Raw genomic sequence first — 55651 nt, 5'->3', positions numbered from 1 at the left:
CTTCCCCGGGGCCACCAGCACCGGCGTCGACCTCGACCCGGCGCTGCTCGCCATCGCGCGCGGCACCTTCGACGGCGACGACCGGGTCTCCTTCGTGACCGCCGACCTCAAGGACCCCGCCTGGCCGGCGAAGCTGCCGTACAACTCCTACGACGCCGTCCTGACCGCCACGGCCCTGCACTGGCTGCACAGCGAACCTCTCGCCGCCCTCTACGGCCAGGTCGCGAAGCTCGTCCGCGACGGCGGTGTCTTCATGAACGCCGACCACATGATCGACGAGACCACGCCCCGGATCAACGCGGCCGAACGCGCCCAGCGGCACGAGCGCATGGAACAGGCCAAGCGGGCCGGCGCCCTGGACTGGGCCGAGTGGTGGCAGCTGGCCGCCAAGGACCCGGTCCTGGCCGGACCGACGGCCCGCCGCTTCGAGATCTACGGCGAGCACGCCGACGGCGACATGCCGTCCGCCGCGTGGCACGCGCGCGTACTGCGCGAGCAGGGCTTCGCCGAGGCCCGTGCGGTGTGGTGCTCACCGACGGACACGCTGCTGCTGGCGCTGAAGTAGAGGCCTGTAGCCACGCTCAGTGACCAGTAGGGAGGAGACGCGAACGGCCCAGCCGTTTCGGCCGGATTCTTGTTGGCGCGGACTGCCGCTCCTTGATGATCTACCAATAAACCCCAGCGGCATCCATGCTGCTTACGGGAAAGGGAAGGTTCTTCGGTGCGACTCAAGAAGACGGCCGCGGCAGTCGCGGCGGCGTGTGCGATCTCCACGATTGCCGGGCTGGCGACGGCACCGGCGGCGTACGCCGAGTCCGGCAAGGGCGGGTGCTCCACCTACTCCAACATCGACGCCTTCCCCAACAACGACACCGCGGTCATCTGGAAGTCCTGCATCTCCAAGAAGTCCAAAGGTGTGGGACATGCGAGCGCGATCGTCTCCATGGGCAAGAAGCACGCGAAGTGCACGATCCTGATCAGGGTTGTCACCACGGGTGCGAAGATCGTGTCCAAGAAGTCCTACCCCTGCCCGCAGGGAAAGGTGATCAGCAAGAGCTACGCCGGCACGGACTTCCACGGCAAGGGCCAGTTCGCCACATTCGTGCACATAAAGGGGATCGACACCGAGGGTAACCTGGCGCCACGCAGCCCCTGGCTGAACCTGTAGTGCCGGAAAGACTGCGGAGGCCGCCCGATCCGAGGGTAGGGACGGACGGCCTCCGGCCATCGGGATATCCGTCAGAGGACCTTCGAGAGGAACGACTGTGTGCGCTCGTGCTGCGGGTTCGTCAGGACCTCGCGCGGGTTGCCGGACTCGACCACCACGCCGCCGTCCATGAAGACGAGGCTGTCGCCGACCTCGCGGGCGAAGCCCATCTCGTGGGTGACGACGACCATCGTCATGCCGGACTCGGCGAGGTCGCGCATGACGTCGAGGACGTCACCGACCAGCTCCGGATCGAGCGCCGAGGTGGGCTCGTCGAACAGCATCAGCTTCGGGTCCATGGCGAGGGCCCGGGCGATCGCCACGCGCTGCTGCTGGCCGCCGGAGAGCTGCGAGGGGTAGTGCCCCGCGCGGTCGGCCAGGCCGACGCGCTCCAGCAACTGCATCGCCCGCTCCTTGGCCTGGGCCTTGTTCAGGCCCTTGACCTGTACCGGCGCCTCGATGACGTTCTCCAGCGCGGTCATGTGCGGGAACAGGTTGAAGCGCTGGAAGACCATGCCGATGTCCCGGCGCTTCGTGGCGACCTCGCGGTCGCGCAGCTCGTAGAGCTTGTCGCCCTGCTGGCGGTAGCCGACCAGCTCGCCGTCGACGTACAGCCGGCCGCCGTTGATCTTCTCCAGGTGGTTGATGCAGCGCAGGAACGTCGACTTGCCGGAGCCGGAAGGACCGATGAGGCAGAAGACCTCGCCCGGCTTGACCTCCAGGTCGATGCCCTTGAGGACCTCGACCTGGCCGAAGGACTTGTGCACGCCCTCCGCCTTGACCATCGCGACGGGCACGTCGCGCGCGGTGGTGTCCTGCTTGGTGAGCTTGTCGGTCATGCCGTGACCTTCCTGCTGGAGAAGGACGCAAGGTGTGCCCTGACCTTCTGCCACGGCGTCGGCGGCAGGCTGCGGCTGGAGCCGCGGGCGTAGTACCGCTCGATGTAGTACTGGCCCACGCTCAGTACCGAGGTCATGATCAGGTACCAGGCGGCGGCGAGGAAGTACATCTCCACCGGGGCGGCGGAGACCTGGCCGATGTCCTGGGCGTAGCGGAACAGTTCCGCGAACTGCACCGCGGACACGAGCGAGGTCGTCTTCAGCATGTTGATGACCTCGTTGCCGGTCGGCGGCACGATCACCCTCATGGCCTGCGGAATGACGATCCGCCGCAGCGTCTTGCTGTGGCTCATGCCCAGTGCGTGCGCCGCCTCGGTCTGGCCCTCGTCGACCGCGAGCAGGCCGGCCCGGCAGATCTCTGCCATGTACGCCGCCTCGTTCAGACCCAGGCCGAGCAGCGCCGTCAGCAGCGGCGTCATGAAGTTCGACCAGTAGTCCTTGTAGAACGGCATCAGGTTGATGTAGTTGAAGACCAGGCCCAGGTTGAACCACACGAACAACTGGACCAGGACCGGGGTGCCGCGGAAGAACCAGATGTAGAACCAGGCGATGGCCGAGGTCACCGGGTTCTTCGACAGGCGCATCACTGCTAGGACGATGCCGCCGACGATGCCGATCAGCATCGACAGGACCGTCAGCAGGAGGGTCTTACCGACGCCGGTCATGATCCGTTCGTCGAAGAAGTAGTCCGGTACCGCGTGCCAGTTGATCCTGCCCTGGCCGAACGCGTAGATGATCGCGACCAGGATCGCGATCGCGATGACGGCGGTGACGTAGCGTCCGTAGTGCCGGACCGGAATGGCCTTGATGACCTGTGGCCCGGCCGGGGGCGTGTCCTTCGCCCCCGGCGTCTTGTCGATGTCAGCAGTCACGGGTTTCGCCTCTCAGCGGCCGCTGGACGCGGTCACTTGCCGCCATTGATGACGGACTCCTTCACGGCACCGTCCTGGGCGCCCCACTTCTCCAGGATCTTCTGGTACTCGCCGTTCTTGATGACCGCGTTCATCGCGGCCTGCAGCGCGTCCCGCAGCTGGGTGCTGCTCTTGCCGACCGCGATGCCGTACGGCGCCGCTTCGACCTGCTCGCCGACGATCTGGAAGTCCTTGCCGCCGCCGGAGGTCTTGACCGCGTACGCCGCGACCGGGAAGTCGGCGGAGACCGCGTCGGCGCCACCGGAGCGCAGGCGGGTATCGGCCTGCTGGTTGTCGTCGAAGGCCTGCAGGGCGATCGTCTTGCCGCTCGGGCATTTCTTCGCCTCGGCCTTCGCCATGTCCTCCGAGACGGTCCCGCGCTGCACGGCGAGCTTCTTGCCGCACAGGTCGGCCCAGGTGGTGATGGACTTGGTGTCGCCCTTGCGGGTGTAGATCGAGACACCGGCGGTCAGGTAGTCGACGAAGTCGACGCCCTCGCCGACCTTCTTGCTCGTCTCCGGGTCGATGCCCTCCTGACGGCTCCTGTTGTCCGTCATCGCCGACATCGCGATGTCGTAACGGTTGGACCGCAGACCGGTGAGCAGGGCGTCGAAGGTGCCGTTCTCGAATTTGAAGGTCACACCGAGTTGCTTGCCCAGCGCGGCCCCGAGGTCCGGGTCGATGCCGACGACGTTGCCCGACTTGTCCTTGAACTCGACCGGCGCGTAGGCGATGTCGGAGCCGACCCTGATGACACCCTTGTCACGGATCTGGGCCGGGAGCTTGTCGGCCAGAGGGGCGGAGCCGGCAGAGCTGCTGCCGGAAGAGTCCTTGGTCTGGTCACCGCAGCCGGTGAGAATCAGGGCGCCGGTGACCACGATCGCACCGACCGCAGCTAGCCGGGAGCGCGCGGCGGTCGTACGTCGGGTGGAGCGTGTGGTCATGGTGTTCCTCCGGCTGATGGATGGCGCTGCCGACGGGCGACGAGACCACACACCTTCACCTTCGGGTGTTGCGACCTCGTGTGATTGACCGCATCTTGCCATTCGGGCTGCTCCATTCAGGGGCGTCGCCATGTCAAAATCGGATAACGGGTGACCCCCGAACAGCCCACGGCGCCTCCGGCAAAGCCGGACCATCTGCGGGAATGCCTTCTTCCGGCCGGAGGATCTTCGGCCCGTCTCAGGATGCGGTCCACCGCTGCATGATGTTTGAGTGCAGTTGGGACTCTGTCGGGTATTCGGCGATGAGTTGCCCCCATATTGGGCCAAGTGCCGCGTCCCCGTCATGTGACCTTGACGTTATGGACTCGTCGTTGACGCCGATCGTCCGGTAAGAAGGTTCTTTACACCCCTCATCCGGGGCTCGAGCGCGTGTGCGGCGCGCTCGTCGCGTAGGTGACCGAAGACATCACTCACGGTCCGTGCGCGGTCCCGCCCGCTCCCACCAGGAGCGGCAACCCTCAAACCATGAAACTTAAGGGGTAAAACGAAGTGGCAGCGGAGATCGTCAATCCTCGCAGCGACAGCAGTACGGACCAGGACGGCGGAGCAGAGCCGCTCGACTCCTTCGATCCGGCCTTCGCGCTGCACCGCGGCGGCAAGATGGCCGTGCAGGCCACCGTGCCCATCCGCGACAAGGACGACCTGTCCCTGGCGTACACGCCCGGCGTCGCGCGCGTTTGTTCCGCCATCGCGGAGCAGCCGGAACTGGTCCACGACTACACGTGGAAGTCGTCCGTGGTCGCCGTCGTGACCGATGGCACGGCTGTTCTGGGGCTCGGTGACATCGGCCCCGAAGCCTCCCTCCCGGTCATGGAGGGCAAGGCGATCCTGTTCAAGCAGTTCGGCGGCGTGGACGCGGTGCCGATCGCGCTGAACTGCACCGACGTCGACGAGATCGTCGAGACCGTGGTGCGCCTCGCGCCGTCCTTCGGCGGTGTGAACCTGGAGGACATCTCGGCCCCCCGGTGCTTCGAGATCGAGCGCAGGCTCCAGGAGCGTCTGGACATTCCGGTCTTCCACGACGACCAGCACGGCACGGCGGTCGTGACCCTCGCGGCGCTGCGCAACGCGGCCCGGCTGAGCGGGCGGGCGATCGGGGAGCTGCGGGCCGTGATCTCGGGCGCGGGCGCGGCCGGTGTGGCCATCGCCAGGATGCTGGTCGAGGCCGGTATCGGCGACGTCGCGGTCGCGGACCGCAAGGGCGTGGTGTCGGCCGACCGCACGGACCTGACGCAGGTCAAGCGCGAGCTGGCCGAGTTCACCAACAAGGCCGGCGTCAGCGGTTCCCTGGAGGACGCGCTGGCCGGGGCCGACGTCTTCATCGGCGTCTCCGGCGGCACGGTGCCGGAGGAGGCCGTGGCGTCGATGGCCGAGGGCGCGTTCGTGTTCGCCATGGCCAACCCGAACCCCGAGGTGCACCCCGAGGTCGCGCACAAGTACGCGGCGGTCGTGGCGACCGGGCGCTCGGACTTCCCCAACCAGATCAACAACGTCCTGGCCTTCCCCGGCATCTTCGCGGGCGCGCTCCAGGTGCGGGCGTCCCGGATCACCGAGGGAATGAAGATCGCGGCGGCCGAGGCGCTGGCCGGGGTCGTCGGCGACGACCTCGCCGCGGACTACGTGATCCCCTCGCCGTTCGACGAGCGGGTGGCACCCGCCGTGACCGCGGCGGTGGCCGCCGCGGCCCGTGCCGAGGGCGTGGCCCGTCGCTGAGCCGGCCCGAACGGCCCCGTCCCGCTGCGGACGGGGCCGTTCGGCTTTTCCCGCGTCCCTTGCCCTCCTGCTTGGCAAGAGGGTGAGCGTCACAGAGGTGCGTGGTTCCGTCGGCCGGGGCACACCCCTAGGGTCAAGGTCATGTTCGCTGTCTACGCCGCCCGAATCGACCGCGACCAGCCGCTGAGCGGCCTGGAGTCGGGGGAGCGCCCGGCCCCCGAGGCCCGTCCCGGCTGGAGCACGGTCAATGTCAGGGCCGCCTCACTGAACCACCACGACCTCTGGTCGCTGAGGGGGGTGGGGCTGTCCGAGGACAAGCTGCCCATGATCCTCGGCTGCGACGCCGCCGGTGTCGACGAGGACGGCAACGAGGTCGTCCTGCACTCCGTGATCGGACAGAGCGGGCACGGGGTCGGGCCCGCGGAGCCCCGGTCCATCCTCACCGAGCGCTACCAGGGCACCTTCGCCGAACAGGTGGCCGTGCCGACCTGGAACGTCCTGCCCAAGCCCAAGGAACTCTCCTTCGAGGAGGCCGCCTGTCTGCCCACGGCCTGGCTGACGGCGTACCGCATGCTCTTCACCAACGCCGGCGTGCGTCCTGGCGACTCCGTGCTCGTCCAGGGCGCCGGCGGCGGTGTCGCCACGGCCGCGATCGTGCTCGGCAGGGCGGCCGGGCTGCGGGTGTTCGCCACCAGCCGGGACGAGGCCAAGCGCAGGCGTGCGGTGGAGCTCGGCGCGGTGGAGGCGCTGGAGCCGGGGGCGCGGCTGCCGCAGCGGGTGGACGCGGTGATCGAGACCGTCGGCGCGGCCACCTGGTCGCACTCGGTCAGGTCGCTGCGGCCCGGCGGCACGATCGTCATCTCCGGGGCCACGAGCGGCGACCGGCCGTCCCATGCCGAGCTGACACGCATCTTCTTCCTGGAGCTGAAGGTCGTGGGCTCGACCATGGGCACCAAGGACGAACTGGAGGACCTGCTGTCCTTCTGCGCCGCCACCGGGGTCCGTCCCGTCATCGACGAGGTGCTGCCGCTCGACCGGGCCCGCGAGGGCTTCGAACGGCTTGAGTCGGGCGGCCACTTCGGCAAGGTCGTGCTCACCACCGCCTGACTCCCTCCCCACCTGCTCTCCGAGCGCCGGGCCCGGGTGTGTCAACTATGGTTGACGCACCCGGAGTGTCAATGTAGGTTGACATCATGACCGAAGCAACGGATCTCGCCGAGCGCGCGGGCGACCGCGATCCCCGGGTCGGGCTGCGGGCCGTCGCCGCGCTGCGCCGGCTGCTGGAGCAGCTCGAGGCGGTACAGGTGCGCGGTGCGCGCAACCAGGGCTGGTCGTGGCAGGAGATCGCCGCCGAACTCGGCGTCAGCAGGCAGGCCGTGCACAAGAAGTACGGGAGGCAGTGATGTTCGAACGGTTCACGAAGGACGCCCGGGCCGTGGTGCGGGGGGCGGTGGAGTACGCCGACGACGCCGGAGCGCGGACCGTGGACGCCGAGCACCTTCTGCTCGCCCTGCTCGACCGCGAGGGCAGCCGCGGGTCCTTCGCACTGGCGGCGCTGGGGCTCGACGAGCACGGGGAGCCCGTGCGGCAGGCGCCGCACGACGCACGGCGGCGCGCCGGCCTGTCCCGGGCCGAGGCCGATGCCCTCGCGGGCCTGGGCATCGACGTCTCGGAGATCGTCTCCCGGGTGGAGGAGACGCACGGCGTCGGGGCGATGTCCGGCGACCGGCGGGGCAAGGGCTCCTGGCCGGGCCGCCGCGCCTTCAGCCGGAGCGCAAAGGACACGCTCGAAAAGGCCTTGCGCACGGCGGCGGCCCACCGCGACCGGCACCTCGGCGACGAGCACATCCTCCTCGCCCTGACCGTCCGCCCGGGTGTGCCCGCCGAGGCCCTCGCCGACCACGGTGTCACCTACGAGTCGGTGACCCGCGTGCTGTACGGCGGGGGACAGGCGCGGGCGGCCGGCTGAGCTGAAGATGATGGCCGCCCGAGTGGGCCGGCGGGCGGCCGTCAGACCTTCGGGCGCCGCAGGAGCGAGGCGATGTGCGCCGCCGCCGCGGACAGATGACCACGGGCCTCGAGGAGTTGGTCGGCGGTGATGCCGTTGTCCCGGGCCGTGTCGCGGATGTCGTCGCGGAAGCGGTCCAGGAGGCGGTCCAGGTCGCGGGCGGGGTCGCCGGTGAGATCCTCGTGCGCCCAGGCCGGTTCGTAACGGGCCGGGAAGTCCTCCGGGGTCGTGGAGTACTCGGGGCGGGCCGCGGCGCGGCCGAAGGCGTAGTCCTTGCCGAAGTCGCCGAATTCCTTGGCCAGTTCGGTCAGGCCCTCGCGAACCCCCGTGGGCCAGTCACCCCGGTCGAAGTGGTCCTGCACCTGGTCCTGGACCCGCTTGGCGATGCGCTGCAACTCCTCCTGCGCCTGGGCCAGCGCCCACTCCTGTGCGTCCTTGGCCTGCCGCTTGGCCCGCTGGGCCTCGTCGCGCGCCCTGCGGCTCTCCTCCTTCGCGCGCCGTGCCTGCTCCTTCCACTCCTGCTTGACGCGCCGCATCTCCTCCCTGGCGGCCTGCCAGGCCTCCTTGTCGTCGGCCTTGCCGTGCTCCCCGTGCCTTCCGGAGCCCTCACGGGCCTGGGAGGCGGCCGCGCGCATCTCGCGCCGCAGATCTCCCGCGGCACCGCGCACATCGGCGCGGATCTCCGCGGCGAGTTCGGCGACGGACTCGCGGATCTCCAGCTCCAGGTCGGCCAGTTCGCCACTGCGGTCGGCCAGCTCGGCGCGGCCCGCGTCCGTGATCGCGTACACCTTGCGGCCGCCCTCGGTGGTGTGGGTGACCAGTCCCTCCGCCTCCAGCTTGGCCAGCCGCGGGTACACCGTGCCCGCCGAGGGGGCGTACAGGCCCTGGAAGCGCTCCTCCAGCAGCCGGATCACCTCGTACCCGTGGCGCGGGGCCTCATCGAGCAGCTTGAGCAGGTACAGACGGAGTCGGCCGTGAGCGAAGACGGGAGGCATGTCAGAGCACCTTCTTGTCGGTCGTGCCATGGGCGGTGCCGTCGCCGGCGCCCTCGGCCGGGCGGGCGTCCCGCGGCTCCGCCTCCCACGGTCCGTCCTCCGCGGGCGGGCGCCGCAGCAGCGCGATGGAGCCGGAGACGGTGGTCGCCTTCAGCCGTCCGTTGCCCGCGCCGAGGCGGCCGGTGATCCGCTTGGCGCCCCACTGGCCGCCGACCTTGAGGTCCTCGAAGGCGTTGGACACCGTCCCGCTCGCGGTGTTCGCGTCCACCTGTGCGTCCGCCGGGTGGGGGAGCCGGATGGCGATCTCGCCGGAGACATTGGTCAGGCTGACGTCGGTGGGGCCGCCCGCCGGGTCGAGGTCGACGATCATCGACCCGCTCACCGAGTCCGCCCGCACCGAGGGACCGGCGCCGTCGACCACCGTCAGGTCGCCGGAGACCGAGTTGAACCGCAGGTCACCGGAGAGGGCCTGCGCCTCCACGCTCCCCGACACGGTGTCCGCGCGCACCGGACCCGTCAGGCGCACCAAAGTGGTGTCCCCGGAGACGCCCTTGACCTCCGCGCGTCCGCCGATCCCCGAGACCACCGCGCCGGCACCGACCACTCCGAGCTCCACCCGCGTGGTCGCCGGGACGGCCACGGAGACCACGGCGCTGCGCCGCCAGCCCTTGCGGTCCAGCCACTTGAGGAAGCCCTTCCAGGGCAGGTCCTCGTACGCCACCGTCAGCGTCCCGCCCTGCTGGGTGACCACCAGGGGCGGCCCCTCGATCTCCGAGACTTCGAGGCGGGCCGGACCCTCGTCCACGCCCACGACGTTCACCGCTCCGTGCACGATGCGGACGTTGAGCGCGGTCACAGGCTCGTCGAAGGTGAGCTTCCTGGGCTCACCGACGGACCACTCGGACATGGTGCAGACCTCCCCGGGCCGGGACCGACACGCCATATCGCGTCGTCTGCAATCCACGATATATCGCGTCCCGGGGAAGTCAAGACACTCGTACGGGTGAGGCGAGCGCGTGCCGGCCGGAGAAGGCGGGCCGGGGCAGATCCCCGGAAACAGACAGGGCGCCCCCAAGGGGGCGCCCCGTGCCGAGCAGACGGCCGGTCCCTACTCGTCGTCCTCGTCGTCCAGCCGGGCCAGCCAGGTCGCCAGCCGCTCCACCGGCACCTCGAAGTCCGGATTGAGGTCGACGAAGGTCCGCAGCTGCTCGGCGAGCCACTCGAAGGTGACCTCCTCCTCGCCCCGTCGCTTCTCCAGCTCTTCGATGCCACGGTCTGTGAAGTACATGGAGTCAAGGATAGGCGCGCCGAAACGACCGGGCCGCACCCCCGTCTGAAGGGGGTGCGGCCCGGTCAGGTGCCAACCGAGGAAGGGGTTACGCCTCGAACACCTCGCGCACCAGCTGCTCCTGCTCCGCCTGGTGCCGCTTCGCGGAACCGACGGCCGGGGAGGAGCTGTGCGGACGGGAGATGCGGCGCAGGCGCTCGCCGGCCGGGATGTCCGCGCCGACCGCCAGGTCCAGGTGGTCGATGAGGTTCAGGGCGATGAACGGCCACGCGCCCTGGTTCGCCGGCTCCTCCTGGGCCCAGAGGTACTTCTCCGCGTTCGGGTACTTCGCGATCTCGGCCTGGAGCTCGGCACCCGGCAGCGGGTAGAGCCGCTCGAGGCGGATGATCGCCGTATCGGTCACGCCGCGCTTCTTCCGCTCGGCGTCCAGGTCGTAGTAGACCTTGCCCGCCGTGAAGACGACCTTCCTGACCGCCGCCGGGTCCACCGACGCGTCGCCGATGACCGGACGGAACTGGCCCGCGGTGAACTCCTCCGCCTTCGAGGCCGCGGCCTTCAGGCGCAGCATCGACTTCGGGGTGAAGACGACCAGCGGCTTGTGGTGCGGGTTGTGCACCTGCCACCGCAGGAGGTGGAAGTAGCTCGACGGCAGGGTCGGCATCGCGACCGTCATGTTGTTCTGCGCGCAGAGCTGGAGGAACCGCTCCGGGCGGGCGGAGGAGTGGTCCGGGCCCTGGCCCTCGTAGCCGTGCGGCAGGAGCAGGGTGACGCCGGAGGTCTGGCCCCACTTCTGCTCGGCGGAGGAGATGAACTCGTCCACCACCGTCTGGGCGCCGTTGGTGAAGTCGCCGAACTGGGCCTCCCACATCACCAGCGCGTCCGGACGGGCCAGCGAGTAGCCGTACTCGAAGCCCATCGCCGCGTACTCGGAGAGCAGCGAGTCGTAGACGTTGTACCGGGCCTGGTCCTCGGACAGGTACAGCAGCGGGGTGAAGTCCTCGCCCGTCTCACGGTCGATGATCACCGCGTGCCGCTGGCCGAAGGTGCCGCGGCGGGAGTCCTGGCCGGACAGCCGGACCGGGACGCCCTCCAGGAGCAGCGAGCCGATGGCGAGGGTCTCGCCCATGCCCCAGTCGATCGTGCCGTCCTCGACCATCGCCGCCCGGCGCTGGAGCTGCGGCAGCAGCCGCGGGTGGACGGTGATGTGGTCGGGGATGTTGACCTGGGACTCGGCGATGCGCTTGACGACCTCGGCGGAGACGGCCGTGGAGACCGCGACAGGGAAGCCGTCCTGCGGCGCCTGGACGTCACCGGAGACCGGCTGGGCGGTGGCCTCGCGGACCTCGGTGAAGACCTTCTCCAGCTGACCCTGGTAGTCCTGCAGTGCCTGCTCGGCCTCTTCCAGGGTGATGTCGCCCCGACCGATCAGCGACTCGGTGTAGAGCTTGCGCACCGAGCGCTTCTTGTCGATCAGGTCGTACATCAGCGGCTGGGTGAAGGCCGGGTTGTCCGACTCGTTGTGACCGCGGCGGCGGTAGCAGATGAGGTCGATCACCACATCCTTGTTGAACGCCTGGCGGAACTCGAAGGCGAGCCGCGCCACGCGGACCACGGCCTCCGGGTCGTCGCCGTTCACGTGGAAGATCGGGGCCTCGATCATCCGCGCCACGTCCGTCGCGTACATGGAGGAACGCGAGGACTCCGGGGCGGCCGTGAAGCCGACCTGGTTGTTGATGACGATGTGGACCGTGCCGCCGGTGCGGTAGCCGCGCAGCTGCGACATGTTCAGGGTCTCGGCCACCACGCCCTGGCCAGCGAAGGCCGCGTCGCCGTGGATGGCCACCGGCAGGACCGTGAAGTCCGTGCCGCCCTTGTTGATGATGTCCTGCTTGGCGCGGGAGACGCCCTCCAGGACCGGGTCCACCGCCTCCAGGTGGGAGGGGTTGGCCACCAGCGAGACGTTGATCTGCTCGCCGTCCAGGCCGGTGAACGTGCCCTCGGCGCCCAGGTGGTACTTCACGTCGCCGGAGCCGTGCATCGACTTCGGGTCGAGGTTGCCCTCGAACTCGCGGAAGATCTGCGCGTACGACTTGCCGACGATGTTGGCCAGGACGTTGAGGCGGCCGCGGTGGGCCATGCCGATGACGACCTCGTCCAGGCGGGACTCGGCCGCCGAGTCGATGACCGCGTCAAGGAGCGGGATGACGGACTCGCCGCCCTCCAGGGAGAACCGCTTCTGGCCGACGTACTTCGTCTGCAGGAAGGTCTCGAAGGCCTCCGCCGCGTTCAGCCGGCGCAGGATGCGCAGCTGCTCCTCGCGCTCCGGCTTGGAGTGCGGGCGCTCCACGCGGTCCTGGATCCACCTGCGCTGCCTGGGGTCCTGGATGTGCATGAACTCGATGCCGACCGTGCGGCAGTACGAGTCGCGCAGCACGCCGAGGATGTCGCGCAGCTTCATCAGCGTCTTGCCGGCGAAGCCGCCGACCGCGAAGTCGCGCTCCAGGTCCCACAGGGTGAGCCCGTGCTCGGTGATGTCCAGGTCGGGGTGCTTGCGCTGCTGGTACTCCAGCGGGTCGGTGTCGGCCATGACGTGGCCGCGGACCCGGTAGGAGTGGATCAGCTCGAAGACGCGGGCGGCCTTCGTGACGTCGTCGTCGTGCGAGGCGTCGATGTCCTTGAGCCAGCGGACCGGCTCGTAGGGGATGCGCAGCGACTTGAAGACGTCGTCGTAGAAGTCGTGCTCGCCGAGCAGCAGGTTGGCGACGGCGCGCAGGAACTCGCCGGAGGCGGCGCCCTGGATGACCCGGTGGTCGTAGGTCGACGTGAGCGTCATGACCTTGGAGATGCCGAGCTTGTTCAGGGTGTCCTGGGAGGTGCCCTGGAACTCCGCCGGGTAGTCCATGGAGCCGACGCCCATGATCACCGACTGGCCGGGCATCAGCCGCGGCACGGAGTGGACCGTGCCGAGACCGCCGGGGTTGGTGAGGGAGACGGTGACGCCGGTGAAGTCGTCCATCGTCAGCTTGTTGTCGCGGGCGCGACGGACGATGTCCTCGTAGGCCTGCCAGAACTCGAAGAAGTTCAGCGTCTCGGCCTTCTTGATGGCGGCCACGACGAGCTGGCGGTCGCCGTTGGGCTTCACCAGGTCGATGGCCAGGCCGAGGTTGACGTGCTCCGGCTTGACCAGCGTGGGCTTGCCGTCCTTCTGCGCGAAGGACCAGTTCATCGACGGCATCTGCTTGATGGCCTGGACCATCGCGTAGCCGATGATGTGCGTGAAGGAGATCTTCCCGCCGCGGGCCCGCTTGAGGTGGTTGTTGATGACGATGCGGTTGTCGAACAGCAGCTTCACCGGGACGGCGCGCACGGACGTGGCCGTGGGCAGCTCCAGCGAGGCGTTCATGTTCTTCGCGACCGCGGCGGAGGGGCCGCGCAGCGTGACGAGCTCCGGACCCGCGGGAGCCTCGACGGCGGGCTTCACCGGCGCCGGGGCCTGAGCCGCGGGCTTCGCGGGCGCCGGAGCGGCGGCCGCGGGCCGGGGTGCGGCCGGGGGCTGTACCGGAGCGGCCGGGGGCTGCACCGGTGCGGCGGCCTGGGGAGCGGGCCTGGCAGGGGCGGCCGGCGCGGCGGCGGGCGCCGCCTGGGCCGTGGTGGTGGTCTCCGCGGCCCCCGCGGCCGCGGTACCCGCCGGAGCCTGCGGGGCGGCGGCCCCCGGCTTGTAGTCGGCGAAGAAGTCCCACCAGGCGCGGTCTACGGAGTTCGGGTCCTGGAGGTACTGCTGATAGATCTCGTCGACGAGCCACTCATTGGCACCGAACGCGGCCGCGGAGGTCTTCCCGGCTTGGTCGGTGTCGGTCGAGATGCTCGAGTTACTGGGGGACTGTGGCGACACGGCGGCAACCGCCCTCTTCCGCTTCACAAGAATGATGGACAGCGGGAATAAAGGCTACGCCCCTGAGAGGGGGAAGGTCAGGTCGGGCCACTCCTTCGTCATGTAAGTCACATCAAAATCCGGGTTTCGGGACTTGAAATGGCGGGAAACAAGCGTGGTTCCGCTGCGCCAGGGAAGGGGGGACCCGGGCCTGACCCCTGTGGGATGCAGGCCCCTGTCTGATCACACGTGTCCGCCTGCGGGGACGCTCGTGGATCTTGGGGTTCGTGATCGAACTTTACGTCAACTTGGCAAAGACGGCGGACCCGGAAGAGTGACAAGGATCCGGCAGCCCCGCTCGGATTCGGCCACACCGATCCGGCCGCCGTGCAGGTCCACCGCCCAGCGGGCGATCGCGAGACCGAGTCCGGTGCCGCCGTCGCTGCCCGGACCGTGCGGCCGGTGCACCGCGCCCCGGTCGAAACGTTCGAAGACGCGGTGCCACTCCGAACGCGGGATGCCGGGCCCCTCGTCCAGGACCTCGAGCTCCAGCGAGTGCGGCCGCGCGCCGCGCCGCGCCTTCACGGTCACGCGCCCGTGCGGCGGGCTGTGCTTGACCGCGTTGTCGATCAGGTTGGCGACCACCTGGTGGATGCGCTCGGGGTCGGCGTGCGCGGTCAGGTCGGACGGGAAGACGTCCAGGTGCAGATGGACGTCCGTACGGGTGTGACTGCCGGAGCCGGAGGCGATGCCCGCGCGGGCCGAGGCGACCATGTTGGCCTCCTTCAGCACGCCCGCCAGGTAGGGCCACACCTCGAAACGGCGCAGCTTGAGCGGCACCACGCCGTTGTCCAGCCGGGACAGGTCGAGGAGCGTCTCCACCAGCCGGCCCAGCCGCTCGGTCTGCTTCAGCGCCGTGCGCATGGTCTCGGGGTCGGCCTCCGTGACCCCGTCGACGATGTTCTCCAGCACCGCGCGCAGGCCCGCGATGGGCGTGCGCAGCTCGTGCGAGACGTTGGCCACCAGCTCCTTGCGCTGGCGGTCCTCGGCCTCCAGGTCGTCGGCCATGCGGTTGATCGTCTGGGCCAGGTCGCCCAGCTCGTCCCGGCGGTTCTCGCGCACCCGGCGCGTGTAGTCGCCGTGCGAGATGGAGCGGGCCACCGTGTTCATCTCGTCCAGCGGCGCGGTGAGCGAGTGCGCCACGAACTGCGTGATGAGCAGGGTGGCGATCATCGAGAAGACCGTGATGAACCGCAGCTCCGTCGCCGTGCGCACGGCGATCAGCAGCAGACCCGTGGTGATCAGCACCGATATGACGACCAGTGCGCCCAGCTTGGTCTTGATCGAGAACGGGCGTACGCCACCCCAGGGCTCGCCCTGGTTCCTCCGTGCGGCCGGCCCGTCCCTCATGGTGTCGGTGTCTCCAGGGCGTAGCCCACGCCGTGCACCGTGCGGATCCGCTCCGCGCCGATCTTCCGGCGCAGCGCCTTGATGTGGCTGTCCACGGTCCGGGTGCCGGAGGCGTCCGCCCAGTCCCACACCTCCGCAAGGAGCTGCTCGCGCGAGAGCACCGCGCGCGGGGTGTTCGCCAGGCACACCAGCAGGTCGAACTCGGTGGGGGTGAGGTGGACGTCCTCGCCGCGCACGCGCACCCGGCGCTGGGCGTGGTCGATCTCCAGCTCGCCCAGGCGCAGTATGCCGCTGCGCGGGGTCGCCGCGGCCAGCGCGGCCCGCTCCATGCGGCGCAGCAGCACGTGCACGCGTGCGGCCAGCTCCCGCATCGAGAACGGCTTGGTCATGTAGTCGTCGGCGCCGACCCCGAGGCCGACCAGCATGTCGGTCTCGTCGTCCCGCGCGGTGAGCATCAGCACCGGCACCGGGCGCTGGGCCTGCACGCGGCGGCAGACCTCCAGGCCGTCGAAGCCGGGCAGCATGATGTCGAGGATCAGCAGGTCCGGCTGCCAGGCCTCGGCGGTGTCGACGGCCGCCGGGCCGTCGCCCGCGGTCTGCACGAGGAATCCCTCGGCGCGCAGGCGGGTGGCGATGGCATCCATGATGGTCTGGTCGTCCTCGACCACCAGGACCCGGCGCTGAGCGCCCGGGGTGGCCGTCGTGCCGTTGTGCGCGGTGTGTGTCTGATCCATCGCCCGCCCCTGAGTTGCTTTCCGGAATCCGTGGGGTGATCCCTTGACTGCGCGTAGTTGCGATTGACGCTTGAATGATCGGCGCCAAGGGAGCAGCGTACGGGGACCGGACGCGCCTTTGCTATCCAGGTCGGACCGCGAGGTGCACGACGTCCGGAACGCCCCGGGCAACGGGGACCTCTTCGGTGCGCACCTGCCGGAATCCGACATTCCGCAAGGTTCCTTCAAATTCCGCAGATGGCTTCGCGGACCACACCGCGAGCACCCCGCCGGGCCTCAAAGCCCTTGAGCAGCTTGCCAGTCCGGTCGGCCCGTACAGCTCCTCGTTGTCCTCGGTGACGGTCCAGTCGGGGCCGTTGTCGATGTCCAGGCACAGCGCGTCGAACGTGTCGGATGTCTCATTGACGTAGGCGATCAAGTCGTCTTCCACGACCTCGGTGCGCGGGTCGGCCAGCGCCTCCGCGGTCAGCTCGGCGAGGGCTCCGTCGCGGTGCCAGTCGATGATCGCGCGTTCGCGTTCGACAACGGTGATCCGTCCCCAGCGCGGGTCCGCCGCGGCGTGCGCGAGTGAGAAGCCGACGCCGAGGCCGCCGATCAGCACGCTCGGCGCCCGCCGCTCCGGCAGCGCGGCCAGCGCCGCGTCGACCAGGAGGCGCTCGGAGCGCCCGTCGGAGGTGTCCATCAGGAAGCAGCCGTTGGCGATGATCTGCAGCAGCGCCCCGTGCCGGCGCAGCACGACCTCGCCGTAGGGGCCCTCGCGGCGGTCCAGCACCTCAGGTGCGTCGTAGGAGCCGGTCATGGGGTCATCCTGCCCCAACGGGCCCGCAAGCCCACATGAATTACGGGTGACACCCGTGTGCGAGCGCCCGGCGGGCCGCGCGCCGCCGGGGTGTCCGGGTCGCGGGGGCCGCCGGGAACTCAAAGGTTGCTGAGAATCGCCGCGCGGGTGGCGTCGGTCATGGACAGGGGCGCCGGGGGCACGAAGTGTGGGGCGCGACGGAAGGAGCGCCGCACCGTGGAACGGACCGCGACGGCCGGCCCCCCGGACTCGCCGACACCTTCGGGGTCGCCTCAGCCTGCGGCACAGGTGCCGCAGGCGCTGGACGGGATGCCGCAGCAGCGGGCGGGCGACGCCGCCCCGGTGGACGCGGGTGGGGAGCCTGCTCGCTCGGCGAGACCCGCCGCGGGGCTGCGCGGTCTGCGTCCGTGGCGGCTGCTGCCCAGCCCCACGGGCACCCCGTTCACCTTCGGGTACACGGCCCTGCTCGCCGTCACCTCGCTCGTCGCCCGGTACGCCGATCCCGCGGTGGTGGACGCCCTGCACCAGAGCTCCAGCACGGACGTCGCCCATCTGGTGCGGGCGCCCCTGCTGGTGCTGCCCGCCAGTGCGCTGTGGATCGCGGGCGGCGTCGTGTCGGCGTACTCCCTGTGCTTCCTGCTGGTGCTCACCGCGCTGGAACGGCGGACAGGCGGACTGCGTACCGCCGGTGTGTTCCTGTTCGGGCACGTGCTGGCCACCCTCGCCACCGAGGTCCCCGTCGGGCTCGCGGTGCTCGCGGGCCGCCTGCCGGGCAGCTCGGCGCACCGCCTCGACTACGGCATCAGCTTCGGTGTCGCGGCCAGCCTCGGCGCCCTGGCCGGTCTGCTCACGCCCTGGCTGCGCTGGCCCCTGCTCCTCGTGTTCGTGGCCCTGCTGGTCCAGGACCTGACGGGCTTCGTCGACCCGATGACGAGCTGCGGCCATCTGATCGCGGTGGGGCTCGGCGTGGCGACGTGGCCGGTGATACGCCGCGGGCGCCGGGCACGTGCCGCGGAGTGATCGCTCAGAGCGAACAGGTGTCGGGGAACAATCGATCCGCCCCATGCATTGAGTCGGCATAACTCAACTTGACTGCCGAAGGGGAGATCATGGCTGCTGAGTCCACCGAGTTCACACCGCTCACCCTGCCCGTGCTGCCGCTCGACGACGAGGTCGTGCTGCCCGGGATGGTGGTTCCGCTGGATCTGAGCGACGCCGAGGTACGGGCCGCGGTGGAGGCCGCGCAGGCCGCCGCGCGGGACGAGCCGGGCAAGCCCAGGGTGCTGCTGGTGCCGAGGGTCGAGGGGACGTACGCCAGGACCGGTGTACTGGGCACGGTCGAACAGGTGGGCCGCCTGGCCGACGGCGACCCGGGCGCGCTCATCCGCGGGCGCGGCCGGGTGCGGATCGGAGCCGGGACCACCGGCCCCGGCGCCGCGCTGTGGGTCGAGGGGACCCGGATCGACGAGAACGTGCCCGAGCCGGTGTCCGGCCAGATCGCCGACCTGATGAAGGAGTACAAGGCGCTCGCCACCGCCTGGCTGCGCAAGCGCGGCGCCTGGCAGGTCGTCGACCGTGTGCAGGCCATCGACGACGTCTCCGCGCTCGCCGACAACTCCGGCTACTCGCCCTTCCTGACCACCGAGCAGAAGGTCGAGCTGCTGGAGACCGCCGACCCGGTGGCCCGCCTCAGGCTCGCCACCCGGCAACTGCGCGACCACCTCGCCGAGCAGGACGTGGCCGAGTCCATCGCCAAGGACGTCCAGGAGGGCGTCGACAAGCAGCAGCGCGAGTTCCTGCTGCGCCGCCAGCTGGAGGCCGTCCGCAAGGAACTGCGCGAACTGAACGGCGAGAGCGACGGCGAGGAGTCCGACGACTACCGCGCCCGTGTCGAGGCCGCCGACCTGCCCGAGAAGGTCCGGGAGGCCGCGCTCAAGGAGGTCGACAAGCTGGAGCGGTCCTCCGACGCCTCGCCCGAGGGCTCCTGGATCCGCACCTGGCTCGACACGGTCCTCGGCATGCCGTGGAACGAGCGGACCGACGACAGTGCTTCCGCCTACGACATCCAGGGCGCCAGAGCGGTCCTGGACGCCGAGCACGCCGGCCTCGAGGACGTGAAGGAGCGGATCACCGAGTACCTGGCGGTGCGCAAGCGGCGCGGCGAACGGGGCCTCGGCGTGATCGGCGGGCGGCGCGGCGGTGCCGTGCTCGCGCTCGTCGGGCCGCCCGGCGTGGGCAAGACCAGCCTCGGCGAGTCCGTCGCCCACGCCATGGGCCGCAAGTTCGTGCGCGTCGCCCTGGGCGGCGTCCGGGACGAGGCGGAGATCCGCGGCCACCGGCGTACGTACGTGGGCGCGCTGCCCGGGCGGATCGTGCGCGCCGTCAAGGAGGCCGGGTCGATGAACCCGGTGGTCCTGCTCGACGAGATCGACAAGGTGGGCTCCGACTTCCGCGGCGACCCGGCCGCGGCGCTGCTCGAAGTCCTGGACCCGGCGCAGAACCACACCTTCCGGGACCACTACCTGGAGGTGGAGCTGGACCTGTCCGACGTCGTCTTCCTGGCCACGGCCAACGTTCTGGAGGCGATCCCGGAGGCGCTGGCCGACCGGATGGAGATCGTGCGCCTGGACGGCTACACGGAGGACGAGAAGGTCGTCATCGCCCGCGACCACCTGCTTCCGCGCCAGCTCGAGCGGGCCGGTCTGCGCCAGGACGAGGTGACGATCGAGGAGGGCGCGCTGCGCAGGCTCGCCGGCGAGTACACGCGTGAGGCGGGCGTGCGGACCCTGGAGCGGTCCATCGCGCGGCTGCTGCGCAAGATCGCGGCCCAGCACGAACTGGGCGAGCGGGAGCTGCCGTTCACCGTCACCGACGGTGAGCTGCGGGGACTGATCGGGCGTCCGCACCATGTTCCGGAGTCCGCGCAGGACCCGGCCGAGCGGCGTACGTCCGTCCCGGGTGTGGCGACGGGCCTCGCGGTCACCGGGGCCGGAGGCGACGTCCTCTTCGTCGAGGCGTCCCTGGCGGACCCGGAGACGGGTGCGGCCGGGCTGACCCTGACCGGTCAGCTGGGCGACGTGATGAAGGAGTCCGCGCAGATCGCGCTGAGCTTCCTGCGCAGCCACGGCGCCGAGCTGGAGCTGCCCGTGGGCGATCTGAAGGACCGGGGCGTGCACATCCACTTCCCGGCGGGCGCGGTGCCGAAGGACGGTCCGAGCGCGGGCATCACGATGACGACCGCGCTCGCCTCGCTCCTGTCGGGCCGCCTGGTCCGCACGGACGTGGCGATGACCGGCGAGGTCTCGCTGACGGGCCGTGTCCTGCCCATCGGCGGCGTCAAGCAGAAGCTGCTCGCCGCCCATCGCGCGGGTGTGACCACGGTGGTCATCCCCAAGCGCAACGAGCCCGACCTGGACGACGTCCCGGCGGAGGTCCTGGACCGGCTCGACGTCCACACCGTCACGGACGTCCGCCAGGTCCTGGAACTGGCCCTCGCCCCGGCGACGAACGGCGCCTCACCGGAGATCCCGGCCGCCGCGTGACCCGGCGCAGCCGCGCCCGGCCGAACCACCGCGCCACAAGCCGCGGTGGTTCGGCCGGGTGTTTCCCGGGGTGCGCTCGGTGTGGGCCGCCGCGCTTGTGCCGGGCGGGCCCCGGGGCCCCGGCCGGGGGCGACCCCCTGCCCTCGGCCGGGGAGTACCGCAGCGGCGTCAGCCGTTGGCCAGTGCCTGGACCCGGTCCAGGGCGCCGTTGAACTTGTCGTGGTCGCCGACCGTCGGGCCTGACGAGGTGTACTGCCACATGGTGTAGAAGCCCCAGCCGGCCGGCAGGGTGCCCGGGTCCGAGGCGTAACGGGCTATCCACAGCGGGTTGTTGGCGGCGAAACCGCCGTAGTTGCCGGTGCAGTCGGTCCACCAGCTCGTGGCCGTGTAGATCACGGCGTCCCGGCCCGTGCGGGCCTTGTAGGTGTTCAGGAAGTCGGCGATCCAGCTGACCATCGCGCTCGCCGTCTTGCCGTAGCAGGCGGCCCCGTACGGGTTCCACTCGATGTCGAGGGTGCCGGGCAGGGTCCTGCCGTCGCGGGACCAGCCGCCGCCGTGGTCGACGAAGTAGTTGGCCTGGGCCGCGCCGCTCGTGGTGTCCGGGGTGGCGAAGTGGTACGCGCCGCGGATCATGCCCACGTTGTACGAGCCGTTGTACTGCTGGGCGAAGGAGGGGTTCGTGTAGTACGTCCCCTCGGTGGCCTTCGCGTACGCCCATTTGACGCCGCTGTTCCAGAGCGTGGGCCAGGCGACGCTGCCCTGGTAGCCGGACACGTCGACACCCTCGGTCTGGGCGACGGCGGTGTTCCCGCCGGCCGGCGTGCCGCCCCGGCCGTCGTGCGGCACGACGCCCATGCCCATGTGGGCGGAGCCGCGGGCGGGCGCGGTGGCGGCGGCGGACGGGAGGGTGAGGAGCAGGGAGAACGCGGCGAGCAGGGCTCCCGCGGCGGTGATCCGCCGCACGCGGGCCGTTCCGGGTCTGTGCACGGACATGACGTGCCTCCGAAGCTCGGTGGTGCTCGGTGGGGGGATGCGGGGCTTGTCGGAAGCTACGCACGTAGACCGGAGCCTGGGAAGGGGTCCCGGGGTCTGCCGATGGTCTACGCCTGCGAAATACTGACGGAGCTGCGGTGATGGCGCCGACTGGCGGAAACTTTCAGGAACAGGAAACCTTCAGGCAGGGGCTGACGTGCACGAAGACGCAAACAGCGGCGGACGTGGGGCCGTGTCCGGCGCGTCCCCGAGCGGTGCGGACCGGGAGTTCCTGTCCCTCGAACGCGAACTGACGGTGCTGCTGCGCCGCGCACGGGCCAACCAGGGCGAGATGGCGCGCGAGGTCCACCCGCACCTGGAGCCCGCCGCCTACGGACTGCTGGTCCGACTGGAGGAGTGCGGCCGCCAGCGCGCCACGGAGCTCGCCGGGTACATCGGCGTCGGCAAGGCGACCATGTCACGCCAGCTGCACGCCCTGGAGCAACTCGGTCTCGTCGCCCGGGAACCGGACCCCGCCGACGGACGGGCCTGGCTGGTGGCCCTCACCGACGACGGCCGCCGCCGGGTCGGCCAGGTGCGCGAGGCGCGCCGCGCCCGCTACGTCAGCCAGCTCGCCCACTGGGACCGCCGTGAGGTGGCCGAACTGGCCCGTCTGCTGCACGAGTTGAACCAGGTCACGGAGAAGTAGCCGGTCGCGGCGCCCGGCTGGCCGTGATCACGGTTCCACGAACACCACCGTCGCGTCGTCGTGCGTCTTGCTGCGCCGCAGATACGTGCGCTCCTCCTTGTCGGCCGTCTCCAGGGCCCGCACCCGGCGCACCAGCGAGCCCGCGCCCTCCTCGCGCACCAGCCCGAGGCACCGTGCCCAGTCGCCCGCGTGGAACTTCTCCACCCACCGCGCCGACCCGTCCGTCAGCGCGGCCAGCGCGCGGACCCCGGCGCGCGGCACGCTGCCCGTCACGGCGCGGGCGGCCACCGAGGGATCCGCCGCCGCGGTGAAGAAGCCGCCCTCCTTGTTGCGCACGACGGCGTCGATGAGCGCGTCCGTGGCGAGCGACGCCCGGGGCAGCCGGGCCAGCCGGTCGTCCAGGACCGGGGTGACCGAGCCGTCGGGGGACTCCAGCAGCAGCACCGAGTCGGACAGCACCAGGTAGTCGACCGCCTCCGCCGACCAGCGGGCCAGAACGACGGTTGCCTGAGGCGTGCGCGGGTGAGAAAGGTCACAGGTCGGAGCGTGCGACTCGGCGGTACGGAGGATCGCTCGCGAAAGAATCTCCGACAGCGTCAGATCTCGGCAGGAAACCGTCAGTTCGGTCAGCGCGCCGCCCAGCCGGGCGGTGAACCAGGAGACCGAATGCGAACACCCCGTCCCGGTCCGCGGCGGTGTCACCCCGTCCAGGACGACGAGGCAACCACCCTGTCCAGACGCGGGTAGTCCGACACTCGCGAAGTCCTCGTTGGGGCAGTCGGGACGGCCGGGCTCCGAAACAACCTCAGTGCGCATCCGGCCAGTCTGCACGAGCCCTTCACAAGCCTTGCGAAAGGGTGGCAACCATCCGGGAATCGACGAGGCGACGCAGGTCAGCCGCCTGGTTTGGGTGCAATTGGATCGCTCCGGGAAGACGTGGCGGCGAATACTGCCAAAGCCCGCCGCAGACGTCCAACCGGCCCACCTCGCCGTGCCCGTGCACACGCCGGAGGAACTTGCCCGCCAACTACCCTCCGGGGTTCACTCCTTCGGGTGGCCGGTCGGACGATGCAGGACCACTGCCCACCGGCACTGGGAGGGTCGGGAACCGATGCAGGTCCCCCCTGCTCGAGCGGAGTCGAGAGCGTGGGGAGGGTGTACGCACCCGTCCGCGCCAGCTGACGGGGCACCACCCGTGCCCATGAGTACACGAGTACAGGAATGCGAGCACCGGTGCAGAAGAAGCGGCCTCGGCGCGCAGGCAAGCAGACGGCCATGGCAGGAGTCCCGGCGCAGACGCCCGGCACGCCCACCGTCACCCCCGTCGGCAAGGGCCGTCCCACACACGTACGCAACCGGCTGATCGCCGCCGTCGCCGTCGTGGCGGCCGCGGTGGCCGGTGCGGGCGCGCCCTCCTTGATAGCCGCCTCCGGGCAGGTGAACGACACCCAGAACCTGGTGACGCTCGCCGGGCAGACCCAGGACGCGCTCGGCCTCGCCCACTCGCTGGCCGACGAGCGCGACGAGGTCACCTCCTACGTCGCGGCCGGCCGTCCCGGAGCCAAGGCGCCCTCCGAGCAGAGCAGCGCCCGCGTGGACCGCCAGGTCGACGAGCTGCGCGCCGACACCGACACGCCCGCCTGGCTGCGCGAGGACCTCGACGGCATCGCCGCCGTGCGCCGCTCCGCGCTCACCGGGAAGAGCACCGCCCTCGAGGTCCACCAGGCCTACTCCGCCGCCATCACCGAGCTGCACAAGCTCGCCGAGCAGTTGGCCGAGCGGATGCCCACGCGGGCCGGCGCCGGCGCCCACGCGCTCGCCCAGCTCGACGTGGCCGTCCAGCAGGCCGCCGCCACCCGCGGACTGCTGCTCGCGGCACTGAACGTGCCGCACACCACGCAGACCGTCTACGACCCCGTCACCGGCCTGCCCACCCAGACCGCCACCTCCTCGGAGGCCGACACCAAGCAGCGTGACGCCCTGAGCGCCGCCGCCCAGCAGGCCCGGCTGCGCTCGGACGCCGCCCTCGCCGGCTTCCGCGACACCGCGCCCAAGAAGGCCCTCGCGGCGTACGACTCCACGGTGAGCGGAGCCGAGGTCGACACCGCGGACAAGTACCTCACCGCGCTGACCGGGCAGCCGACGCTCTCCGGCAGCGACCTGGCCACCAGCGTCACCAAGGCCGACGCCGCGCTCAGCGCCCGTGTCGACCTGATGCGCGGCGCCGAGTCCTCCCTGTACGACCACCGCACCAAGGACCTGGCACAGCTCCGCGACGACGACGTCACCGCGCTGGAGATCCGTGTCGCGCTGCTCGGCGCCCTGCTGCTGGTCACCATCGGCATCGCCACCGGACTCGCCCGGACCCTGACCCGGCCGCTCGCGGTGCTGCGCCTGGGCTCGGCACGGCTGGCGGGCGCGCAGGACCCGGCCACCGAGGAACCCGTCAAGTTCACCGGCCGCAACGACGAGTTCGCGCAGGTCGTCCGCTCGGTCAACACCCTGCACGCGCAGGCCGTCACGCTCACCGAGCGGATCGCCACGCTGGAGACCGACCGCAAGCACCTGGTCGGCCAGCGCCAGAAGATGGCCGACGCCCGCGAGGAGCTGCGCGCCGAACTCGCTGACTCCGCCGCCCAGTTGGAGCGGATGCGCAGCGGCATAGGCGGCAGCTTCGTCAATCTCGCGCTGCGCACGCTGGGTCTGGTGGAGCGGCAACTCACCGTCATCGAGGGCCTGGAGGACCGGGAGCAGGACCCCGACCGCCTGTCCACCCTCTTCAAGCTCGACCACTTCGCCACGGTCATGCGCCGGCACAGCGAGAACCTGCTGGTGCTGGCCGGCTCCGAGCACGTCCAGCAGCACGCCGGGCCGGTCCCGCTGGTCGACGTCGTACGCGCCGCGGTCAGCGAGATCGAGCGCTACGAGCGCGTCCGCATCGCCGCGCTCCCGCCGCACGCGCATGTCGCGGGCTTCGCGGCGGACGACCTGTCCCACCTGCTGGCCGAACTCCTGGAGAACGCGACCTCGTTCTCCCCGCCCGACCAGCCCGTCGAGGTCTCCGGCTGGCTCCTGGAGAACGGCGAGGTCATGCTCTCCGTCCAGGACGAGGGCATCGGCGTGCCCGAGGAGCGGCTGGCCCGCCTCAACGTCCGGCTCACCGAGTTCGACCCGAAGTCCGCCTACGACGAGGAGGGCGACCAGGGTCTGGGCCTCGGCCTGTACGTCGTGGCCCGCCTCGCCCACCGGCACGGTGTGCGCGTGCAGCTGCGCGAGCAGAAGCAGGGCGGCATCGCGGCTGTCGTGGTCGTCCCCAAGTCCGTGCTGGCGGCCGCGCCCGCCTCCGCCGTCGCGGACTCCGCCCCGGCGCCGGGCGAGACCCCCGCGGTCTCCCTGCCGGGCGCCGCGGCCGAGGCCAACTCCAACGTCCTGCCCACCCGCACCGAGGGCACCGACCCCCTGGTCGCGCTGGCCGAGAAGGCGGTACGCGAGGCGGAGGCGCCGAACGAGGACCGTCCCACCGAGTCCCCGTCGACCGAGAAGCCGGCCCCCGATGAACTGCCCACCGGAGGCCCGGCCTCCGATGGCCCGGCCGCCGGAGGCCCGGCTGCCGAGGGACCGGGCGCCGGAGAACCGGCCGCCGAGAGACCGGCCGCCGAGAGACCGGCCACCGGAGAGCCGGCGGCCGGAGGACCGGTCGCCGAGGGTTCCGTGGATGAGGGCTCGGCGCCGCCGGCCGAGACGACGATGGAGCTTCTGCTTCCGTCGCCCGCGGGCGAGTCGGACCCGGCGCGTCCGCACCCCGCGCCCGCCGACGACGAGCGGGCACCGTCCGCACCCGGCCGGGAAACCCCCGCGGCCGGGAGCGAACCGGACGAGGACGCGATCCAGCCCGAGACCTCGGCGCCGCTCGCGGGCGAAGCCCGTGCCGAGGCCGCCCGCACCACGCTGCCCCCGCAGCAGAACGCCCCCGCCGACGGCGACGCCGAGGCGGAACACCACCGCACCCCCGACGCGGCGGAGGACGAGGTCACCGCCAAGGGTCTGCCCAAGCGGACCCCGAGGATCTCCGCCCCCGCCCCGGCCCCGCGCCAGCGCAACGCTTCCGTGGACGCCGAGGCACTCCGCCGCCGCCTGGGCGGCTTCCACCGGGGAGCGCAGGAGGGCTACCGCGAGGCGGAGGCGGAGATCGCCGATCAGAACACGGGGGGCACAGTCGAGGAGGCAAGCAGTTGACCGCGCCCAGTACCTTCGGACTGAGCAGTGAGGCCCGCAACCTGCACTGGCTGCTGACGAACCTCGTCGAGGAGGTCCCCGGCATCGAGTCGGTGGCCGTCGTCTCCTCCGACGGCCTCCTGCTCCTCTCCTCGGATCCCGACCTCGCTAACGCTCGAACGAGCCCGCGCGGGGGGACCCCCGTCGACAAGGTCCGCCAGGCCGGTGGGAAGCGCACCGGTCCGCGCGGCTCCGCCGCCGACCTCGCCACCATCGTCTCCGGCATCGGCAGCCTCACGCTCGGCGCCGCCAAGCTGATGGACTCCGGCACGGTCAAGCACACGATGGTCGCGATGGACGAGGGCAGCCTGTTCGTCATGTCGATCAGCGACGGGTCGCTGCTCGGCGTGCACGGCTCCGCGGACTGCGACATGAGCGTGGTGGCCTACCACATGGCGCTCTTCGTCGGCCGGGCCGGACACGTCCTGACGCCGGAACTCCGCAGCGAGCTGCGCAAGTCCCTGGAAACCGACGGGAGCACCGAAGGGACGGCCCGATGAGCGGCAGTACGTCCAAACGGCAGCTCCCGGTCCGCGGCGGTGACCGCAAGGCCTCCCGCGTCCGCCCCTACTCGCTCACCGGCGGCCGTACGTGCTTCGGCCACGTGCTCCAGGTGGAGACTTTCGTGGCCGCGCTCGAGGCCCCGGAGGAGCGCAAGGAGCTGACCTGCGGCTCGCTCGCCCACCCGGGCATGCCCGAGGTGCGGGCCATCGTCGCACTGTGCCACCGGATGCGGACGGTGGCGGAGATCGCCGCGCTGCTGAAGATGCCGCTCGGCGTGGTCCGCGTGCTGCTGAGCGACCTCGCGGACCAGGGAAAGATCCGTGTGTACGGAACCGGAACCGGTCATGGCACGGGCCGGCCGGACCGCGTGCTGCTGGAAAGGGTACTGAGTGGACTCCGCCGTCTCTGACGCCGCCGTGGGCGTCCCCCCGCTCGCCGAGCCCGACGAGGCCCTGCAGCCCTGGCAGACGGACCGCACCCGTGCCCCGGTCGCCACGAAGATCGTGGTGGCCGGCGGCTTCGGCGTCGGCAAGACCACGCTGGTCACCGCCGTCTCGGAGATCACGCCCCTGCAGACAGAGGCGCTGATGACCGAGGCGAGCGAGGGGACCGACGACCTCACCGACACGCCGGACAAGACGACCACCACGGTCGCCATGGACTACGGCCGGATCACGCTCGACGACGACCTCGTGCTCTACGTGTTCGGCACGCCGGGGCAGCAGCGGTTCTGGTTCATGTGGGACGACCTGGTGCGCGGCGCGATCGGCGCCGTGGTCCTGGCCGACACCCGCCGTCTGAAGGACTGCTTCCCGGCGCTGGACTACTTCGAGAGCTGCGGGCTGCCGTACATCGTCGCCGTCAACCACTTCGAGGGCAGCGAGCAGTTCGACCCGGAGGACGTGCGGGAGGCCCTGTCGATACCCGCGCACATACCTGTCATGATCATGGACGCCCGGCGGCGGATCTCGGCCATCGAGACCCTGCTGGCCCTGGTGGCCCACGCACTCGAGGAGACCCCCGAGGAGTAACCGCACCCGCTCCCCGAGCAGTCCAGCGAGCAGTCCCGAAGCAGTAGGAGGCAGCACCCGTATGCGGAAGATACTCGTCGTGGGGGCCGGGCAGTCCGGTCTCCAGCTGGCCCTCGGACTCCAGTCGCACGGGTACGAGGTCACCCTGATGTCCAACCGGACCGCGGACGAGATCCGCACCGGGAGGGTCATGTCGACACAGTGCATGTTCCATACGGCCCTTCAGCACGAGCGGGACCTGAAGCTGAACTTCTGGGAGTCCCAGGCCCCGGACATCGAGGGCCTCGGCGTCTCCGTCGCCGCCCCCGGCTCCTTCGACCCCGGCCCCTCGCAGCGGGCGGTCGACTGGGTGGGCCGGCTCGACGGGTACGCGCAGTCGGTCGACCAGCGGGTGAAGATGGCCGGCTGGATGGAGACGTTCGCCCAGCGCGGCGGCCGGCTCGTCATCCACGGCGCCGCGGTCGGCGACCTGGACTACTTCTCCCGTACGTACGACCTCGTCCTCGTCTCCGCGGGCAAGGGTGAGCTGGTGAAGATGTTCGAGCGGGACGCCTCCCGCTCCCCGCACAGCGAGCCGCAGCGCGCGCTGGCGGTGGCGTACGTGCACGGCCTGGGCCCGCGTCCGGAGCACCCGGAGTTCGACGCGGTCCGCTGCAACCTGGTGCCCGGCGTCGGCGAGATGTTCATCATGCCGACGCTCACCCTGTCCGGCCGTGCCGACATCCTGTTCTGGGAGGGCGTCCCCGGCGGCCCGCTCGACGCCTTCCGGGGGATCAAGGACCCGTCCGAGCACCTGGCCCTGACGCTGGACCTGATGAGGACGTTCCTGCCCTGGGAGTACGCCCGGACCGCCGGCGTCGAACTCACGGACGCCGGCGGCACGCTCGCCGGCCGCTACGCACCGACCGTGCGCAAGCCGGTCGGCCGGCTGCCCGGCGGCGGGCTGGTCCTCGGCGTCGCCGACGTCGTCGTCGCCAACGACCCGATCACCGGCCAGGGCTCCAACTCGGCCTCCAAGTGTGCCGCCGCGTACCTGGCCGCCATCCTCGAGCACGGCGACAAGCCGTTCGACGAGACGTGGATGCGGCAGACGTTCGACCGCTACTGGGCCACCGCCCGGCACGTCACCAAGTGGACCAACGCCATGCTGGCCCCGCCGCCGGAGCACGTCCTGAACCTCCTCGGTGCGGCGGGTCAGCTCCAGCCGGTCGCCGACCGCTTCGTGAACTGCTTCGACGACCCGGCCGATCTGGAGAACTTCTTCTTCGACCCGGACAAGGCCCGGGCCTACCTCGCCGAGGTCTCCGAGGCGTCCGTCGCCTAAAGACGGGCGTGAGGCTTGGTCAGGGCGCCGCGGGGGAGCTCCGGCGGTGTGTACCGCCGCATGGGCTCCCCGCCCGGATCGGGCCGTACGGCGCCCAGCACCGGGTTGGCCGCGACCGGTGAGACCTTCACTTTCTTGCCGGGCCGCGGGGCCTGCACCACCATCCCGTCGCCGAGGTAGAGCGCGACATGCGTGGCCTCGGGGAAGTAGACGACCAGGTCGCCGGGCCTGAGCTCGCGCAGCGGGATGTGTTTCAGCCGTGCCCACTGCTCCTGGCTGGTGCGCGGGATGGGCGTCCCGGCGTGCTCCCAGGCCTGCGAGGTCAGTCCCGAGCAGTCGTACGCCTGCGGCCCCGTGGCGCCCCACTGGTACGGCTTGCCGAGCTGGCGCACGGCGTAGCGCACGGCCTCGTCGCCCTCCCGTGACGGACTGCGGAGGCCTCTGAGCACCCCGGAGGCCAGGAACGAGCGCTGTGCCGCGGTGGACCCGTCCGTCTCGGTCCGGGCCAGCGCCGTCACCTGTTCGGCGCTGAGTGAGGACAGCAGCTTCTCCACGTCGTGCAGCCGTGCCTGGACGTCGTCCCGGGCCTGCTGCTGCCGCCGGGCGAGCGCGACCCGGGTGTCGAGTGTCCTGCGGGCCTTGCCGGCGAGGTCGGCGGCCTTCTTCTCGTTGATGGTGAGCCGCCTGACCGTCTCGGCCCGCTCCCGCGCCAGCTGCCCGAGCAGATGCCCCTCCGCCAGTGCCTGCTGCGGGTCGGGTGCCAGCAGCAGCCGCAGGTACGGGGAGAGTTCGGTGCTGCTGCCCTGGTACTGCTGAAGGGCCAGCCGTGCCGCCTGCGCGCGGCTGTCGCGCAGGGCCCGCCGGGCGGCGCCGAGGTCGGCGTCGAGGCGGTCGGCCTCGACGCGCTGCCGTTTCAGCCGCTCGGCGGTGGCGTTGTAGGTCTCGGTGGCCTGCTCGGTCTGCCGGTACAGCTTCTGCAGGTCCGTCAGCAGCTCCGAGACGGACCGCTGTCCGGGCTCCTGCGGCCCGGGCGCGGCCACGGCGGCCACCGGTACGAGGGCGGCCTGCGCGGCCACCGCCGCCGTACACACCAGACGCGGCACTCTTCCTGACACGTCATCACCTCCCGTGTTGCGGGCGGCGTTTCCGCTCCGCACGTGAGGATTCGACGTATGAACCGACTTTCTGTGCTGTTGGTGCGCCGTACGGCGCAACGACGTCACCCGCCGGTGGTGTCCGGCTCGCCGCCGCCCCGTGGCTCCGGCTTGGACCACGGCCATTTCAGCCGGCCGCCGCTCCTGCCCTCCGGGTCGAACTCGTACTTCCACCCCCTGGGCAGTCCCAGGCGTTTGCTGTGCCCGCGCGGTACCCGCCGGTAGACGAGCACGGTCGGCGGTCCGCCGGCGGCGTCCGGCACCGGGATGCGGTAGGTCTTCGGCGGGTTTCCGGTGGGCCCCACCAGCACGGGCAGCACCCGCCCGTCCATCGGGCCGCCCTCGAAGGGGGTGTTTTCGCTCTTCACGGCACCAGTGTCAGCCATCCGCCTGCGCCAGGGCGCGCCCCACCAGCTCGGCGGTCTGCGCGTCCCGGGCGGCGGTCACGGTCAGCACGGCCACGAACTGCTCGACCAGCCAGTCCCGCAGCTCCTCGGCGGGCGGCTGCTTGTCCTCGTCCAGCCAGATCAGGGAGGCGGCCTCCACGGCCGTGATCCACATCCGCACGGTCATGCGCAGCCGGGGGCCGGGGTCCGCGACCTCCAGATGGCTCAGGATCCGCTCGGCGGCGGCCCGGCGCACGCCGTCCACGATGGCCGTCGTCCGGGACGTCTCCACCACGCTGCCGCCCTGGAGCAGCGCCGTGAACCCGGCGTCGTGCTGGTCGACGAAGGCCAGGTAACGGTCCAGGGCACGGGCGAGTCGGGGCAGCGGCGGGCCCTCCTGCGGCTCGCCGAAGCAGTGCCGCAGCTCCTCGGCCGCGGACCGCAGAGCGGCCTCGTACAGCTGCTGCTTGCCGCCCGGGAAGTACCGGTACACCAGCGGCCGCGACACCCCCGCCGCCTCGGCCACGTCGTCCAGCGACACCTCCTCGGGCGCCCGGTGCGCGAAGAGCGACAGCGCCGCGTCGAGCAACTGGGCCCGCCGCTCCTCGACGCTGAGGCGACGGTACGCGGGACTGGACGCGGCAGGGCTCATGACCAGCAGCGTAATCGCCCGCCCCAGCCCCCACCCGGGTCCGCGCCTTTCAGGGCAGGAGGCCCGAGGCCTGCCAGAGGCGGCGGCCCGCTCCGCGCAGTACGCCGATGTCGTCCAGGAAATCCGTCAGACGCCTCGCTCCCGTCCGCATGACCTCCCGCCGGTGGCCGCTCGCCTTCACCTGGACCATCGCCTCCCGCTTGTCGAGGCCCACGTTCGTGTACACCTCGGGGTTGACGAAGGCGGTCGAGAAGACCCGGGCGAACTCGCCCGAGGTGATCCGGGTGAACTCCTGCGACCACCTCGGCGCCGTCACCATCTGCCGGCGCAACTCCTCGCGGGCGTACCGGACATGGCGGGCCTCCTCGACGACGTGGATGCGGGTGACGCCCCGGATGAGCGGCTGCACCCGCTCGTCCGGGAACGTCAGCCGCTGCATCCAGTCCAGGACCTCCTCGCCCAGCAGGGTCGCGGTGAAGGAGCCGGGGGTCGTGGAAATCGTCTTGAAGAGCCGGCCGAGGTTCTGGTGCGCCCGGCTCACCGGGTACCAGGGCGTGTCGCCGCGCGCTATCAGGCGGGCGAACATCTTCGAGTGCCGGCATTCGTCCTCGATCTCGGTCAGCGCGTACCGCACATGCGCGCTCGTGGCCGCCTTGTCGTAGATGTGCCGTACGAGGAGCTGCATGAGGATCAGCTCGAACCAGATGCCGAGGGAGGCGAGCGCCGCGGCCTCGTGCCGGGACAGCAGGATCCGCTGCTCCTCGCCCATCCGCTTCCACAGCGGCGTGCCGTACAGCGACACCAGCTCCGGCGGCCAGAACCACTTGCCCTCCTCGAAGGGCGCGTCCCAGTCCAGTTCCTTGTCGGGGTCGAAGGAGTGCCTGGCGGAAGAGGCGAGCAGCCGCTCGGCCACCTGCTCCCGGTCCTTGAGCAGGCCGAGCGCGTCGCGCAGGCCCGCGAGCGCGCCGTCTTCCGTCACGGTCGTCATGACTGTCCCACCTCGTCGTACGGGATGTGGCCGGCTCGGCTGGTTACCCGGCGGTCAGGTTCTCCGCCTCTTATGAGACTGCCTGTCAGCAAGCCCGTCAATCCCTCACGCACGACTTGTTGACTCGCCGTCTACATGTGAACCTGCGGAGTATGCCGACCTACGACCTGTACGCCAGGAACCCGGGTGACGCGCACTGGCAGGTCCCCGCGACCGGCGCGGCTCGCTTCAGCTGGGAGTACGACAACGGCCGCGACCGCCTCCTCGCCCTCTACCAGAAGGGCAAGGACAAGCAGTGGGACGGGCAGAAGCGGATCGACTGGGACCTGGAGGTGGACCCGTACGACCCGCTCGGCACCCCCGAGGAGGCGATGACCCTCTACGGCACCCCGTACTGGGCGAAGATGACCGACCGGGACAAGGGCGAGCTGCGCCGCCACTTCGCGGCCTGGCAGTTCAGCCAGTTCCTGCACGGCGAGCAGGGCGCGATGATCTGCGCCGCGCGGATCGTGGAGTCCGTGCCCGACCTGGACGCCAAGTTCTACTCCGCGACCCAGACCGTGGACGAGGCCCGGCACGCCGAGATCTACGGCCGTTTCCTGCACGAGAAGATCGGGATGCTCTACCCGATCAACGACAACCTCCAGTCCCTCCTCGGCGACACCCTCCGCGACAGCCGCTGGGACATGCCGTACCTGGGCATGCAGGTGCTGATCGAAGGCCTCGCCCTGGCGGCCTTCGGCATGATCCGCGACACCACGAACAAGCCCCTGCCCAAGCAGATCCTCGCCTACGTCATGCAGGACGAGGCCCGGCACGTGGCCTTCGGCCGCATGGCCCTGCGCGACCACTACCGGCAGCTCACCGACGCCGAACTGCGCGAACGCGAGGAATTCGTCATCGAGGGCTGCTACTTGATGCGCGACCGCCTGCGCGGCGTGGAGGTCCTGGAGAACTTCGGCATCCCCAGGGCGGAGGCCGACGAGCTCAGCGAGCGCTCCGAATTCCTGCAGCTCTTCCGCCAGTTGCTCTTCAGCCGCATCGTCCCCTGCGTCAAGGACATCGGCCTGTGGGGCAAACGCCTCCAGCAGGCCTACGTCGACATGGGCGTCCTCGAGATGGGCGACTCCAGCCTGGACCAGCTCATGGCCCAGGACGAGGAGATCGCCGAGAAGCTGGACGCGGAACGCTTCGCGGTCGAGGAGCGGGAGCGGGTCGCGGAGGTGGAGGAGGCGATCGAGGAGGGTCAGCGCCTCACCGGCTGATCGCCCGGCCCCCCGGGCACCCCGCCGGTCACCGGCACCGCACGCCGGGGCGGGAACGTCGCGCGCAGGGTGAACGCGTACTCGGACGGGCCGTGTTCACGGAGGTGGAGGAGCCGTTCCTCCGCCTCCGCCACCGTGGGACGGTGACCCGCCGGAACCCACCACAGCGCGGTGACCGCCTCCGTCGGCCGCTCGAAGAACTCCCGGCGGCGGGCGAGCATCTCCCGGTGCCTGCCCCGGTACATGTAGGCCGTCAGGGCCTTCGTGTCCCGCCACACCGACATGTTGACGATCAGCCACGCGTCACCGAAGACCGCCACGTCCGTCGCGTTGCCCGAGTCGCTCTTCAGCCGCCAGACGAAACCGTCCGCGGCCTCCGCGTCGGCGTTCACCGGGTCGAGCGCTTCCACGAAGTCCTTCAACCGCGGTGAGTCCAAAGGGGCGTTGAGGCGGGCGATGTTGACCTGGGCGAGTTCGTGCACCGATGCCGGAATCGTCATGCCCGAACGTTAGGACGGCCCAGGCCGCTCCCGGCACCCCCGTCTCACCCTGCGGGCGGCGCGTGCAGCACCTTCTCCATCACCGCCCTGGCGATCGGCGCCGCCGTACCGCCGCCGCTGATGTCGCCCCGCCGCGCGGACGCGTCCTCCACCACCACGGCGACCGCGACCCTCGGCGCCATGTCGTCGTCGTTCCGCGCCCAGGAGACGAACCAGGCGTACGGCGTACCGGCGTTGCCCAGGCCGTGCTGGGCGGTGCCCGTCTTGCCGCCCACCACGGCCCCGGGGATCGCCGCCTTCCCGCCGGTTCCCTCGGCGACCACGTCGGCCATCAGCTCCCGAAGCCGAGCCGCGGTCGTCGGACGCATCACCTGCCGAGCGGGCCGCGAGCCGGCCGCGGACACCGTGCCGCCGTTCCGGCGCGTGGTCCGCTCCACGAGGTACGGCGTCCGCACCTGCCCGCCGTTCGCGACCGCCGCCGCCACCATCGCCATCTGCAGCGGAGTGGCCCGCGTGTTGTACTGCCCGATCGACGACAGGGCGAGCTGCGCCCGGTCCACCCGGGTGTCGAAGGTACTCGGTGACACCGAGAAGGGAATCCTCACCCCCTTGTCGTTGAAGCCGAACCCCTCCGCGGCGGCCCGCATGCCCCGCACCCCCACGTCCACGCCCAGCTTCGCGAACACCGTGTTGCACGACCACTCGAACGCATGCCGCAGGGAGGCGTCCCGGCAGTCGTCGGCCTCGTTGTAGAGCCAGGTCGTCGTGCCCGGCAACTGGTACGGGTCGGGGGAGTCGGTCGGCTCGTCCAGGTCCCGCACCACGCCCGCGTCCAGCGCGGCCGCCGCGGTGACCACCTTGAACGTCGACCCCGGCGGATACGTCTGCCGCACCGCCCGGTTCAGCATCGGCTGCTCCGGGTCCTCGTTCAGCCGCGCCCACACCGCCGACACCGCCGGCCTGTTCCCGGACAGCAGCGAGGGATCGTACGACGGCGTGGACACCAGCGCCAGGATCCGTCCCGACGCCGGCTCGATCGCCGCGACCGCCCCCTTGCGGCCACCCAGCCCCTCGAACGCGGCCCGCTGGGCGGCCGGATCGATCGTCGTCACGACATTGCCGCCCGGGCTCCGCCCGCCCGCGAAGCCCCGCCACGGACCGAACCCCGCGAGCATCGGATCCGAGCCCGAAAGCACCCCGTCCTCGGAGTGCTCCAGGAACGTCGTCCCGAAGAGCTGCGAGGCGAAGCCGGTCACCGGCGCGTACAACGGACCGTCCGTGTAGGTCCGTTCGAAGCGAAGCTGCTCCCCGGTGTCCTTGGAGCCGGTGACCGGCCGGCCGCCGACCAGGATCTCGCCGCGCGGCTGCTGGTAACGGGCGATGGTGGGGCGGCGGTTGGCCGGATTGCCGCCGTAGGCCGGGCGCCGGAGCACCTGCAACCAGGCGACGTTCAGCAGGAGCGCCACCAGCAGGAGCACGCAGAAGGCCGCGGCGTGCCGGATGCACCGGGTCAACGGACGCCCTCCTTGCGGGTCATGGTGCCGGCGTCCCGTCGAACTCCCGGCGCGCCACATGGCTCACCCGGATCAGCAGCGCCACGATCGTCCAGTTGGTCACGACCGACGAGCCGCCCTGTGCCAGGAACGGCATCGCGAGACCGGTCAGCGGGATCAGGCCGGTCACCCCGCCCGCGATCACGAACACCTGGAGCGCCACGAGCGAGGCGAGCCCGATCGCGAGCAGCCGGCCGAAGGGGTCGCGCAGGGCGAGGCCCGCCCGGTAGCCGCGCTCGACGAGCAGCGCGTACAGCAGGAAGACCGCGGACAGCCCGGCCAGACCCAGTTCCTCCCCGGCGGTGGCCAGGATGAAGTCCGACTTGACGGCGAAGCCGACGAGGGTGGAGTGACCGAGGCCGAGGCCGGTGCCGGTCAACCCGCCCGCCGCGAACGAGAACAGCGACTGCGCCACCTGGCCGGGCCCCTCACCGGCCTCGATGGACGCGAACGGGTGCAGCCACTCCCCGAACCGGCTGCGCACGTGCGGTTCCAGCCGGCCGACGGCGACCGCACCGGCCCCCGCGAGGAGCAGTCCGACCGCGATCCAGCCGGTGCGGCCGGTGGCCACGTAGAGCATGACGACGAACAGCCCGAAGAACAGCAGCGAGGTACCGAGGTCGCGTTCCAGGACCAGGACGACGACGCTCAGCAGCCAGATGGTCACCACCGGCCCCAGCACCCGTCCGGTGGGCAGTTGCAGCCGCCACACCTGGCGGCCGCTGTACGCCAGTGCCCCGCGGTTGGCGGCCAGGTACGCGGCGAAGAACGCCGCGAGGAGCACCTTCGCGAACTCGCCCGGCTGGATGGAGAAGCCGCCCAGCCGGATCCAGATCCGGGCGCCGTTGACGGCGGGGAAGAGGATGGGCAGCGTGAGCAGGACGAGCGTGGTGGCGACACAGAGGTAGGCGTAGCGCTGCAGCCACCGGTGGTCGCGCAGCACGAGCACCACCAGGATGAACAGCCCCACGCCCAGCGTGGACCACACCAGTTGGGCGGGTGCGGCCTCGTCGCCCGGTGTCTCCAGGTCGAGCCGGTAGATCAGCACCAGGCCAAGACCGTTGAGCAGGACGGCGATGGGCAGCAGCAGCGGGTCGGCGTACGGCGCGCACAGGCGCACCGCGATGTGCGCGACCAGCGCGAGCACGCCAAGCCCGGCGCCGTAGCCGGCGGCGCCGGGCGGGACGGTGCCGTTCCTCGCCAGGCCGACGGCGCAGTAGCCGCACACCGGCAGCAGGACGGCGAGGACGATGAGGGAGAGTTCGACACCGCGGCGCCGGGGGAGGCGGACGTCGGGCGCGGACGGGGCGGCCGCTGCCACGGGGATTCCGGCCTGGGTCATGTCCGGAACCTACCCAAAAGGTGCGGCCTGTCCGCCCTCCGGGTCAGCACCAGCGTGGCGTGGGCCCGATGGTGGCGATGTACCGCGCCGAGCCCCACGCCCATACGCCGTCCGAGAGGAGGTACCAGACGCGGGTGCCGTCGACCGGCTGGCCCAGGGTCCTGCAGAAGATCCACACGAGCCGGCCCGGCCGGGCCGGCCGCAGCACCCGGCTGTCGAGGTCGGGGCGGGTGCGCAGGGCGAGCCCGCCGCGGGCCGTGACGACACCCCGGGTGAAGCGCGGGCGGTCGTGGTCGGGGGCGACGCTGTCCTGCCGGGCCGTGCTGTGCTCGGGCGTGGTGCCGTGCTCGGGTGTCGTGCCGTGTGCGGGTGTCGTGTTGTGCCGGGGGGTCGCTGCCTGGTGACCGCTCCGGCCGTCGTCGGCGATGGCGGGTGCCGCGGCTGCCGTGGAGAGGAGTGCGCCGGTGGCGGCCGCCACGGCCAGTCGGGTGAGGGGGGAGCGCAGGGACACGGAGTACCTCCACCTGAGGCGGCGAAGCCCATCGAGGCCGGACAGGGCTGACTAACCGCCACATTAGGAGCACCGCATTCCGGAGGCCCGTCACACTGGGCCATCGGGGCGCCGCCGTCTGAGGGGCCGTCATCCGGGTGCGGGCACGGTCCTTCCAGGGGCGTGGGCTCCTGAGGGGGCGGGCGGTTCCTGAGGGAGCGTCAGGGTGGCCACCGCCCCGCCGTCCTGCGCGTTGGCGAACTCCAGCCGTGCGCCCAGCACCTCCGCCTGCCCCAGGGCGATCGTCAGACCGAGCCCGTGCCCGGTCGCGCCGCCCTCCGTGCGGAAGCGCTGCGGCCCGTGCGCCACGAGGTACTCCGGATAGCCGTCGCCGTGGTCCCGCACGGTGACCACCGGTCCGTCGACGGTCAGCACCACCGGCGGCCGGCCGTGGCCGTGCGCGTTGGCGACCAGATTGCCCAGCACCCGCTCCAGCCGCCGCCGGTCGGTCTCCACATACACATCCCGTACGACCCTGACCTGCGTCTCCGCCCCGGACGCGGCCCCCGCCGCCCGCACCGCTCGCTCCGCCACCGAGCTCAGGTGCCCGGCGTCCAGGGCCGGCCGTTCCCTCCCGGTGTCGAGCCGGGAGATCTCCAGCAGGTCCTCGGTGAGCGTGCGCAGCGCGGCCACCCGGTCGCGCACCAGTTCGGTGGGGCGGCCCGGCGGCAGCAGCTCGGCCGCCGCGTGCAGCCCGGTCAGCGGGGTGCGCAGCTCGTGCGCCACATCCGCGGTGAACCGCTGCTCGGCCAGCAGCTTGCCCTGGAGCGACGCCGCCATGGAGTCCAGCGCCGCGGCGACCGCGGCCACCTCGTCGTGCGGACGTGACGCGTCCCGTGCCAGCGGATCGTGCACGCGCGCGTCCAGGTCACCCGCGCTGATCCGCCGGGCCACGCGCGCGGTGGCGTGCAGCCGCCGGGTCACCCGGGTCACCGCGAACGCGCCGACCAGCAGCGTCGCCCCGATCGCCAGCAACGACGACCACAGGATGGACTGGTCCAGCGCGTCGATGGTGCGGGCCTGCTGCGAGTAGTCCACCGCCACGGCCAGTGTCCGCCCCCGGTCCGCGGGCCCGGCCGCCCACATCGTGGGCCGCCCCTGGTGCACGTCGACCATCGTGCCGCGCTGACCGCTCGCCGCCAGCCGCCGCAGCCGCTCAGGCAGCCCCTCCGGGTCGACGCCCGCGCCCGGCAGCAGCGTGTCGCCGGACTCGAACGCGGTCGTGGCGTCCTTCAGCCGGGACAGGGCGAGGGCGCGCGCCTGGCCGACGGTCTGGTCGGTCACCGAGACGTGCACGAGGACGCCGAGCAGCGCGGCGAGCGCGCAGCACATCACCGTGATGAAGGCCGCGGCCTTCACCGCGAGCGCCCCGGCCCACCGGGGAAGCGCGACCCTCATCGCACGCTCGCGGAGGAGGAGACGGCCAGGGAGGAGGGAGCGGGGGAGGAGGGGGAGGGAACGTCGGCGGACGTGGGCGGGGACGAGGGGAGGGGCGCGTGGGTACGCGCGTGCGTGGGCCGGTGCCGCCCGGTGCGCAGGAACTCGTCGCGGGAGAACACCATCGCCCGCTGCTCCGGATCCCAGGACCACGTGGTGCGGTACTCGTACCCGGCGATCCCGGCCGGCGAGCGTATGATCACGGCCCGCCCGGCCAGCTCCACGCCGATCACCGCGTCGTCGTTGGCGAACACCTGCACCAGCCGGTGCCCCTCGAACGTGTAGACGCGCACCGCGGTCTGGTTGGTCGGGTACAGCCGGAAGCCCAGGGTCATGTCGTCATGCCCGTCCCCGGTCAGGTCCCGGTAGTACGGCCGCATGACGGGACACCGTGACGGATCCTTCGCCCCGCCGCACTCCGCCAGCCGGACGGCCGTGTCCTGGTACGGCGCCTTGGCGCTCGTGTAGGCGTCCGGATGCGCGGTCACCTCGGCCTGTACGACGGCGACCGGGTCGACCGCGTGGATGTCGTCGCCGGGAGCGGTGACGCCCTTGACCGTCTCGATCTGTATCTCGTCGTAGGGCCAGGCGGGGCTGGCCGCCGGACGCAGCGAGGGCCACAGGCGGGCCGGGCTGACCGCGGTCGGCGTGGGCCCCGCGCCGCGCAGTCCGCCCGCGTCGCCGCAGGCGGCCGTCGTCGCCGTGAGAAGGGTGACCAGGGCGGTGGCCAGGGCGGGGCGTCTGCGGAACACGTTTCTCCGGTGGCTGGAGGAGCGGGAGGAGAGGGAGCGGCGCGGGTGACAGCCTCGTACACCCTATTCGTTTCGTATGGAAGTCCCTTTTGCTCACCGGCTTTCGGTTCCGGCGTACGAGCTCGTGGGGAAGCGGCCTGTCCGGCGCCGGGCGCCCGGGCGAAACGGTTACTCGGCCAGCTCCTCCAGCAGCCGTGCCGTCGGCAGGCCCGTGCGCAGATAGTCGACGAACAGCTCGTTGTGGAGGGCCCAGGGGGAGCGGCGGGCGCGGATGAGACGGATCGCCTCGTCGGAGGAACGTCCCTGCCGGACCAGCGCGTGCGCGACCACCAGCCCTGAGCGGTTGTAGCCGGAGTAGCAGCGCACGAGGACCCGGCGGTCCTGGTCGAGGGCGTCGCAGGCGGCCCGGGCCAGCCGTATCACCCCCGCGAGCTGTGTTCCGTCCAGCGGCCCGTCGGGTATCGGCCACACATGGTGCTCGACACCCGGGTCGGGTCCGTGGCCCGGCAGCCTGAGCAGGGTCTGCACAAGATCGAACTCATCGCGCACGACGGCGAGCTCCAGCCGCCCGGATTGCGTCCTGAACTCGTGCCCGCCCATCCACAGGCCGGGCACGATCTCGCTCCACGGGCTGTCCGGAGCCGGTACGTCGGGCTGTTTCCCGCGGGTCCGCAACGGCGCCTCCCCACTCCCCTGCCAACCGCTCCTCAAAGGTAGCCGGGTTCTTGCCCCGGGAGCACCCCGCCTGTTCCCATGGTCGTGGGGGTGATGGTGCATGAGCGGACACCGCGGACTGCGCGTCATACCGACCTGGCGCCACGGACAGGAACGGCTCTACGTCTGCCGGCCCGACGGCAGGAACATCGCCTGGTACGACCGTGAGGCCGCCCGGGTCAGCCTCCTCAGCGAGGGCGAGCAGGAGGACGTGCTCCAGGCCCTGGGCCCCTTCCTCACCGGCCCGGTCGCGGTGGGCCCGCCCCCGGTTCCCACCCCCGCCGAACTCGCCCGCCTGAGCCTGCACCCGGACGACGACCTCGCCCCCAACCGCCCCGGCGAGGCACTGCTGATCGCCCTCGACCGCGAGCCCGCACCCGCCCACCGCCTGCGCCCGGACCCGCGCCGCCGCGCCCTGACCGCCGAGCAGACGGTGGGCGAGGCCCTGGACCACCTCGACGGCGCCGGCTGGCACGCCCTCCACTCCGTCCCGCTGCCCGGCGGCGACCGCATCCACCACCTGGTCATCGGCCCGGGCGGCCTCTTCGCCGTCCACGCCCTGTACGCCCGCAAGCAGCGCGTCCGCGTCGAGGACCCGATGGTCGCCCTCGGCCGCCACGACCCCGCGCCCCTCCTGCGCGACCTCCGCAGCCGGGCCGACCGGGCCTCCTACGCCCTGACGGCCGAGGTGCGCTCCGTCCTCGTCCTGACGGACCCGGCGGCCCTCCGCGTCACCGCGCCGCCCAGGGGCGTACGCGTCCTCGAACTCGCCGGCCTCGGGGACCTGACCCGCCTGGGTGGTCAGCTGAAACCGGCGGACGTGGAAGCACTGCACGCGATGGCGAGGGACCGCAGGACGTGGGGGCGGGTGTGAGAGGGCGGCTGGGCTGAGGGGCCGGTCGGGCTGAGGGGTCCGACCGGACGGCCGGGTCCGCCCGAGGGGGGCATGACCGGACGGCCGGGTTTCGCCCGAGCGGGTGTGACCGGACGGCCGGGTTCCGGACGGGCGGGTGTGACCGCACGGCCCCGATTCCCGCTCACGGCAGCGCGGCCGCGCGTGCGGGATCCAGCAGGGGCGCCAGCAGGTCGCCGTGGTCCCGCAGCCGGGGCACGATGTCCCGCGCCCGGAACTCCAGCCGCCCCGGCGCCCGGCACCCCGCCACCTCGTCCCATGTGACCGGCGCCGAGACCATCGGCTCCGGGCGTGCCCGCAGCGTGTAGGGCGCCGCCGTGGTCTTGCGCGCCGCGTTCTGACTCCAGTCGACGAACACCTTCCCCGGCCGCAGACTCCGCGTCATCCGGTGCAGCACCAGCTCGGGCATCGCGCGCTCCGCCTCCACGGCGAGCCCCTTCGCGTAGTCGGACGCCCGCGCGCTGGAAGTCTCCCGCACCGCGGCCAGCAGATGCAGCCCCTTCGATCCGGACGTCTTCGCGTACGCCTCGATCCCGTCCCCGGCCAGCCGCTCCCGCAGCCACAACGCCACCCGGCAGCAGTCCACCACGCTCGCCGGCGCCCCCGGATCCAGGTCGAACACCAGCCGGTCGGCCTCCGCGGGCGCCTCGACCACCCACTGCGGGGTGTGGAACTCGGTCACCAGGTTGGCCGCCCACATCAGGCTCGCCAGATCCTGCACCAGCACCATCCGCGCCGCCCCCGTCGACCTCGGCACCTCGGCCGTCGTCACCCACTCGGGCGTACCCGGCGGCACGTTCTTGGCGAAGAACACCTGCCCGTCCGGTCCGTCCGGGTAGCGCAGGAAGGACACCGGCCGGTCGCGCAGATGGGGCAGCAGCGCCTCGGCGGTCGTGGCGTAGTAGTGCAGCACCTCGCCCTTGGTGAACCCGCTCGCGGGATACAGCACCTTGTCCAGGTTGCTGAGCGCGAGCCGTCGCCCCTCCACCTCCGTGATCGGCGCCATACGATAAGAAAACCATGGAAGCTACGTGAACCAGGACAAACAGAGCAGTCAGAGAAGTCAGCGCAATCAGACCAAGCAGATCGTCCTGATCCGATCCGGAAGGTGCTCCCCGTGCGATCCATTTGGAACGGCGCCATCTCGTTCGGCCTGGTCAGCATCCCGATCAAGCTCGTGAACGCGACCGAGAGCCACGCCATCTCCTTCCGCCAGATCCACACCGAGGACGGCGGCCGCATCCGCTACCGCAAGGTGTGCGAACTGGAGGAGCGCGAGGTCACCCAGGCGGAGATCGGCAAGGCCTACGAGGACGCGGACGGCTCCATCGTCCCGATCACCGACGAGGACCTGGCCCACCTGCCGCTGCCCACCGCGAAGACCATCGACATCGTGGCCTTCGTCCCGGCCGACCGGATCGACCCGCTCCAGATGGAGCACGCGTACTACCTGGCGGCGAGCGGCGCTCCCGCCGCCAAGCCGTACACCCTGCTGCGCGAGGCCCTCAAGCGCAGCCGGAAGGTGGCGATCGCGAAGTTCGCCCTGCGCGGCCGCGAGCGTCTGGGCATGCTCCGTGTGGTGGACGACGTCATCGCCATGCACGGCCTGCTCTGGCCCGACGAGATCCGCGCCCCCCAGGGCGTGGCCCCGGACGTCGACGTCACCGTCCGCGACAAGGAACTGGACCTCGCCGACGCCCTCATGGACACCCTCGGCGAGGTCGACCTCCAGGATCTCCACGACGAGTACCGCGAGGCGCTGGAGGAGGTCATCGCCGCGAAGGCCGCCGGCGAGGCGCCCCCCGAGGCTCCCGAACCCGCCCCTGGCGGCAAGGTCCTCGACCTGATGGCCGCCCTGGAGAACAGTGTGCGGGCAGCGAAGCAGTCCAGGGGCGAGGAGGTGCGGGAGGAGACCGGGGAGCCGGCGGAGGAGGCCGAGGTCAGGCACCTCCCGCGCGGCAAGCGGGCGGGCGGCGCGGCCAAGAAGACCACCACGGGGAAGTCGGCTCCCGCGGCCAAGAAGACCGCGGCCAAGAAGACGGCCGCCGCGAAGAAGTCCACCTCCAAGGCGGCGCAGTCGTCGCGGTCCGCGAAGGAGACCGCATCGACCGCCAAGAGCACGACGAAGAAGACCCCGGCCAAGAAGACGGCCTCCCGCAAACGCACGGCGTGAGAACGGTCCCTCGTACGACTGGACCTATGCGGCCTTCTGCGAGGCGGCGGCGTCGGGGCGCAGATCGTCGAGGGTGAGGGCGTGGGCCGGCGGCTCGGGCAGGACGAGCCGGCCGGTGGTGTGCAGGCCGGAGTGGACATGGAGCAGTTCGCCCGCCTCCAGCAGCCGCCAGTCCGGGTTGTCGTCCATGCGCTCGCTGGCCACGACGACGGCCGGGTGTGCGGCCAGAGCCTCGGAGTGCACGCGCATCCGCCCGTTGCTGCCGCTGTGGTCGAGGTGCCGGGTGCCGTGCCGGCCGCCCGCCGCGCGCTGGAGGACGTACAGCTCGTGGGTGTCGGGGTACCGCAGCGCCCACAGTTGTCCGGGGGTGACGAGGACCAGGTTGAGGGCGTAGACGGGCAGATGCCGGGCGATCCAGCGTGCGGCCCGCGTGATGCCGGCGGTGACGTCGCCGCCGTGTTCGCGGGTCTCCCGGGTGACGAGGGCGAAGAACCGCTCCGAGTCGGTGTCGCCCCTGACCAGTGACCGGCCCTCGCCCAAGTGGTCGTCGAGCGCGTCGAGGCCCTCGATCACCCCGTTGTGCGCGAACAGCCGCCCTTCCTGCTCGAAGGGATGGGTGTTGCGCGCTTCCAGGCTGCCGGTCGAGGCGAACCGCACATGGGCGAGGAACGTGGTGGACTCCACCTGCCGTGCCTCCTCGGCGAACCCGCGGTCCCGGTAGGCGGCGATCGGCGCCTTGTCGACCCGCGGGGTGCCGTCCGCCGTGAAGTAACCGAGCCCGGTGCCGTCCGGATCGCGGTGACTCTGCCGGCTGAGACTGTCGGGGGCGTCCAGCAGCCAGAAGGTGGCGCGAGTGCGCCGCGGGGCGCTGCTGAGACCGAACAGACGGCACATCGGCTTCCTCCGCGGTGGTCGGCCGGCCCTCCCCGAGTTCCCCGCCCCCAGGTCGCGAACCGGGCCTTCCGTGAAGATCCGGACCGTTCGCTTACGCATCGCTCCGCGGGGACTGCAGTGAGCCATGTGCGGCACGTCACGCCGTGTCGCGTGTCAAGCGCCTGGGGCGAGGGTCTCCTCGTTCCCGGGTTGCGTTGTTTTTGGGGGCATTGTGCATGAAATGAGCAAGGGCTCGAATGTGACGCTGGCGGCCCTGAGCGAGAACGTCGGTTCGGTGATCGTCGGTCTGGGCTGGGGGAGTCCGACCGGCGAGGGCGACGCGGACGTGTCCGTCCTCCTGCTGGACGTGAACGGCAAGGTGCGCAGCGACTCCGACTCCTACCTTTGATCTTGCGCAGTGCTCCCCCGTTCACGGGGGAGGTGGAGCGCATCTCAATACTGCTCTGACCTCGGCTTTGGGTACGGTCCTGCGCTGTTGGCCTCAGTCAGGTCATGCGGGGCGCTGCTGGTTCTCGATGTACTGGCGTACGACGGTCAGTGGTGCCCCGCCGCAGCTTCCGGCGAAGTACGAGCCGGACCAGAAGTGGCCGCCCCACAGGTACCGGCGGACATGCGCGTCGTACTCCTTGCGCAGATATCGGGAGGAGACGCCCTTGAGGGAGTTGACCAGCCTGGAGGGCTGGACCTTGGGCGGGTAGTGCACCAGCAGGTGCACGTGGTCTTCTTCGCCGTTGAACTGCTTCAGCTCCGCCTCGAAGTCCCGGCAGACCTCGCGCATGATCTCCTCGCACCTGGTCAGCATTTCGTCCGTGAACGCCTTGCGCCGGTACTTGGTGACAAAGACCAAAGGGACATGCAGGTCGTAGACGACGTGACGGCCAGTGCGCACTCGGGATTTGGATTCCATCGTGGTGACATGGACCAAAAGCTATGGTGATCGCGTGAGTACGGAACGTGTGCAGGAGGAGAGGCAGGTCGGGCATCGTGCCCGGCTGGCGCTGGCCCCTGCGCAGATCCGGCTCGTGGACGACCAGGCGCACGCGGCCCGCACTCTGTGGAACTGTCTGCACGACTGGTGGACGATGCTCCCGAAGGAGAAGCGTTCCCTGGCTGCGGCCGATGCGGCGATCCGCCAGGCCCGCAAGGAGATCGACTGGCTCGGCGCGCTCCCCGCCCAGGCCGCGCAGGCGGTGCTGAAGACGTACTTCCAGGCGTGGAAGAACTGCTGGGGAAGGCGCGCCGACGCTCCGACCTTCAAGGCCCGCCTGCGCACGGTGATGTCGGTGGACATCCCGCAGGGCCGGGACCTGAACATCACCCGTGTGCACCGACGCTGGGGCATGGTCAACATCCCCAGGATCGGCCGCGTCCGCTTCCGCTGGACAAAGGATCTCCCGGCCGGAAAGAAGGCAGGCGCCGACAACCGGATCACCGGTGCCCGGCTGGTCAAGGACGCTCTCGGCTGGCACATCGCCTTCCGCGTCCAGACCCTCGAAGCCAGGCCAGAGCCACACACCGGCCCGGGCGTCGGCATCGACGCCGGGGTGAACCTGCCCCTGGCCCTGTCGGACGGCAACCACCAGGACCACGGACGCCCGCCCCGTCTTCCCGACGGGAAGGCCGACCGGGACAAATGGCTGGACCCGCAGGAGAAGGCCAAGCTGCTCGGCCTGGAACGACGCGCCGCCCAGCGCAAGCAGCACCGGGGACGCGGGGAGAAGACCTCCCGCCGTTTGCGGCACACCTACGACCAGATCAAGCAGCTCCGCGCAAAAGCCACGCGCCGCGCTGTCGACTGGCAGCACAAGACCACCACCAACATTGCCAAGCGGTACGGCATCGTCGTGGTCGAACAGCTCAACATCAAGAACATGGTCAAGTCCGCCAAGGGCACCATCGAGGAACCCGGCAGGAACGTCGCCCAGAAGTCCGGCCTGAACCGCTCCATCAGCCAAGAAGCATGGAGCCGCACCGTGACGATGCTGACATACAAGACCGCCCGCCACGGCGGCACCCTGCACAAGGTTCCCGCCCCCGGCACCTCCCTCCGCTGCTCCGCATGTGGCTTCACCACACCGGGCAGCCGGGAGGACCAGGCCACGTTCGTGTGCAAGAACCCCGACTGCGGATGGTCCGGCAACGCCGACTGGAACGCAGCCCGGAACATCTTGCACCTGTACCGGATGGGCCACGCGCTCATCCCGGCTGCCGGGAGGGCAGTCGTCAGGCGTCCCGGCGGCGTCAAGCCCGCCACCGCAAGGTAGGCAGGAATCTCCCTCGTTTACGAGGGAGAGCACTTCAATTCCCCGCCCAGCGCGTCGCCTGCACGCCGCTCGGCGACCGGCTGCGCGTCGCCGGGATGATGGAGTTCCGCAAGCCGGAGGCGCCCCTGGACGCCCGCCGCGTCCACGCCATGGCCGAGGCCGCCCGCCCGCTGCTGCGCGGCGCCGACCTGGACGCCCGCCGGGACGAGTGGGTCGGCTCCCGCCCGTGCACCACCGACGGCCTGCCCCTGATCGGCGCCACCCGCTCCCCCCGCGTCTTCGCCGCGGGTGGCCACGGCATGTGGGGCATCACCCTCGGCCCGGCCACCGGACGCCTCCTCGCCGAAACGATCGTCACCGGCGAACTCCCCGCACAGCTCGCCCCGTTCGACCCACTGCGCTGACCCTCCCTCGCCTCGGACGCCGACCGCCCGCCGTGGGCCTCATGGCGCGTACCCGTTCTCCTCCTCCCTCCTCCCTCCCTTCCTCCGCACGCCAGGCGCCGGGAATACTGGAAGTCCGCGGTGGCGCGGAGACGGATCCGCAGGGGGAGGGAGCGTGCCATGGGCAGGCCGGATCAGGGCCCGGCCGGCGACGGGCCGGTCGGTGCGGAGCAGATGATCGCGGAGGCGCGGAAGGCGTTCTTCACGATGTTCGCGTTCCTCGTGGCGATCTGGCTGGTGCAACTGGCCAACTACACGGGCGGTTACGCCCTCTCCCGGCAGTTCGGGGTGTCGTCCGGCGACTTCGGCACCCTGCCCGACATCCTCACCGCGCCTTTCCTGCACTGGAGTTGGGCGCACATCGAAAGCAACTCCGGCCCGCTGTTCGTCTTCGGCTTCCTCGCCGCCTACCGGGGCGTGGCCCGCTTCCTCGGACTGAGCCTGCTCGTCGCGGTGACCAGCGGACTGACCGTCTGGTTCTTCGAACGGGGCGGCGTGGAGACCGTGGGAGCCAGCGGCCTGATCTTCGGCTACTTCGGCTACGTCGTGGTCCGCGGCCTCTTCGACCGGCATCTGATCGACACGCTGATCGGCATCGTCATGGCGGCCTCCTTCGCCTACATGCTCACCGTCGCCGTGCCCGGGACACCGGGAGTGAGCTGGCTCGGACACCTCGGCGGCCTGATCGGCGGCCTGGCCGGCGCCTGGCTCTTCCGGGACCGCCGCCCACGACCCGCAGGGCCCGGCCGCCGCTCCGACGGCGGAACCGGGACGACGACCCGCGGCGACCTCCCGGTACAGGCCGACAACCCACGCGCCGACCTGCACAAGGAACTCGGCGACCTGGGCCTCCTCTGACCGGTTGCCGGGGCCGATGCGGCCGGGCGCGACGCTGCGGTCCCGGCGTCCACGGCGCGGCGGTGGCGGCCCGAGCCTGACGTGAGGTCGCTCAGGGCAGCTTCGCCAGGCCCCCGTTGATGGCGGCGAGCAGCGCATCACCCGGTGCGTCGCCGTGGCCGCCCGAGCGGTCCGCGGCCCAGCAGACGTAGCCGTCGGGACGGATGAGCAGGACGGCGGCGCCAAGGTCGTCGGGGCAGGTGGCGCGGACGAGGTCGACCCGCGGCGGGAGCGGGAGACCGGCCGGGACGGCCCCGGCCAGGTCCAGCACGACGGCGTGCCCGGACGCGAACAGCGCCGACAGCGGGGTGGGACCGGCCTCGGTGACCAGGTCGGGGTCCGGCACGCGCATCCCGGTGAGCGGATGATCGCCGGGCAGCGGATAGCGCAGCGAGAGGCCGGACATCAGTCCCGCGAGGTGGCGATTGGTGTCGGGCAGGCGCAGCAGGTCGATGAGGATGTCACGCAGGGCGGCAACGTCCTCGCTCGGGTTCGGGTCCGCCAGGACGCGCTGCGCCGACGTGTGGTGCAGGACCTGGGCTCCGACGGGATGCCGTTCGGTGTGGTAACTGTCCAGGAGGCCGCTAGGTGCCCGGCCCTGGACGGTCGCGGCGAGTTTCCAGCCGAGGTTGAACGCGTCCTGGATGCCGAGGTTGAGGCCCTGTCCGCCCAGCGGCGGGTGGATGTGCGCGGCGTCGCCCGCGAACAGGACGCGCCCCGACCGGTACTGCTCCAGTTGCCGGGTGGCGTCGCTGAACCGCGAGGAGCTCTCCACGGCGGCGAGGACGGTCTCCTGCCCGTACACGGCCCGGAGCGCGGCGGCGATCGCCTCGTGGGTGACGGGGGTGTCGCGGTCGGCGTCCGCGCCGGCGTCCGCCTGGCCCGCGCGGCCGAAGGTGAGCCCGTACCGGTCGCCGCCGAGCGGGACCAGCATGGCCCAGTAACCCCCCGCGTGACGGGTGAGGGCGCTCATGTGCCCGATCTGCCGCGGCACCAGCGACGACATGGCCGACAGGCGGATGTCGGCCAGCACCGCCTGGTGGGTGCCGGGCCTCCCGGGGAACGGCAGCCCCAGCAGTTTCCGCACCGTACTGTGCCCGCCGTCGCACGCCACCAGGTAGCGTGCCCGCACCCGCAGGCCGTCCGCAGTCACCACCACACCGTCGTCGCCCGGCTCGACCCCCGAGACGGCCGCCCCGCGCCGAACCCGCGCGCCGGCGGCGAGCGCGCGCTCCTCGAGTACCTCCTCGATCTCCCACTGGGGTACCGCGATCGGGAAGGGGTGCCTGGTCCGCCAGGGGGTGCAGTCCAGGGGAACGGGCAGGGCCGCGAAGTGCCCGCCGACCGGCTCACGGGACGCGGCCCGCCGCAGCAACGGCTCCAGCAGCCCGCGTGACTCCAGCAACTCGGCGGTACGGGGCTGGATCCCGCCGCCCTTGAGCTGCTCGACACGCTTGGGCAGCTTCTCCAGGACCAGGGTCCCGATCCCGGCCGCCGCCAGCTCGCAGGCCAGCATCAGCCCGGTCGGACCGGCGCCCACGACGGCGACCTCGGTCTCGATCTCGTCCATCACTCGTACTCCTCCACGCGCGCACTGCTCCCTTTTTTCCCTCGGGTTAAATGTATACCAGGTGCAGAAATAACCCTGGGGCAGTGGCGGCTATGATGGCGTCGTGGACGGCAGGCCAGGACTACGCGAACGAAAGAAGCAGCGGACCCGCGCGGCGATCTCCGACGCGGCGATCGCGCTGTTCCTCGAACACGGCTTCAACCAGGTCTCGGTGGCTCAGGTGGCCGAGGCGGCCGAGGTGTCGAAGCGCACGCTCTTCGCCTACTTCCCCACCAAGGAAGACCTCGTGGTGCATCGCCTCGCCGACCACGAGACCGAAGCCGCCCGCGTCGTACGGGCCCGCCCACCCGGCACCGCCCCCCTGACCGCACTGCGCGAGCACTTCCTCGATGGGCTGCACGAACGCGACCCGATCACCGGGCTCAACGACCATCCCCAGGTCCTGCGCCTCACCCGGATGATCCTGGACGCGCCCTCGCTGGTGTCCCGGATGGATCAGTTCCACACCGGTGCCGAACGAGCACTGGCCCAGGCACTCCAGGAGACGGCGGACACCCCCGAACTCACCGCGCGGCTGGCCGCCACCCAGATCGTCGCCGTCCAGGGGCTGCTGGCCCAGGACAACGCGGCACGCCTGGCCCACGGAGAACCCGCCGACGCACGCCACGCGGGAGCGGTGGCGGACGCGGAATTGGCGTTCACGCTGCTGGAGAGCGGACTACGGCAACTGCGGGGCGACTGACCCCGCGGCTACCGGTCCGGCGGCAGTAGACACTTCACAGCGGGTGACGACCGGTGGCGTCGCGTTGTCACCTGCCCCGTGGGCGCCTGCACGGTTCCGGCTACCGTCCATGGACCACCCCGACTAGGGTCGGAACTACGGCACCGCGTGCCGGACATCGGCTTGGTGGGGCACGGAGGCGCCGACGAGGTGCCGCAGGGAGGCACACCATGAACGTGGAGCTGAACCACACCATCGTCCACGCCCGGAACAAGCAGGAGTCCGCCGAGTTCCTCGCGGACATCCTGGGCCTGGAGGTCGGCGCACCCTTCGGCCCGTTCATTCCCGTGGCCACCGGCAACGGCGTCACCCTCGACTACATGGCCGACCCCGAAGGGCCGATCGCCGTCCAGCACTACGCCTTCCTCGTCTCGGACGAGGACTTCGACGAGGCGTTCGACCGGATCCAGCAGGCCCACGTGACGTACTACGCCGACCCGCACATGGAGCAGCCCGGCCACATCAACCACCGCGACGGCGGCCGCGGACTGTACTTCCAGGACCCGGTGGGCCACGCGATGGAGATCCTCACCCGCCCGTACGGCAGCGGCAAGGAAGCGACGGAGTCCGGCTGAACCCGCCGGCGGGCGGCGGCGGCCGGTCGGCGCTGAACCCGGGCGTGAAGTGCCGGTGAAGCCGTCGCAGTCGCTGTTGCCGGCGTCCACCTTGCAGGGGCAGGCTCAGCCGGCCATTGTGCGGCACGCGCCGCTCCCCCGGCGCGGGCCGGCCGCCGCAGACGCGTACCGAATCCGGCTACGGGCCTGTCAGACCGCGAAACGGTCGGGATCCGCGGCCTTCCAGTCCACGGCCCAGGACTCGGGCGGCTCGATCAACAACTGGCCGGGGGTCAGCCAGTCGTAGAGCTCGGCGTAGGAGCGGACGGTGACCGGGTCCACGCGCCGACGCAGCATGCTCGGGCGCAGTTCCGCGGGTTCACTCACACCCAGCGAGGCGATGATCTGCAGCGCGCTGTTCACCGTGGCGGACTGGAAGCGGTGGACCCGGGCCGACTTGTCGTCGACGTCCAACGCGCGGGCACGGCGCGGGTCCTGTGTGGCGACGCCGGCGGGGCAGGTGTTGGTGTGGCAGCTCTGCGCCTGGATGCATCCGATCGCGAACATCATGGCGCGTGCCGCGTTGGTGAAGTCGGCTCCTTGCAGCATGCGCTTGACGATGTCGGCTCCGGTGGCCACCTTGCCGCTGGCACCGATCTTGATCCGGTCCCGCAGGCCGACACCGACCAGGGCGTTGTGGACGGTGATCAGTCCCTCGGTTAGCGGACTGCCCAGATGGTCGGCGAACTCCAGCGGCGCGGCTCCGGTGCCGCCCTCCGCTCCGTCGACGATGATGAAGTCCGGCGCCGTGCCCTCTTCGAGCATGGCCTTGCACACCGCCAGGAACTCCCGCCGGGAGCCCACACACAGCTTGAAGCCGACCGGCTTGCCACCGGACAGCTCCCGCATCTCGGCGATGAACCGGATCAGCTCCCGGGGCGTGTCGAAGACCTGGTGGTAGGGAGGCGAGATGACGGTCCGACCCTCGGGAACCTCACGTACCCGGGCGATCTCGGCAGTGACCTTCTCTCCCGGCAGCACCCCTCCGATACCGGGCTTGGCTCCCTGAGACAGCTTCAGGGACACGCATTTCACGTTGTCGCGAGCGGCCTTCTCGGCGAACCGCGCGCGATCGAAACCGCCGTCCGCGGTACGGCAGCCGAAATACGCGGTGCCGATCTCCCACACCAGGTCGCCACCGTGGCGCAGGTGGTACTCCGACATGCCGCCCTCGCCGGTGTCGTGAGCGAATCCTCCCAGGGCGGCCCCCTGGTTCAGGGCGAGGATGGCATTGGCGGACAGCGAACCGAAGCTCATGGCGGAGACGTTGAGCAAGGCCATGTCGTAGGGCTGGGTGCAGTCCGGGCCGCCGATACGGACCCGGGGCTGCTCCGCCGGCACGGGGCGCGGCCTCATCGACGATTCGAAGTACTCGTAGCCCTCGGCGTAGACGTTCCGCTCGGTGCCGAACGCGATCTCCGCCTCAGTCCCCTTGGCGCGCTGGTAGACGAGGCTGCGCACATCACGGTCGTAGGGACGGCCATCGGTATTACGCTCAATGAAATACTGCTGCAACTCCGGCCGTATCGACTCCAGCATGAAGCGGATGTGTCCCAGCACCGGGTAATTACGGAGAACGGAATGACGCTTCTGAAGCAGGTCATAAGTGCCGACCCCGGCAATCCCCGCGCACAGCATGGCGACCAGCCACAACCAGGGTGACACGGTCAACGCCGAGACGCCGAAGGAAATGGCGAGAGCCCCAATGAATACGATCACTGCAATTCTGATCATGCGGGGAACGTACAGGCCTCCCCGTGCGGAGCACAATGTTCCAGGGATGAGACATCAGACGCACGCCGTCCGGTACCGCTGATGCCGTCCGGTGCCGCTGCCGACCCTCACCATTGACTGGGCGTCAGCTGCGGCGATGCCCCCGGTGCTCGGCGTCTCCACTGCTCACGAGGTCTCCTGGCAAGACCGTTGACCAAATGGTCGATTGGACAGCCAGGGCCGGGCCGAGGATGGTGGAAACGGAGGGATGTCCACACTCCCCCGACCTCTGCGAATGACCCCTGCGAACCACCATCATCAGGGAGTCCGCCATGACAGCCATCGACCTGGAAGCAGTCGCTGCCGCCGCCGCGCCCGACGTACTCGGAAGCTACCTGGCCGAGTCGGTCCGGCCGACTGGAGAGCACACGCCGGGCTCAGCACCTTCCGTCCGCACGACGGAGCACGAGGGGCACCGGATCACGGTCACCACCACCTACGACATCGTCGTGGACGGGACACCGGTGACGGTCCCACTGCACGTGGCCGACAGCGGCATGCTGTACAGCCCCGGCCTGCCCTATCACCAGTTCACCTCGGCGCTGGACGCCGTTCGGGCACTGATGTCCACCTATCCCGACCACTTCGGAAGGGGCACCTGAGATGGCCTTGGTCCGGAGGAACATCCTGCACGACGAGAACTCGCTGAAGAAATATATCGCGGGCGTCGATCTGCTCAAGAAGGAGAAGACCGGGCGTACCACCAACAGCTTCGGCATCCCCGGCCCGGAAAACCCGGTGCACACGTACGACCTGTTTGTGATCTGGCATATTCAGGCCGGAACTTACCCGATTCCGAAGAACGGCGACCCGTTGCTTCGCAACTACGCCCACCGAGGGCCGGTCTTTCTTCCGTGGCACCGATTGATGCTCATCCTCGTGGAGCGCAACATTCAGCGGATCCTCGGAGACGACAGCTTCGCGCTGCCGTACTGGGACTGGTCGGTCGACGGCGACGACGGCTCGCCGACCGATGCTCCGATCTGGACGTCCGACTACATGGGCGGGCAGGGGAACCCCGTCTCCGACGGACCGTTCGGCTTCTTCCCGAACGGCCCGAGCAACTTCACCGTCCGTCTCGAAAGCGGCCCCGACGGACGGCCGGCACAGGCCGGGAACGGCCAGGGGCGCGGTCTGATCCGGGAGTTCGCCCGCTCCTGGCCGGAAGGCTGGGAGACCCTGCCGACCAGCGCGGACGTGAAAGCGGCCCTCGACTACGCACCGGACCTTCCCAACCCCAAGCCGGAAGACCGTTACGACGTCGTCGACTTCAGCGTCAACTCGGACGGCTTCCGCGGTCGTCTCGAAGGCTGGCAGCCGGCGACGCGGCCCTGGACGCACAATCAGGTCCACATGTGGACGGGGGGAGACATGCTGCCCCTCAGCTCCCCCAACGACCCGGTGTTCTTCCTGCACCACTGCAACGTGGACCGGACCTGGGAGAGCTGGATGCGACGTTACGGCCGGATCTACACCCCTGACATGACAGCCCCGGCCACATACGCGGGTGAACGGATCGGCGACACCCTCGCCCTCCCCGCGAACTACGCCTTCACACCGGGAAACATGCTGGACCAGAGCAGCTGGTGCACCTACGACCAACTGCCGTGAACTCAGCAGCGAGTCCGGCATCCGAGGCCCCTGACATTGCGTCCAGGGGCCTCGTTGTTGCTTTCTATGCCTCACCTCATCGGATAACCGATCTCCGCCAGGTCCTCCTTGAGGTCTGTCAGGCCGATCTCCGAGTTCAACGCGCGGACCAGTTCCTCGGTCAGAGGACGCGAAGCGAAGACGTGACGAACGGCCTCCAGGTCGACCGGAACCTCGTAGTAGTCCTCGGCCCACCGCCGGAACGCCTCCGGCGACCGATCCACCAACAGGTGGAAGAGGTGCCCAGCGCCGTCCGGATCTTCCGGCGCCGCGTCGGGAAAGTCGATCGTCCCCGCTCGCCAGCCACCATCGCCCGTCTCCCGCCACATACACGCAGTCACGACAGGCAACCCGTCCTCATCCGAGAACGCCGGCTCCTCGACGCACGCCCTGAAGACGTCAGGAACCTCGTCGAGCACTCCGGGCCACGGCCCGCCCTCCGCATAGGGGCTCATGGGCGATTCGTGATCGAAGCCCCGGACGTAGGCGCCGGCGGGCGAGAAGACGATCGAGTACTCGTCACCCGAACCATTCCGCATCGAGGCCATCGACTCCTGCTCGGACCAGTGGTCGTCGAAGGAGTAGCAGCGGTCCTCCCACTCAGGGCTGAGGACCGCCTCCAGGACGGCCAGGGAGCGGCAGTGCTCACGGAGGACTGCGATCTCGGGCAGTTGCCGAGCAACATCATGAACGGTCACCCGCTCATCCAAGCGCACGTGCCTGACACGAACACGAAGACCCCGCACACAGCGCTTCCGCTGGTGACGGGGTCTTTGGACACCCGCGAACCCTGAGAGACAGCGAGAGAGGGCGACAGCTGGGCCTGATGATCGAGGGCGCGGGCGCCACCCGAGGGCGGGCCGTGATCATGACCGGGCGGCGCCGGTTGGGGAACTCTCGTCTGGTGCAGGAGTTCTGTGACCGGTCCCGGGTTCCGTACGTGGTCTTCCAGGCGACCCGGGGCCGCAATGCCGTGGCCGAGCGGGCGGATTTCACCGGGGCACTCGCCCAGTCCGCCCTACCGGGGGCAGAGCTGGTGGCCGGGCTGCAGGCCGCGGACTGGAACCAGGCGCTGCGCTCAATGGCCGTCGCTGTGATGGCGTCCCTTGTCGTGGTGTAGCCGATCAAGGTTAGGGAGTGCGCCGGGGGCGTGCGCCAATGTGGCTTTCGCTCCCTGCCCGCAGGGTGGG

Annotated in this window: 54 protein-coding genes and 1 pseudogene (1 of these 55 cut by a window edge); 26 read left to right on the top strand and 29 right to left on the bottom strand. The window is 70.9% G+C overall.

The genetic code is table 11. From position 1 onward, the window contains the following. Window positions 1–565 carry the 3' portion of a class I SAM-dependent methyltransferase gene (locus tag ACIOWN_RS25655; RefSeq protein ID WP_401983416.1) on the top strand. It extends 212 nt beyond the left edge of the window, so the window shows 565 of its 777 coding nt (coding positions 213–777); its start codon lies off the left edge, out of view; its stop codon occupies window positions 563–565. Window positions 566–721: 156 nt separating this feature from the next. Further along, the gene (locus ACIOWN_RS25650) at window positions 722–1168 is read left to right on the top strand and encodes a hypothetical protein (RefSeq protein WP_401983415.1); all 447 of its coding nucleotides are present in this window, start codon (window positions 722–724) and stop codon (window positions 1166–1168) included. Window positions 1169–1239: 71 nt separating this feature from the next. On the opposite strand, the gene ACIOWN_RS25645 is transcribed toward ACIOWN_RS25650, so the two are convergent. Genes ACIOWN_RS25645 through ACIOWN_RS25635 form a run of 3 tightly spaced genes read right to left on the bottom strand, consistent with a single transcriptional unit; the run spans window position 1240 to window position 3961 of the window. Beyond that, window positions 1240–1992, bottom strand: a complete 753-nt coding sequence (locus ACIOWN_RS25645; RefSeq protein WP_362353348.1) for an amino acid ABC transporter ATP-binding protein — start codon at window positions 1990–1992, stop codon at window positions 1240–1242. A gap of 50 nt (window positions 1993–2042) precedes the next feature. Further along, a complete protein-coding gene (locus ACIOWN_RS25640; protein WP_362353210.1) occupies window positions 2043–2978 on the bottom strand; it encodes an amino acid ABC transporter permease in 936 nt (311 codons plus the stop codon). 32 nt (window positions 2979–3010) lie between these two features. Next, on the bottom strand, window positions 3011–3961 hold the full coding sequence (locus ACIOWN_RS25635; RefSeq protein ID WP_362353208.1) for an ABC transporter substrate-binding protein: 951 nt from the start codon (window positions 3959–3961) through the stop codon (window positions 3011–3013). Between the two features lie 549 nt (window positions 3962–4510). Here ACIOWN_RS25635 and ACIOWN_RS25630 point away from each other — a divergent pair. The 4 genes from ACIOWN_RS25630 to ACIOWN_RS25615 all read left to right on the top strand — a co-directional run bounded on the left by ACIOWN_RS25630 (window position 4511) and on the right by ACIOWN_RS25615 (window position 7703). Then, a complete protein-coding gene (locus ACIOWN_RS25630) occupies window positions 4511–5734 on the top strand; it encodes an NADP-dependent malic enzyme (RefSeq protein WP_362353206.1) in 1224 nt (407 codons plus the stop codon). Between the two features lie 141 nt (window positions 5735–5875). Continuing rightward, entirely contained in the window at window positions 5876–6841 is a 966-nt protein-coding gene (locus ACIOWN_RS25625) for a zinc-binding dehydrogenase (RefSeq protein ID WP_401983414.1), read from the top strand. A gap of 86 nt (window positions 6842–6927) precedes the next feature. Beyond that, on the top strand, window positions 6928–7137 hold the full coding sequence (locus tag ACIOWN_RS25620) for a helix-turn-helix domain-containing protein (protein WP_037745578.1): 210 nt from the start codon (window positions 6928–6930) through the stop codon (window positions 7135–7137). After that, window positions 7137–7703: a Clp protease N-terminal domain-containing protein gene (locus tag ACIOWN_RS25615; RefSeq protein WP_401983413.1), complete on the top strand. Its 567-nt coding sequence runs from the start codon at window positions 7137–7139 to the stop codon at window positions 7701–7703. Before ACIOWN_RS25620 ends, ACIOWN_RS25615 begins: the two co-directional genes overlap by 1 nt. Before the next feature lie 41 nt (window positions 7704–7744). Here the strand turns inward: ACIOWN_RS25615 and ACIOWN_RS25610 are convergent, their stop codons facing one another. The 7 genes from ACIOWN_RS25610 to ACIOWN_RS25580 all read right to left on the bottom strand — a co-directional run bounded on the left by ACIOWN_RS25610 (window position 7745) and on the right by ACIOWN_RS25580 (window position 16839). Beyond that, window positions 7745–8737 carry a helix-turn-helix transcriptional regulator gene (locus tag ACIOWN_RS25610; RefSeq protein WP_362353200.1) on the bottom strand — a complete coding sequence of 331 codons (993 nt, stop codon included), beginning with the start codon at window positions 8735–8737 and terminating at the stop codon, window positions 7745–7747. Window position 8738: 1 nt separating this feature from the next. Further along, window positions 8739–9644 carry a DUF4097 family beta strand repeat-containing protein gene (locus ACIOWN_RS25605; RefSeq protein WP_362353199.1) on the bottom strand — a complete coding sequence of 302 codons (906 nt, stop codon included), beginning with the start codon at window positions 9642–9644 and terminating at the stop codon, window positions 8739–8741. Window positions 9645–9845: 201 nt separating this feature from the next. Further along, the gene (locus ACIOWN_RS25600; RefSeq protein ID WP_003992906.1) at window positions 9846–10025 is read right to left on the bottom strand and encodes a DUF6104 family protein; all 180 of its coding nucleotides are present in this window, start codon (window positions 10023–10025) and stop codon (window positions 9846–9848) included. 88 nt (window positions 10026–10113) lie between these two features. Then, window positions 10114–13917 (bottom strand): multifunctional oxoglutarate decarboxylase/oxoglutarate dehydrogenase thiamine pyrophosphate-binding subunit/dihydrolipoyllysine-residue succinyltransferase subunit, encoded by a 3804-nt coding sequence (locus tag ACIOWN_RS25595; protein ID WP_362353197.1) that lies wholly within the window; start codon window positions 13915–13917, stop codon window positions 10114–10116. Window positions 13918–14199: 282 nt separating this feature from the next. Continuing rightward, entirely contained in the window at window positions 14200–15306 is a 1107-nt protein-coding gene (locus ACIOWN_RS25590) for an ATP-binding protein (protein ID WP_362353195.1), read from the bottom strand. Beyond that, window positions 15303–16040, bottom strand: a complete 738-nt coding sequence (locus ACIOWN_RS25585) for a response regulator transcription factor (RefSeq protein ID WP_362353193.1) — start codon at window positions 16038–16040, stop codon at window positions 15303–15305. The genes ACIOWN_RS25590 and ACIOWN_RS25585 overlap by 4 nt, the downstream gene beginning before the upstream one ends. A gap of 121 nt (window positions 16041–16161) precedes the next feature. Further along, entirely contained in the window at window positions 16162–16839 is a 678-nt protein-coding gene (locus tag ACIOWN_RS25580; RefSeq protein WP_362353191.1) for a spermidine synthase, read from the bottom strand. Between the two features lie 216 nt (window positions 16840–17055). Between ACIOWN_RS25580 and ACIOWN_RS25575 the strand changes: the two genes are divergently transcribed. After that, window positions 17056–17859 carry a rhomboid-like protein gene (locus ACIOWN_RS25575; RefSeq protein ID WP_401983412.1) on the top strand — a complete coding sequence of 268 codons (804 nt, stop codon included), beginning with the start codon at window positions 17056–17058 and terminating at the stop codon, window positions 17857–17859. Between the two features lie 89 nt (window positions 17860–17948). Next, entirely contained in the window at window positions 17949–20381 is a 2433-nt protein-coding gene (lon, locus tag ACIOWN_RS25570) for an endopeptidase La (RefSeq protein WP_362353187.1), read from the top strand. A 168-nt stretch (window positions 20382–20549) separates the two neighbouring features. On the opposite strand, the gene ACIOWN_RS25565 is transcribed toward lon, so the two are convergent. Continuing rightward, window positions 20550–21374, bottom strand: a complete 825-nt coding sequence (locus ACIOWN_RS25565; protein WP_362353185.1) for a lysozyme — start codon at window positions 21372–21374, stop codon at window positions 20550–20552. Between the two features lie 196 nt (window positions 21375–21570). Here ACIOWN_RS25565 and ACIOWN_RS25560 point away from each other — a divergent pair, with 196 nt between their 5' ends. Then, window positions 21571–22062, top strand: a complete 492-nt coding sequence (locus ACIOWN_RS25560) for a MarR family transcriptional regulator (protein WP_362353183.1) — start codon at window positions 21571–21573, stop codon at window positions 22060–22062. A 27-nt stretch (window positions 22063–22089) separates the two neighbouring features. Here the strand turns inward: ACIOWN_RS25560 and ACIOWN_RS25555 are convergent, their stop codons facing one another. After that, a complete protein-coding gene (locus tag ACIOWN_RS25555; protein WP_362353182.1) occupies window positions 22090–22878 on the bottom strand; it encodes a protein phosphatase 2C domain-containing protein in 789 nt (262 codons plus the stop codon). Between the two features lie 459 nt (window positions 22879–23337). Here ACIOWN_RS25555 and ACIOWN_RS25550 point away from each other — a divergent pair, with 459 nt between their 5' ends. The 5 genes from ACIOWN_RS25550 to ACIOWN_RS25530 all read left to right on the top strand — a co-directional run bounded on the left by ACIOWN_RS25550 (window position 23338) and on the right by ACIOWN_RS25530 (window position 29196). Beyond that, window positions 23338–26298 carry a nitrate- and nitrite sensing domain-containing protein gene (locus ACIOWN_RS25550; protein WP_401983411.1) on the top strand — a complete coding sequence of 987 codons (2961 nt, stop codon included), beginning with the start codon at window positions 23338–23340 and terminating at the stop codon, window positions 26296–26298. Further along, window positions 26295–26837: a roadblock/LC7 domain-containing protein gene (locus ACIOWN_RS25545; RefSeq protein WP_362353178.1), complete on the top strand. Its 543-nt coding sequence runs from the start codon at window positions 26295–26297 to the stop codon at window positions 26835–26837. The genes ACIOWN_RS25550 and ACIOWN_RS25545 overlap by 4 nt, the downstream gene beginning before the upstream one ends. Continuing rightward, on the top strand, window positions 26834–27250 hold the full coding sequence (locus ACIOWN_RS25540) for a DUF742 domain-containing protein (RefSeq protein WP_362353176.1): 417 nt from the start codon (window positions 26834–26836) through the stop codon (window positions 27248–27250). Before ACIOWN_RS25545 ends, ACIOWN_RS25540 begins: the two co-directional genes overlap by 4 nt. Continuing rightward, entirely contained in the window at window positions 27231–27872 is a 642-nt protein-coding gene (locus ACIOWN_RS25535) for an ATP/GTP-binding protein (protein ID WP_362353174.1), read from the top strand. The genes ACIOWN_RS25540 and ACIOWN_RS25535 overlap by 20 nt, the downstream gene beginning before the upstream one ends. Before the next feature lie 61 nt (window positions 27873–27933). Beyond that, window positions 27934–29196 (top strand): styrene monooxygenase/indole monooxygenase family protein, encoded by a 1263-nt coding sequence (locus ACIOWN_RS25530; RefSeq protein ID WP_401983410.1) that lies wholly within the window; start codon window positions 27934–27936, stop codon window positions 29194–29196. Here the strand turns inward: ACIOWN_RS25530 and ACIOWN_RS25525 are convergent. From ACIOWN_RS25525 to ACIOWN_RS25510, 4 genes are all read right to left on the bottom strand, one after another. Then, window positions 29193–30311 carry an NlpC/P60 family protein gene (locus tag ACIOWN_RS25525; RefSeq protein ID WP_362353170.1) on the bottom strand — a complete coding sequence of 373 codons (1119 nt, stop codon included), beginning with the start codon at window positions 30309–30311 and terminating at the stop codon, window positions 29193–29195. The two genes, ACIOWN_RS25530 and ACIOWN_RS25525, sit on opposite strands and share 4 nt — an antisense overlap. A 104-nt stretch (window positions 30312–30415) precedes the next feature. Then, window positions 30416–30736, bottom strand: a complete 321-nt coding sequence (locus ACIOWN_RS25520) for a hypothetical protein (RefSeq protein WP_199836572.1) — start codon at window positions 30734–30736, stop codon at window positions 30416–30418. After that, window positions 30729–31388: a helix-turn-helix domain-containing protein gene (locus ACIOWN_RS25515; RefSeq protein WP_362353168.1), complete on the bottom strand. Its 660-nt coding sequence runs from the start codon at window positions 31386–31388 to the stop codon at window positions 30729–30731. The genes ACIOWN_RS25520 and ACIOWN_RS25515 overlap by 8 nt, the downstream gene beginning before the upstream one ends. Before the next feature lie 49 nt (window positions 31389–31437). Continuing rightward, window positions 31438–32376, bottom strand: a complete 939-nt coding sequence (locus ACIOWN_RS25510) for a diiron oxygenase (protein ID WP_362353167.1) — start codon at window positions 32374–32376, stop codon at window positions 31438–31440. Between the two features lie 152 nt (window positions 32377–32528). Between ACIOWN_RS25510 and ACIOWN_RS25505 the strand changes: the two genes are divergently transcribed. Continuing rightward, entirely contained in the window at window positions 32529–33641 is a 1113-nt protein-coding gene (locus ACIOWN_RS25505; protein WP_362353166.1) for a ferritin-like domain-containing protein, read from the top strand. Here the strand turns inward: ACIOWN_RS25505 and ACIOWN_RS25500 are convergent. The 7 genes from ACIOWN_RS25500 to ACIOWN_RS25470 all read right to left on the bottom strand — a co-directional run bounded on the left by ACIOWN_RS25500 (window position 33623) and on the right by ACIOWN_RS25470 (window position 40450). Continuing rightward, window positions 33623–34141: a DUF3291 domain-containing protein gene (locus ACIOWN_RS25500; RefSeq protein WP_401983409.1), complete on the bottom strand. Its 519-nt coding sequence runs from the start codon at window positions 34139–34141 to the stop codon at window positions 33623–33625. The two genes, ACIOWN_RS25505 and ACIOWN_RS25500, sit on opposite strands and share 19 nt — an antisense overlap. Window positions 34142–34185: 44 nt before the next feature. Continuing rightward, window positions 34186–35655 carry a penicillin-binding transpeptidase domain-containing protein gene (locus tag ACIOWN_RS25495; protein WP_401983408.1) on the bottom strand — a complete coding sequence of 490 codons (1470 nt, stop codon included), beginning with the start codon at window positions 35653–35655 and terminating at the stop codon, window positions 34186–34188. 19 nt (window positions 35656–35674) lie between these two features. Further along, on the bottom strand, window positions 35675–37036 hold the full coding sequence (locus ACIOWN_RS25490; RefSeq protein WP_401983407.1) for an FtsW/RodA/SpoVE family cell cycle protein: 1362 nt from the start codon (window positions 37034–37036) through the stop codon (window positions 35675–35677). Window positions 37037–37079: 43 nt separating this feature from the next. Beyond that, complete coding sequence (locus tag ACIOWN_RS25485; RefSeq protein ID WP_401983406.1) at window positions 37080–37547, bottom strand: SH3 domain-containing protein; 468 nt, start codon at window positions 37545–37547, stop codon at window positions 37080–37082. Between the two features lie 129 nt (window positions 37548–37676). Further along, window positions 37677–38984, bottom strand: a complete 1308-nt coding sequence (locus ACIOWN_RS25480) for an ATP-binding protein (protein ID WP_401983405.1) — start codon at window positions 38982–38984, stop codon at window positions 37677–37679. Next, window positions 38981–39775 carry a hypothetical protein gene (locus tag ACIOWN_RS25475; protein WP_362353154.1) on the bottom strand — a complete coding sequence of 265 codons (795 nt, stop codon included), beginning with the start codon at window positions 39773–39775 and terminating at the stop codon, window positions 38981–38983. The genes ACIOWN_RS25480 and ACIOWN_RS25475 overlap by 4 nt, the downstream gene beginning before the upstream one ends. Window positions 39776–39943: 168 nt before the next feature. Further along, window positions 39944–40450, bottom strand: coding sequence for a protein phosphatase (locus ACIOWN_RS25470; protein WP_401983404.1), 507 nt, complete (start codon window positions 40448–40450; stop codon window positions 39944–39946). A gap of 100 nt (window positions 40451–40550) precedes the next feature. Between ACIOWN_RS25470 and ACIOWN_RS25465 the strand changes: the two genes are divergently transcribed. Beyond that, window positions 40551–41363: a nuclease-related domain-containing protein gene (locus ACIOWN_RS25465; RefSeq protein WP_362353150.1), complete on the top strand. Its 813-nt coding sequence runs from the start codon at window positions 40551–40553 to the stop codon at window positions 41361–41363. Between the two features lie 163 nt (window positions 41364–41526). Here ACIOWN_RS25465 and ligD read toward each other — a convergent pair whose 3' ends face one another. Then, window positions 41527–42408 (bottom strand): non-homologous end-joining DNA ligase, encoded by an 882-nt coding sequence (gene ligD / locus ACIOWN_RS25460; RefSeq protein WP_362353148.1) that lies wholly within the window; start codon window positions 42406–42408, stop codon window positions 41527–41529. A 111-nt stretch (window positions 42409–42519) separates the two neighbouring features. Here ligD and ACIOWN_RS25455 point away from each other — a divergent pair, with 111 nt between their 5' ends. Beyond that, window positions 42520–43575 (top strand): Ku protein, encoded by a 1056-nt coding sequence (locus ACIOWN_RS25455; protein WP_362353146.1) that lies wholly within the window; start codon window positions 42520–42522, stop codon window positions 43573–43575. Between the two features lie 24 nt (window positions 43576–43599). On the opposite strand, the gene ACIOWN_RS25450 is transcribed toward ACIOWN_RS25455, so the two are convergent. Beyond that, complete coding sequence (locus ACIOWN_RS25450; protein ID WP_401983403.1) at window positions 43600–44469, bottom strand: class II glutamine amidotransferase; 870 nt, start codon at window positions 44467–44469, stop codon at window positions 43600–43602. 220 nt (window positions 44470–44689) lie between these two features. Between ACIOWN_RS25450 and ACIOWN_RS25445 the strand changes: the two are divergent. After that, window positions 44690–44851: pseudogene (locus ACIOWN_RS25445) on the top strand (TerD family protein); the annotation flags it as partial. Window positions 44852–44959: 108 nt separating this feature from the next. On the opposite strand, the gene tnpA reads toward ACIOWN_RS25445, so the two are convergent. Next, window positions 44960–45376, bottom strand: coding sequence for an IS200/IS605 family transposase (tnpA, locus tag ACIOWN_RS25440; protein ID WP_362353142.1), 417 nt, complete (start codon window positions 45374–45376; stop codon window positions 44960–44962). A gap of 34 nt (window positions 45377–45410) precedes the next feature. On the opposite strand from tnpA, the gene ACIOWN_RS25435 reads away from it, so the two are divergent. From ACIOWN_RS25435 to ACIOWN_RS25425, 3 genes are all read left to right on the top strand, one after another. After that, window positions 45411–46733, top strand: a complete 1323-nt coding sequence (locus ACIOWN_RS25435; protein ID WP_401983402.1) for an RNA-guided endonuclease InsQ/TnpB family protein — start codon at window positions 45411–45413, stop codon at window positions 46731–46733. Beyond that, on the top strand, window positions 46616–47137 hold the full coding sequence (locus ACIOWN_RS25430; RefSeq protein ID WP_401983468.1) for an NAD(P)/FAD-dependent oxidoreductase: 522 nt from the start codon (window positions 46616–46618) through the stop codon (window positions 47135–47137). The genes ACIOWN_RS25435 and ACIOWN_RS25430 overlap by 118 nt, the downstream gene beginning before the upstream one ends. Before the next feature lie 159 nt (window positions 47138–47296). Further along, window positions 47297–48034 (top strand): rhomboid family intramembrane serine protease, encoded by a 738-nt coding sequence (locus tag ACIOWN_RS25425; protein ID WP_362353138.1) that lies wholly within the window; start codon window positions 47297–47299, stop codon window positions 48032–48034. A 91-nt stretch (window positions 48035–48125) separates the two neighbouring features. Here ACIOWN_RS25425 and ACIOWN_RS25420 read toward each other — a convergent pair whose 3' ends face one another. Beyond that, window positions 48126–49643 carry an FAD-dependent oxidoreductase gene (locus ACIOWN_RS25420; RefSeq protein WP_401983401.1) on the bottom strand — a complete coding sequence of 506 codons (1518 nt, stop codon included), beginning with the start codon at window positions 49641–49643 and terminating at the stop codon, window positions 48126–48128. Between the two features lie 103 nt (window positions 49644–49746). Between ACIOWN_RS25420 and ACIOWN_RS25415 the strand changes: the two genes are divergently transcribed. Both ACIOWN_RS25415 and ACIOWN_RS25410 read left to right on the top strand, forming a co-directional pair. After that, the gene (locus ACIOWN_RS25415; RefSeq protein WP_401983400.1) at window positions 49747–50385 is read left to right on the top strand and encodes a TetR/AcrR family transcriptional regulator; all 639 of its coding nucleotides are present in this window, start codon (window positions 49747–49749) and stop codon (window positions 50383–50385) included. Window positions 50386–50594: 209 nt separating this feature from the next. Next, window positions 50595–50999: a VOC family protein gene (locus tag ACIOWN_RS25410; protein ID WP_401983399.1), complete on the top strand. Its 405-nt coding sequence runs from the start codon at window positions 50595–50597 to the stop codon at window positions 50997–50999. Window positions 51000–51188: 189 nt separating this feature from the next. On the opposite strand, the gene ACIOWN_RS25405 is transcribed toward ACIOWN_RS25410, so the two are convergent. Further along, on the bottom strand, window positions 51189–52772 hold the full coding sequence (locus tag ACIOWN_RS25405; RefSeq protein WP_362353130.1) for an FMN-binding glutamate synthase family protein: 1584 nt from the start codon (window positions 52770–52772) through the stop codon (window positions 51189–51191). A gap of 311 nt (window positions 52773–53083) precedes the next feature. Here ACIOWN_RS25405 and ACIOWN_RS25400 point away from each other — a divergent pair, with 311 nt between their 5' ends. After that, complete coding sequence (locus ACIOWN_RS25400) at window positions 53084–53413, top strand: hypothetical protein (RefSeq protein WP_401983398.1); 330 nt, start codon at window positions 53084–53086, stop codon at window positions 53411–53413. A 1-nt stretch (window position 53414) separates the two neighbouring features. Further along, window positions 53415–54422: a tyrosinase family protein gene (locus ACIOWN_RS25395; protein ID WP_401983397.1), complete on the top strand. Its 1008-nt coding sequence runs from the start codon at window positions 53415–53417 to the stop codon at window positions 54420–54422. A 71-nt stretch (window positions 54423–54493) separates the two neighbouring features. Here the strand turns inward: ACIOWN_RS25395 and ACIOWN_RS25390 are convergent, their stop codons facing one another. Continuing rightward, window positions 54494–55159, bottom strand: coding sequence for a hypothetical protein (locus ACIOWN_RS25390; protein WP_362353124.1), 666 nt, complete (start codon window positions 55157–55159; stop codon window positions 54494–54496). Window positions 55160–55365: 206 nt separating this feature from the next. On the opposite strand from ACIOWN_RS25390, the gene ACIOWN_RS25385 reads away from it, so the two are divergent. Further along, on the top strand, window positions 55366–55581 hold the full coding sequence (locus ACIOWN_RS25385; protein WP_401983396.1) for a hypothetical protein: 216 nt from the start codon (window positions 55366–55368) through the stop codon (window positions 55579–55581). Window positions 55582–55651: the final 70 nt, after the last annotated feature.

The sequence above is a fragment of the Streptomyces sp. NPDC087787 genome (assembly GCF_044743035.1).
Classification (GTDB): Bacteria; Actinomycetota; Actinomycetes; order Streptomycetales; family Streptomycetaceae; genus Streptomyces.
This window is presented reverse-complemented; position numbering and strand designations above follow the sequence as displayed.

Coding starts and splice junctions, on each gene's coding strand:
- ACIOWN_RS25645 (WP_362353348.1), bottom strand. CDS start 1,992: ATGGTCAAGGCGGAGGGCGTGCACAAGTCCTTCGGCCAGGTCGAGGTC.
- ACIOWN_RS25635 (WP_362353208.1), bottom strand. CDS start 3,961: ATGACCACACGCTCCACCCGACGTACGACCGCCGCGCGCTCCCGGCTA.
- ACIOWN_RS25625 (WP_401983414.1), top strand. CDS start 5,876: ATGTTCGCTGTCTACGCCGCCCGAATCGACCGCGACCAGCCGCTGAGC.
- ACIOWN_RS25620 (WP_037745578.1), top strand. CDS start 6,928: ATGACCGAAGCAACGGATCTCGCCGAGCGCGCGGGCGACCGCGATCCC.
- ACIOWN_RS25615 (WP_401983413.1), top strand. CDS start 7,137: ATGTTCGAACGGTTCACGAAGGACGCCCGGGCCGTGGTGCGGGGGGCG.
- ACIOWN_RS25610 (WP_362353200.1), bottom strand. CDS start 8,737: ATGCCTCCCGTCTTCGCTCACGGCCGACTCCGTCTGTACCTGCTCAAG.
- ACIOWN_RS25605 (WP_362353199.1), bottom strand. CDS start 9,644: ATGTCCGAGTGGTCCGTCGGTGAGCCCAGGAAGCTCACCTTCGACGAG.
- ACIOWN_RS25600 (WP_003992906.1), bottom strand. CDS start 10,025: ATGTACTTCACAGACCGTGGCATCGAAGAGCTGGAGAAGCGACGGGGC.
- ACIOWN_RS25590 (WP_362353195.1), bottom strand. CDS start 15,306: ATGAGGGACGGGCCGGCCGCACGGAGGAACCAGGGCGAGCCCTGGGGT.
- ACIOWN_RS25585 (WP_362353193.1), bottom strand. CDS start 16,040: ATGGATCAGACACACACCGCGCACAACGGCACGACGGCCACCCCGGGC.
- ACIOWN_RS25580 (WP_362353191.1), bottom strand. CDS start 16,839: ATGACCGGCTCCTACGACGCACCTGAGGTGCTGGACCGCCGCGAGGGC.
- lon (WP_362353187.1), top strand. CDS start 17,949: ATGGCTGCTGAGTCCACCGAGTTCACACCGCTCACCCTGCCCGTGCTG.
- ACIOWN_RS25565 (WP_362353185.1), bottom strand. CDS start 21,374: ATGTCCGTGCACAGACCCGGAACGGCCCGCGTGCGGCGGATCACCGCC.
- ACIOWN_RS25555 (WP_362353182.1), bottom strand. CDS start 22,878: ATGCGCACTGAGGTTGTTTCGGAGCCCGGCCGTCCCGACTGCCCCAAC.
- ACIOWN_RS25550 (WP_401983411.1), top strand. CDS start 23,338: ATGGCAGGAGTCCCGGCGCAGACGCCCGGCACGCCCACCGTCACCCCC.
- ACIOWN_RS25540 (WP_362353176.1), top strand. CDS start 26,834: ATGAGCGGCAGTACGTCCAAACGGCAGCTCCCGGTCCGCGGCGGTGAC.
- ACIOWN_RS25530 (WP_401983410.1), top strand. CDS start 27,934: ATGCGGAAGATACTCGTCGTGGGGGCCGGGCAGTCCGGTCTCCAGCTG.
- ACIOWN_RS25520 (WP_199836572.1), bottom strand. CDS start 30,736: ATGGCTGACACTGGTGCCGTGAAGAGCGAAAACACCCCCTTCGAGGGC.
- ACIOWN_RS25515 (WP_362353168.1), bottom strand. CDS start 31,388: ATGAGCCCTGCCGCGTCCAGTCCCGCGTACCGTCGCCTCAGCGTCGAG.
- ACIOWN_RS25510 (WP_362353167.1), bottom strand. CDS start 32,376: ATGACGACCGTGACGGAAGACGGCGCGCTCGCGGGCCTGCGCGACGCG.
- ACIOWN_RS25505 (WP_362353166.1), top strand. CDS start 32,529: ATGCCGACCTACGACCTGTACGCCAGGAACCCGGGTGACGCGCACTGG.
- ACIOWN_RS25500 (WP_401983409.1), bottom strand. CDS start 34,141: ATGACGATTCCGGCATCGGTGCACGAACTCGCCCAGGTCAACATCGCC.
- ACIOWN_RS25490 (WP_401983407.1), bottom strand. CDS start 37,036: ATGACCCAGGCCGGAATCCCCGTGGCAGCGGCCGCCCCGTCCGCGCCC.
- ACIOWN_RS25480 (WP_401983405.1), bottom strand. CDS start 38,984: ATGAGGGTCGCGCTTCCCCGGTGGGCCGGGGCGCTCGCGGTGAAGGCC.
- ACIOWN_RS25465 (WP_362353150.1), top strand. CDS start 40,551: ATGAGCGGACACCGCGGACTGCGCGTCATACCGACCTGGCGCCACGGA.
- ligD (WP_362353148.1), bottom strand. CDS start 42,408: ATGGCGCCGATCACGGAGGTGGAGGGGCGACGGCTCGCGCTCAGCAAC.
- ACIOWN_RS25450 (WP_401983403.1), bottom strand. CDS start 44,469: ATGTGCCGTCTGTTCGGTCTCAGCAGCGCCCCGCGGCGCACTCGCGCC.
- tnpA (WP_362353142.1), bottom strand. CDS start 45,376: ATGGAATCCAAATCCCGAGTGCGCACTGGCCGTCACGTCGTCTACGAC.
- ACIOWN_RS25425 (WP_362353138.1), top strand. CDS start 47,297: ATGGGCAGGCCGGATCAGGGCCCGGCCGGCGACGGGCCGGTCGGTGCG.
- ACIOWN_RS25420 (WP_401983401.1), bottom strand. CDS start 49,643: ATGGACGAGATCGAGACCGAGGTCGCCGTCGTGGGCGCCGGTCCGACC.
- ACIOWN_RS25410 (WP_401983399.1), top strand. CDS start 50,595: ATGAACGTGGAGCTGAACCACACCATCGTCCACGCCCGGAACAAGCAG.
- ACIOWN_RS25405 (WP_362353130.1), bottom strand. CDS start 52,772: ATGATCAGAATTGCAGTGATCGTATTCATTGGGGCTCTCGCCATTTCC.
- ACIOWN_RS25400 (WP_401983398.1), top strand. CDS start 53,084: ATGACAGCCATCGACCTGGAAGCAGTCGCTGCCGCCGCCGCGCCCGAC.
- ACIOWN_RS25395 (WP_401983397.1), top strand. CDS start 53,415: ATGGCCTTGGTCCGGAGGAACATCCTGCACGACGAGAACTCGCTGAAG.